This window comes from Luteimonas aquatica (assembly GCF_022662575.1).
GTDB lineage: Bacteria > Pseudomonadota > Gammaproteobacteria > Xanthomonadales > Xanthomonadaceae > Luteimonas > Luteimonas aquatica.
Genome location: NZ_JALBFU010000003.1, coordinates 1 through 55,621, shown reverse-complemented (window position 1 = coordinate 55,621; position 55,621 = coordinate 1). Strand labels below are relative to the sequence as shown.

Genomic DNA, 55,621 nt, shown 5'->3' with positions numbered 1-55,621 from the left:
TGCTGCGCGTGCCGTTCTTCTATTTCGCGCTCGGCTCGCAGAGCAACATCGGCGGACCGGCATCGGCGCCGGTGGTGGCCTCGGTCTTCCATCCCTCGCTGGCGCCGGTCGGCGCCCTGCTCGGCGCGCTGGGCTACGCGACCGGCACGGTGCTGGCCTACATCGTCGGCGTCACCTTGCGCGCGATGGCCGGGGCCGGATAGGGCAGCCGGGCATTTCCGGCGCGACTTCCCGCGGCGTCATTCCTGCTGACCGGCCGTTGGGCTGTCGAAAGCCGCAGGATTGACGAGTCCCGGGGGAACGAAGGGGCCTCAGCAGCACCGAAAACCGCTGCGCCCGCCATAGCGCGCCTCCTGGCGCTCGCGGAAGAAGGTCGGATAGTCCATCACCTCGCGGTCGGGATGCTTCTCCAGCATGTGCCGGACGTAGTTGTCGTAGTCCGGCACCCCGCAGCACAGCCGCGCGGTCTGCACCAGCCGCCGCCAGACGCGCTTGTGCGTCCGGAAATGCTCGAGCGGGACGAGGGCGCGGCTTTCGCTGGCTGTGTCCATCACAGGTTCGCCAGCTGCCGCGGATCGACCTCGACGTAGGCGCTTTCCCTGTCGGTGCGCTGCGGGTTGCGGCGCGCCTTGAGCACGCTGCGCACCGAGTACACCAGCACGCTGAACACCACGAACAGGAACAGCGCGGTCAAGCCGGTGTTGACGTATGCGTTGGTGATCACCTGGTGCATCTGCTCCACCGACTTGGCCGGCGCGGCGATCTCGCCGCTGTCCAGCGCCTTCTGGAACTTGCCGGCCTGGGCCAGGAAGCCCTGCGCCGGGTTGCTGTCGAAGATCTTGATCAGGCCGGCGGCGCTGGTGCAGATCACCAGCCATGCCGCCGGCACCGCGCACACCCAGGCGTAGCGGTCGCGCTTCATCTTGAACAGCGCCACCGTGCCCAGCATCAGCGCGATGCCCGCCAGCATCTGGTTGGAGATGCCGAACAGCGGCCACAGCGTCTGGATGCCGCCGAAGGGATCGACCACGCCCTGGTAGAGCAGGTAGCCCCACAGCGCCACGCAGCCGGCGGTGGCGATCAGGTTCGCCGTCCACGATTCGGTGCGGCGCAGCGCCGGCACGAAGTTGCCGAGCAGGTCCTGCAGCATGAAGCGGCCGGCGCGGGTGCCCGCGTCCACCGCGGTGAGGATGAACAGCGCCTCGAACAGGATCGCGAAGTGGTACCAGAACGCCATCATGCCGTCGCCGGGCAGCACGCTGTGCAGGATCTGCGCGATGCCCACGGCCAGCGTCGGCGCGCCGCCGGCGCGCGCCAGCACGGTGGTCTCGCCGATCTCCTTCGCGGTGGCCTCCAGCTGCTCGGGCGTGATCGTGAAGCCCCATTGCGTGACCGCCGCCGCGACCGCGTGCACGTCGCCGCCGACCACCGCCGGCGGGCTGTTCATGGCGAAGTACACGCCCGGTTCGATGATCGAGGCCGCCACCAGCGCCATCACCGCCACGAACGATTCCATCAGCATGCCGCCGTAGCCGATGTAGCGCGCATGCCCCTCGCTGGCGAGCAGCTTGGGCGTGGTGCCGGAGGAGATCAGCGCGTGGAAGCCGGACACCGCGCCGCAGGCGATGGTGATGAACAGGAACGGGAAGATGCCGCCCTTCCAGACCGGGCCGTTGCCGTCGGTGAACTGGGTGAGCGCCGGCATCTTCAGGTCGGGCATCACCACGAAGATGCCGATCGCCAGGGCGATGATCGTGCCGATCTTGAGGAAGGTGGAAAGATAGTCGCGCGGCGCCAGCAGCAGCCACACCGGCAGCACCGAGGCGACGAAGCCGTAGCCGATCAGGATCCAGGTGATCTGCGTGGCGCTGAAGGTGAAGGCCGGCCCCCACGTGGGATCGGCGGCGACCTTGCCGCCCAGCCAGATCGACAGCAACAGCAGCACCAGGCCGACCACCGAGATCTCGCCGATCTTGCCGGGACGGATGTAGCGCATGTACACGCCCATCAGGATCGCGATCGGAATCGTCGCCACCACCGTGAACATGCCCCAGGGGCTGACCGCCAGCGCCTTCACCACCACCATCGCCAGCACCGCGAGGATGATGATCATGATCAGGAAGGCGCCGAACAGGGCGATGGTGCCCGGGATCTGGCCCATCTCCTCGCGCACCAGGTCGCCGAGCGAGCGTCCGTTGCGCCGCGAGGACAGCACCAGCACCACGAAGTCCTGCACCGCGCCGGCGAAGACCACGCCGACCACCAGCCACAGCAGGCCGGGCAGGTAGCCCATCTGCGCCGCCAGCACCGGGCCGACCAGGGGGCCGGCGCCGGCAATCGCGGCGAAGTGGTGGCCGAACAGCACGTGCTTGTTGGTGGGCACGTAGTCGAGGCCGTCGTTGTTGATCACGGCGGGCGTGGCGCGGGTGGGGTCGAGCTGCAGCACCTTGTCGGCGATGAAGCGCGCGTAGAAGCGGTAGGCGATCAGGTACAGCGAGATCGCCGCGACCACGATCCACAGCGCGTTGATCTGTTCGCCGCGCCGCAGCGCGACCGTGCCGAGACAGAAGGCGCCGAGCAGGGCGATCGCCGCCCACGCCAACTTGCCGAACCCGTTCTTCATAGCCAGCCCTCCGAGCGATGGGGCAGGGTCGCGCGGGGGCGCGCGCAGGTCAATGCGCAATGCCGCAATCGGCAGGCTCCGGGCTTAAGACTTTGGTTGTAGGCGCGGCCGCCGCGGGGCGGCCGCGTGCCCCGCTCACAGCCAGCGGACGTGCTTGAGATAGCGGTACAGGCCGAAGCAGCCCAGGGCCAGCGCGCCGATCAGGATGTAGTAGCTGTAGCGCCCGCCCAGCTCGGGCATGTGCTTGAAGTTCATGCCGTACCAGCTGGCGACCAGGGTCGGCGCGGCCAGCAGCGCGGCCCAGCCGGCCAGGCGCTTGACCACCTCGCCCTGCGCCAGCGTCACCAGCGCCTGGTTGACCCCCAGCGCGGTGCCCAGCATGTCGCGCAGCGCGTCGATGGTCTCGTTGATGCGCACCGAATGGTCGAGCACGTCGCGGAAGTACAGGTGCACCTCGCCCGGCACCAGCGGGCTGTTTGTGCGCACCAGCTGCGACAGCACGTCCTGCAGCGGCGTCACCGCCACGCGCATGTAGGTGAGCTCGCGCTTGAGGTCGTACAGCCGGCGCAGGATGCCGCGGCGGAAGGTCTCGGTGAACACGTCCTGCTCCAGCGTCACCAGCGTGTCCTTGAACTCGTCGACGATCGGCAGGTAGTTGTCGACGACGGCGTCGAGCACCGCGTAAAGGGCGTAGGAAGGCCCCATTTCCAGGAATTCCGGCTCGCGCTCCAGGCGCGCGCGCACGGGCTTGTACGACAAGGACGCGCCGTGGCGCACCGTGACCAGGTAGCGCTGGCCGAGGAAGGCATGGGTCTCGCCGTAGCGGATGCGCTCGTCGATCACCTGCGCGGTATTGACCGCGACGAACATCGAATCGCCGTAGGACTCGACCTTGGGGCGCTGGTGGGCTTTCTGCGCGTCCTCGATGGCGAGGTCGTGGAGGTTGAATTCCTCCTGCAGCTTTTCCAGGACGGCGTCCTCGGGCTCGTACAGGCCGACCCAGACGAAGGTCTCGTCGTCGGTCGCCAGGACGTCGCTGATCTCGTCCAGGGAGATATCGCGCAGCTTGCCCTGCTTGCCGTAGAGCGAGCAGTTCACCACGCAGGCGGGACGGGGCGGGACGTGTGCGGCGTCGTTCATGCGGCCATCGTGCGCCCCGCGCGGGCGGGTCCGCAAGTCAGCGGCGGCGCAGCGCGAGGAACAGGCCGTAGTGGATCGGCAGCAGCAGCGCCAGCCAGTGCGCGTTGCGCTGCGGCGCGAGCGGAATCCACAGCAGGAACAGCGCCGCCACGGCGCAGGCGAGGACCACGCCGAGCCAGCGGCCGAAGCCGCGACCGCCTTCGCGCCCGCGCGCGATGCGCCAGCCGCCGGGCAATAGCAGCAGGCAGAGCGGATTGAGCAGCAGCAGGTTGTGGTTGCTCCAGCCGAACCGGTGCTCGGTGAACACCCAGATGAATGCCATCAGCGCGCCGAGCACGACGCACAGCGCCCAGAACGGCAGCGCCGCGGCGGCCACCGCGCGCGGGCGATGCCGGGCGGCGCGGACCGCGACGAAACCGATCAGCGCCCCGCACAGCAGCCATGGCCACCAGGGCAGGCGGAAGTCCGCCGGCTCCGGCGCGATGCGGTGCGGCAGCAGGCGCTGCTCGGCGCCGACCAGCGGACGGCCGTGGCTGCCGTTGACCTCGCGCAGGGCGTCGGCAAGGCGCATCGGCACGAACGATTCCTCCCACACCGACAGCGGGCGGTCGGCGGCCGGCCCCAGGCCGATGTCGAAACCCAGCCACATCCACCAGGCCGGCGAGGCCAGCCGCACCGACTCGCCGCGGTAGGTGTTGCCGTGCGAGCGGCCCTCCAGCTGGCGCTTGAGCGCGCCGTTCAGCGCAGTGTCGATGGCATCGCGCACGCGCGTGGCGCAGTTGTCGGTGAAATATTCGTAGCGATAGCGCGCGTTCTCGGGACGCGCGTTGTGCGCCAGGGCGGCGGCCAGCCGCTCGGCCTCCGCCTCGCTCAGGTCGAGCCACTGGATCGACACGCCGCGCCCGGTCTCCTGGTAGTAGCGCAGGTCCTCCGACAGCGGCAGCGCCACCAGCTGGTACATCATCACGCCGTGGACGAAGTTGCCGATGAAGCCGGGTTCGCCGGGGTCGAAGAAACCGTAGTTGTAGGAGACCGGTTCGCCCCTGGCCGGGTCGTCGACGACCAGCGCGTCGTGGCCGAAGCGCTCGAAGAAGATGCTGCCCGGCTGCATGGTCAGCACGCCGACGCGGGTGGCGGCGTTGCCCAGCAGCGGCAGGCACAGCAGCGCGAGCGCGAGCAGGAGGATGAGCGAGAGTTTCGGCGGGCTCGTCGGTCGTGGCATGCGTCTGTCTCATGCCCCGCCGCGGCGCGGCGGGGACTGAAGCGGGAGGCCCGCGGCGCGGGCCCGGGAGCTCAATTGTCGCCCAGGACGCTGACGTGCAGCGCGTGCAGGCGGCGGGCGTCGGCGCGGGCGACGCGGAAGCCGAAGCGGCCGAGGGTGAGCTCCTCGCCGGCCTCGGGCAGGTGGCCGATGGCCGCGGTGACCAGGCCGCCGATGGTGTCGTACTCGTCGTCGTCGAAGTCGGCGCCGAAGCGCTCGTTGAAGTCGGCGATCGGGGTGAGCGCGTTGACCACGTACTGGCCGTCGGCCTGGGCGGCGATCAGCGCGTCCGGGTCCTCGGCGTCGTCGTGCTCGTCGTCGATCTCGCCGACGATCTGCTCCAGCACGTCCTCGATCGTGACCAGGCCGGCGACGCCGCCGTACTCGTCGATCACGATCGCCATGTGGTTGCGCGACTGGCGGAACTCGCGCAGCAGCACGTCCAGGCGCTTGCTCTCCGGGATCAGCACCGCCGGCCGCAGCAGTTCGCGGATGGTGCCCGGGCCGTTGTCGGCGACCACGCCGCGCAGCAGGTCCTTGGCCAGCAGGATGCCGAGGATCTCGTCCTTGTCCTCGCCGTGCACCGGAAAGCGCGAGTGGCCGGATTCGACCACCTGCTTCATCAGATCGAGGAACTTGCCGTCCGCCGGCAGCGCGACCATCTGCGCGCGCGAGACCATCACGTCGCCCACGGCCAGGTCGGAGACGTTGAGCGCGCCTTCCATCATGCGCAGGGTGTCGGCGGCGATCAGGCCGTCGGCCTGCACGTCGCGCAGCAGCTCGACCAGGTCTTCGCGGGTGGAGGGCTCGCCCGAGAGCATGGAGCCGATGCGGTCCAGCCAGCCACGTCTTTTTTCGGGTGCGTCCCGTTTTTCCGGGACATCGGGAGAGGGGGTACTACTGTCGTCCTCAGACATTGCGGTCATATCGGTGCCCGGGAGGGCCTTGGCGCCAGTTTAACCGATGCGGCCGGCCATGGCCGGCGGGCCGCGGCGGCGCGGCCGTTGGCGCGGATCGCCTTGAAAGCCAAGGCTTTTTGCCCGGCTGCGGGAAAATCCGACAGGGCCATGCTGGCGCGGCCTACGCGCGGCCGGGCCGCGCGGCGATGAACGCCGCGCCGCGTGCCGGGCAGAGTGGGCTTGCCCGCGATACGCGGGCGATGCGCCCCAAGGAGGCCTCATGTTCGCTCGTGCGCTATGCCTTTCCGCCGCCCTCGTATTGTCGGCCGGCGCCTGCACGTCCGCCCTGGCGCGCGCCGCGCCGCTCGCCGCCGTCTATGTCGACGCCATCGACTACCTGCGCTCGGATGCCGAGCTGGAAGCCTGGGACACGCTGCGCCGCAACCTGAAACGCAATTTCGACGACATCTGCGGCGATACCTTCTGCGAAGGCGAATACGGCAACATCGAATCGCTGGGCTTCCGCTGCTCGGTGCTGCGCGACCGCGGCCGCATCGGCGGCTGCGTGTGGGTGTTCGCGGCGAGCAACGAGGAGATCGATCCGGCCAGCGGCGCCATCGCCGTGGACAAGGGCTTCTGGAGCTGCCAGGCGCCGCTGGCGCCGGGCACCGGCATCCACGCCTTGCTGCGCGCGCTGCAGGGCGGCGCGCCGATGGACGCGCCGCTGCCGGGCTCGACGCGTTCGCTCTACGACGGGCTGATCGATTGCCTGTAGGCGGGCCTGGCCGCATGGCGTCGGCGCCGCGCGCCGGTCGCCGCGCTCAGGGAACGAGATAGGGATCGGCGATGCCGAGCGTGGCGAGGATCTCGCGTTCGAGCGCCTCCATGCATTCGGCCTCGCGCGCGTCCTCGTGGTTCCAGCCGAGCAGGTGCAGGGTGCCGTGCACGGTGAGATGGGCGTAGTGCGCGGCCAGCGGCTTCTTCTGCTCGCGCGCCTCGCGGGCGATCACCGGCGCGCACAGCACCAGGTCGCCGAGCAGGGGCAGCTTGACCCCTTCGGGCAGCTCGGCCGGGAAGCTGAGCACATTGGTGGCGTAGTCCTTGCCGCGATAGTGGCGATTGAGCGCCCGGCCTTCCTTCGCGTCGACCAGCCGGATGGCCAGATCGGCTTCGCGGATGCGCCCGGCCAGCGCCGCGGCGACCCAGCGGCGGAAACTCACCGCCGCCGGCAGGCCGGCGCGGGGCAGGGCGTAGCCGACGGATACTTCCAGGCGGACAGGGCCTTTGGTCATTGCGATGGCGATGGCGAAGGCGGAAAAGGAAAAGCGAAGTCCAGAGTATCGCGCGACCGACGGGCGGACGATACACCCGGACGCACGCGGGTGCCGTGATCCGTCCGCGACGCCGGGCTCAGGCGCGCGTCGGCGGGAACGCCGGCGAAAGCCGCGGCGATGCCCGGGCGATGCGGCCGGTCACGCCGACGGCCCGCTGGCCGCATCGCTGGCGTCGCGCCGGTCGTAGGCCGAGACGATGCGCGCGACCAGCGGGTGGCGCACCACGTCGCGGGCCTCGAAGAAGGTGAAGCTGACGCCGTCGACGTCGCGCAGCACCTCCACGGCATCGCGCAATCCCGATTTGACGTGCTTGGGCAGGTCGATCTGGGTGAGGTCGCCGGTGACCACCGCCGTGCTGCCGAAGCCCAGGCGGGTGAGGAACATCTTCATCTGCTCGATGGTGGTGTTCTGCGCCTCGTCCAGGATCACGTAGGCGTCGTTGAGCGTGCGTCCGCGCATGTAGGCCAGCGGCGCGATCTCGATCACCGATTTCTCCAGCAGCTTCAGCACCTTCTCCACGCCCATCATCTCGTAGAGGGCGTCGTAGAGCGGGCGCAGGTAGGGATCGACCTTCTGCGACAGGTCGCCGGGCAGGAAGCCGAGCTTTTCGCCCGCCTCCACCGCCGGCCGCACCAGGATCAGGCGCTGCACCCGCGACTCGTTCAGGGCCTCGACCGCGCTGGCCACGGCAAGGAAGGTCTTGCCGGTGCCGGCCGGGCCGACGCCGAAGTTGATGTCGTGCGTGGCGATGGCGTGCAGGTATTTCTGCTGGTTGGGCCCGCGCCCGCGGATGGTGCCGCGCTTGACGCGGATCGCCACGTCCTGCGGCGCGTAGTCGGGATCGGCGGCGTCACGGCCGGCGCCGGCGATGGCGCTCAGGCGCAGGTTGATGCCCTGTCCGTCGAAGGTTTCCTCGCCGGCTTCGGCGTACAGCGCGCGCAGCACTTTCTCGGCGCGGTCGACGGCGTCGGCGTCGGCGCCGGTCACGCGGAAGACGTTGCCGCGGTTGGCGATCTCCACGCCCAGCCGCAGTTCGATCTGGCGCAGATGCCCGTCGAACGGCCCGGCCAGATTGGCCAGGCGCTCGGTGTCGGCGGGGTCGAGGGTGAAGTCGCGTTGCTGCTGGGTCATCGCGGGGATGTGGGGCGCGTCTTGCGGAAGATCAAGACTACGCCCTCGTCCGTCCCTGCGCGCGGCGCGGTCGAGCGGCGGCGGGCGGCGACTCGAACGCGGGCTCAGAGCCCGGGCCCGGTGTTCATGTTGAAGGGCAGGATGTGCTCGCACAGGTACACGCAGTAGGGGTTCCAGCGCGAGACCGTGGTGTAGAGCGTGTTGCCGCCGCTCCAGGGGTGCATGAAGCCGCCGTACATGCCGGGGATCTGCATCGGCCCGATCAGGTCGAGCGGCGCCGACCAGGGGCCCTCCGGCCGCGGCGCGGTGCGCAGCTGGATCGCGCCGATGAAGTTGGCGAAGACGTTGATGTAGGTGAGCAGCCACAGCGCCCCGAACTTGTGCAGGTTCGGCTCGCCGACCGGGCCGGGCACGATCGACACCGCCGGCGCGCCGGCGCGGTATTCACGGCCGTCCCAGTACTGGTACTGGGTGCGGTCGTGCATGCGGTCGATGCGCACGCGCGCCATGTGCAGGCCGTCGTTGCGGCGCCCGTTCTGGGTGCCGCCCACGTAGACCCAGCCGTCGTTGTCGGGCGCCAGCGCCATCACCTGGAACACGTCGGAGCGGTCGGGGTTGTTGGGCCAGGCGGCGCCCTGCATCCATTGCCAGTTCTCGCCGTCGTCGTCCGACCAGGCCAGGCCGCTGTGGTCGGTCTTCCAGCTCCAGCCGCCGTCGTCGTTCCAGTCGTAGACCTGCATGAAGCTCATGATCTGGCGCGATGTCGGGCCGACTCCGGCGGCGAAGCCCGAGGTGGGGATCCACGACCAGCTCGGCTGGTTCGGCTGCATGAGGGTGCGCACGTTGCCCCACTGATCGCGCACGCCGGAATCGAAGATGATGCCGTTGCGCATGTCGTTGAAGTTGGCGCGGCTGCGCACCAGCGCGTTCTTGGCCTGGAAGTTGCCGGGGCCGCCGTTGGGATTGATGGTGTTGGCGGTGTCGCCGAAGGCGAACAGCACGTTGCCGCGCATGTCGTCCCACATCACGCCGAGGTCGGTGCCGACCAGCGCCCATTTGTCGTTCCAGGACTGCGGGCCGGTGAGCTTGGCCACGACCCGCGTAGTGGCCTGCGCGGCCGCGCTCGCGGGCGCCCAGCCCGCCAGCGCACCGGCCGCGCCGGCGGCCAGGGCGGAGCCGAGGAAGCTGCGGCGCGAGGGATCGATCAGCTCGCGTTCGGGCGGAAGGATCGGGCCGGAAGGGCGATGCGGCTGCGATGTCATGAACGGGCTCCTTGGGAAGGGCGCGCCGGAGGGCGAAGGCCGCACGCCGCGCGCGCCGGGCATTGCGGTGCGGGTTATCGATAACACCGGGGAAGTGAAGGCGCCGAGAGAAACGGCATGCGCTTTTTCGCTTCCGATCGTTGCGCGGGAAGCTGTCCTGCCGCCGTGCCGATTTGCGAATCGGCTGACCACAAAGCCCGGGACCGCACGATGCGCCTGCCGGCGCGGAACGGCGCGCACGGCGTTTGTCGGGCGCGATCGGCCGGTGACTGGATGATTGGGCGACCGGACGACTGAAGGCGGGATCGCCGGAGGAAGGGCTTGAAATTTAATTAATCATTGAATTAATATTCAGGCTATGCCGACCCAGCCCCCCCGTTCCCGCAAGCGCGCCGGCGCATCTCCCGCCGCCGCGCCCGTGCCGGCGCCCGCGAAGAAGGCCGCGCCCCCCGTCGTCAAGAAGCGCTCGCCGGGGCGTCCGAAAGGGGCGGCGCCGGTCTCCCGCGACCATCTGCTCGACGCCGCCCTGGCCTGTTTCGTCCGCCGCGGCATCGCCGCCACCTCGCTGCGCGACGTCGCGGGCGAGGCCAAGGTCACGCCGGCGCTGCTGCACTACTATTTCGGCGACAAGGCGGCGCTGGTGGAGGCGCTGGTGGCCGAACGCATGCTGCCGGCGCTTCAGGGCGTGCGTGCGCGCGTGTTCGCGGCGGGCGAGGACATCGCCGCGACCGTGGCCGGATTCGTCTGCGGCGTCACCGAGGTGATGCAGCGCAATCCCTGGTGGCCGCAGCTGTGGGTGCGGGAAGTCCTGTGCGAGGGCGGGGCGCTGCGCGATCTGCTGGTCATGCGGGTCGCGCCCGACTTGGCGCGCACGATTGTCGCGCGCTTCGCCGCGGCGCAGGCGCGCGGCGAACTCAATCCCGGGCTCGATCCGCGCCTGCTGATGACCTCGCTGGTCGGCCTGACGTTGTTTCCCGCCGCCGGGGCGCCGATCTGGCGCAGCCTCTTCGCCGCCGACGATCTCGATCTCGACGATGTCCGAAGCCACGCGATCGCACTGCTCGATCGCGGCCTGGAGCTGAAGTCATGACCGCTTGCGCGAAACCTGCCGTGTCCCCGATGCCGCGGATCGCGGCCGCCGCCCTGCTGACGCTCGCGCTGGTGGCCTGCGCCGACGACGCGCCGCAGGCGCTGGGAACCCTTGAATACGACCGCGTCACCCTGCCGGCGCCGGCTTCCGAGCGCATCGCCCGCATCGACGTGCGCGAAGGCGAGCGCGTGCGCGCCGGGCAACCGCTGATGCAGCTGGAGCTGGCATTGACGCAGTCGCAGCTGGCTGCGGCGCAGGCGCAGGCGCTGCAGGCCCGCGAACGGCTGCGGGAGCTGAAGGCCGGGCCGCGCAACGAGGACATCGCCCAGGCCCGCGCCAACCTGGCGGCCGCCCAGGCGCAGGCCCGCGACGCGCAGGCGTACTACGCGCGCCTGCAGCCGCTCGGGCGGCAGCGGCTGGTGGCCGCCGCCGACGTCGACCGTGCCCGCGCCAATGCCGGCAACACCCGGGCGCAGGTGCAGGCGGCGCAGGCGGCCTTGCTGGAACTCGAGCGCGGCACGCGCGATGAGCAGATCGCGCAAGGCGAATCGGCGCTGGCCGCGGCCGAGGCGCAGGCGCGCGCACAGGCGGTGACGCTGGGCAAGCTCGACCTGCTCGCGCCGCGCGAGGGACGCATCGATACCATCCCCTACAAGCTCGGCGACCAGGCGCCGCTGGGCGCGCCGCTGGTGGTGATGCTGGTCGGCGCAACGCCCTATGCGCGCGTCTACGTGCCCGAGCCGATCCGCGCCGGCGTGCGCGTCGGGCAGGCCGCGCGCGTGTTCGTCGACGGGCGCGAGGGCGCGCTGGCCGGGCGGGTACGGATGATCCGCAGCGATCCCAGCTTCACGCCGTACTACGCCCTGTCCGGCGAGGACGCATCGCGGTTGAGTTGGCTGGCCGAGATCGAGCTCGACAAGAGCGCCGGGGAATTGCCGCCCGGATTGCCGGTGCGGGTCGAGTTCGCCGCGGATGCGGCGCGATGAGCATCGCAGTGCCAGCCTCGCGCGCTCGCGCATGCCGCGATGCACCGGGCAGGGCGCCGGTGCCGCGCCGATGAGCGACGATGCCGCCATCCGTGCGCGCGGGCTGACCAAGCGTTTCGGCGCCCTGGTGGCGGTGGACCGCGTCACGCTGACCGTGCCCAGGGCGCACGTCTACGGGTTCCTCGGCCCCAACGGCTCGGGCAAGTCGACCACCATCCGCATGCTGTGCGGCCTGCTCACGCCCAGCGAGGGCGAGATCGAGGTGCTCGGCCTGCGCATCCCCGAGCAGGCGGAGGCGCTGCGCCGCCGCATCGGCTACATGACGCAGAAGTTCTCGCTGTTCGAGGACCTGAGCGTGCGCGAGAACCTGGAATTCCTCGCCGCCGTGCAGGAGCTGCCGAAGGCCCAAGCCGCCCGCCGCATCGACGAGCTGCTCGTGCAGTACCGCTTCCAGGACCGGCAGAAGCAGCTCGCCGGCACCATGAGCGGCGGGCAGAAGCAGCGCCTGGCGCTGGCCGGGGCGGTGATCCACCGGCCGGAACTGCTGTTCCTGGACGAGCCGACCAGCGCGGTCGATCCGGAGTCGCGTCGCGACTTCTGGGAAAAGCTCTTCGACCTGGCCGATGGCGGCACCACCATCCTGGTGTCCACCCACTACATGGACGAGGCCGAGCGCTGCCACCGCCTGGCGATCCTCGACCGCGGTGTGCTGGTGGCCGACGGCACGCCGGGCGAACTCACCCGCGCGCTCGCCGGCCGCACCGCGGTGGTGCACGCCGCGCAGCCGCGCAACGCGCAGCAGGCGCTGGTCGCGGTGCCGGGCGTACTCAGCGTGGCGCAGATCGGCAACAGCCTGCGCGTGCTCTCCGAGCACGGCGGCGACGCGACCGGGCGCCTGCGTGCGGCGCTGGCCGAGGCCGGCCTGCAGGCGGAGGTGGAGGCGGAAGCGCCGAACCTGGAAGACGTGTTCGTCTCGGCCACGCGGGGCGAGGGCGAGGACACGCGGCCGGAGGCGCGGGCATGAGGCTGCGCCGGCTGCTGGCCATCATGCTGAAGGAGGTCCGGCAGATGCGCCGCGACCGCATCACCCTGGCGATGATCGTCGGCATCCCGGTGATGCAGCTGGTGCTGTTCGGCTACGCCATCAACCTCAACCTGCGCGGCCTGTCGGCCGGCGTGGCCGACCAGGCCAACACGGCGGCCTCGCGCGCGCTGGTGATGGACATGGTCGCCACCGGGGTCATCGCGCCCGGGGTCAGCGCCACCTCGCCGCAGCAATTGATGCAGCGGCTGCGCCGCGGCGAGATCAGCGTCGGCGTGGTGATCCCGCCGGATTTCGAGCGCCGCCGCCAGGACGGTCGCGAAGCGGTGCAGGTGCTGGTGGACGGCAGCGACACGGTGGTGCAGAGCGCGGCGATCCAGCTGGCGCAGACGCCGCTCGACGCCACGCCGGCGACCAACCTGATCTCGCCGCGCGCCGGCGCCGCCCAGGCCGGCAGCGGCCAGCCGGCCGGCGGGCAGATCAGCGTGGTCAGCTTCTACAACCCGGAGCGGCGCTCGGCGGTGAACATCGTGCCCGGCCTGATCGGCGTGATCCTGACCATGACCATGGTGCTGTTCACCGGCGTGGCGATCGTGCGCGAGCGCGAACGCGGCAACATGGAACTGCTGATCGCCACCCCCGTCACCAGCGCCGAGCTGATGATCGGCAAGGTGCTGCCCTACGCGGTGATCGGCCTGGTGCAGACCAGCGTGATCCTGCTGCTGGGCATGTGGCTGTTCCAGGTGCCGATCCGCGGCAGCGTGCTGGACGTCTACCTGGCGGCGGTGCTGCTGATCCTGGCCAACCTCACCATGGGGCTGCTGATCAGCACGCGCGCGCAGTCGCAGTTCCAGGCGATGCAGATGACCTTCTTCGTCTTCCTGCCCTCGATCCTGCTCTCGGGCTTCATGTTCCCCTTCGCCGGCATGCCGCGCGTGGTGCAGTGGCTGGCCGAGCTGCTGCCGCTGACGCATTTCCTGCGCCTGATCCGCGGCATCATGCTGCGCGGTGCCGGCCTGTTCGAGCTCTGGCCCGACGTGCTGGCGCTGCTCGCCTTCACCGCGGCGATGATGGCGCTGGCGATCCTGCGTTTCCGCAAACGCCTGGACTGAGCAGGCCGTCCGCATTCGCTGTGCCGGCAATCACGGTCGCCGTTCCGGCCGCGGGCTAGATTGCACGCCGGACGCCAGGGGAGAGCGCGGCGATGAGGCTGTGGGGGTGGTGGTCGGGGCTGGCCTGGTGGCAGGCCCCGCTGTTGTTCGTGTTCGTGCTGCTTTGCGTCCGCGAGGACGTTCGCCGGCCGCAGCCGTCGGCCGCGCCCGCGTCGTCGGCGACGGTGCCGGCGGTTCCCACTGCGCCGCCGATGTCGCGGCCGCTGCCGCCGCGGCGCCTGGCGCTCGGCGACGCCGACGCGGCCCGCTTCCTGGCACAGGCGACCTTCGGCACCACGCTGGAGGAGATCGCCCGCGTGCGCCAGCTCGGCTATGCCGGCTGGATCGACGACCAGTTCGCGCAGCCGGCGTCCTCGCAGCTGAAGTTCCTCAAGGAGGCCGGCGCCGACACCCAGCGCGACTGGCGCGTGGACGCCTGGTTCCTCAATGCGGTCGGCGGCCAGGATCCCTTCGATCCCGCCTTCGTGCACAAGGACCAGCTGCGCCAGCGCGTGGCCTTCGCGCTGAGCGAGATCCTCGTGGTGTCCGACGCGGCCTCCGACCAGCTGGGCAATGCGCCGCACGGCATGACCGACTTCTACGACACGCTGGCGCGCGATGCCTTCGGCAACTACCGCACGCTGCTGCGCGACGTCACCCTGCATCCGGTGATGGGCGTGTTCCTGTCGATGCTCGGCAACCAGAAGCCGGACGCGGCGCGCAACATCCGGCCCGACGAGAACTACGCGCGCGAGGTGATGCAGCTGTTCAGCGTCGGCCTGGTGCGGCTCAACCGCGACGGCACGCCGATGCGCGATGGCGCCGGCATCCCGATCCCGACCTACGACCAGAACACGGTCAAGGGTTTCGCCCACGTCTTCACCGGCTGGACCTTCCACGGCTGCGAGGCGATGGGCTACTTCACCGACTGCTACATCTACGACTCGGCCGACCCGGCCTGGGTGAGTCCGATGGAAAGCCAGGCGGCCTTCCACGCCTCGGCCCAGGCGAAGCAGCTGCTGGTCTATCCCGGCGTCGCGCTGCCCAATGGCGTGCTGGCCGCGGGCGGCACCGCGCAAAGCGACCTCGATGCCGCGCTCGACAATCTCTTCCGGCATCCCAACGTGGGGCCGTTCATCGGCAGGCAGCTGATCCAGCGCCTGGTCACCAGCAATCCCAGCCCGGCCTACGTCGCGCGCGTGGCGGCCGCCTTCGACAACAACGGCGCCGGCGTGCGCGGCGACATGAAGGCGGTGGTCAAGGCGATCCTGCTCGACCGCGAGGCGCGCGATCCGGCCGCGCAGCCGCCGCACTTCGGCAAGGTGCGCGAGCCGCTGCTGCGGCTCACGCACCTGTGGCGCGCGCTCAACGCGCATTCGCAGTCCGGGCACCTGGACGAGTTCTGGACGCTGGAAATGAACCTCGGCCAGTCGCCGCAGTACGCGCCCTCGGTGTTCAACTTCTTCAGTCCCGAGTACCGCCCGACCGGCGAACCGACCCAGCTCGGCCTGGCCGCGCCGGAATTGCAATTGGCCACCGACTACCAGATGCCCGCGACCGAGGGCTACTTCGGCAACAAGATCTTCGAGGTGTACGTCGGCAATCCCGACGTCGGCCCGAACGAGTACGCCATCGACCTGGGCCGCGATACGCCGCTGGCCGCCAATCCGGCCGCCTTGCTCGACCGCTACGACCTGCTGTTCCTGTCCGGCCAGATGTCGGCGGGCATGCGGCAGACGCTGCTGGAGCGCCTGAACGGCATGCCCGGCGCCAGCGTCGAGGACCGGCGCGCGCGGGCGCAGGAGGCGCTGTACCTGATCATCAATTCGCCCGAATACGTGGTGCAGAAATGAACGCGGGCAAGGGGAGGATGCGGCGATGAGGATGGGGCGGAGGGAATTCCTGCGCAATGCGATCTGCGCCGGCCTGGGCGGCGCCGGACTGTACTCGGCGCTGGGCAACTTGCGCCTGGTCGAGGCCGCCGCGCGCGCCTACGGCCCGGCGGCGTTCGATGACTACAAGGCGCTCGTGTGCGTGTTCCTGTTCGGCGGCAACGACGCGCTGAACATGGTGGTGCCGCGCGATGCGGCGCACTACGCCCAGTACGCGGCCGCGCGCGCCACGCTGGCGGTGCCGCAGGCCGACCTGCTGCCGCTCACGCCGCTGGCGGGCGGCGGCGCGTCGGATGGGGCGAGCTACGGCCTGCAGAAGTCCGTCCGCGAGGGCGACGCGGTCGGCATGGCCGGACTGCAGGGGCTGTTCAACGGCGGCAAGGCGGCGATCCTGGGCAACGTCGGCACGCTGATCCGCCCGGTGACCAAGGCCGAATACCGCAACGGCTCGGCGCCGCTGCCGCCGCAGCTGTTCTCGCACAACAACCAGCAGGCGTACTGGCAGGTCTCGCGCACCGACGACGGCCGCAACCTCGGCTGGGGCGGGCGCATTGCCGACCTGCTGCAGGACGCCAATCCCGGCGCCTACATCCCGATGAACATCGCGCTCAACGGCGGCAGCGTGCTGCAGCGCGCCGCCAACAGCAATCCCTATGTGATCGGCAACGACGGGCCGCGCTATTTCAGCCGCTTCGAGTGGGACGGCGACAGCCGCCGCGCCTTCCTGGCGCTGATGGCGCCCGAAGCGCAGACCCACGCCTTCGGGCGCAGCTATGCCGCCTCGTTCCGGCGCGCGCGCGAGAACGCCGACGCGGTCGGCACCGCGCTGGAAGCCTCCGCGCCGCCGGCCACCGCCTTTCCGGACAACGACCTGGCCTGGCAGCTGCGCATGGTGGCGCGCCTGATCAAGGTGCGCGCCACGCTCGGCCTCAAGCGCCAGATCTATTTCGTCTCGATCGGCGGCTTCGACCATCACGACCGGCTGCTCGGCGAGCAGCCGGTGCTGCTGGCCGAGGTGGCGCAGGCGCTGACCGCCTTCTACAACGCCACCGTCGAACTCGGCGTGGCCGACAGCGTCACCACCTTCACCGCCTCCGACTTCGGCCGCACGCTGTCCTCCAACGGCGACGGTTCCGACCACGGCTGGGGCGGACACCATCTGGTGGTGGGCGGCGCGGTGCGCGGCGGGCGCTTCTACGGGCGGATGCCGGTGCTGCAGAACGACGGGCCGGACGATGCCGGCTGGGGACAGATCATCCCCACGACCTCGGTCGACCAGTACGCGGCGACGCTGGCGCGCTGGTTCGGCGTGGCCGACGGCGACCTCGGCCTGATCTTTCCCAATCTCGGCAACTTCGCCAGCCGCAACCTCGGCTTCATGGGGTAGCGTGCCTGTCTGAGATTCAGGTGCTCGTCATTGCTGTTTTCGTAGCAATGGCGGTTGGAGTGCTTCGACGGCTAGGAAGAGTTGCGCCGGGTCGTGGCCCGGCGCTCGCGCAGAGCGAGCACAATGGCAATCCCGCCGGTCACACTGCTCCCGGCCAGCCATATCCAGGCGCCGGCGGTCGCAATAAAGACGCCTTCGGGAAAAGCGGCGCGGTAGAACTCGATCGCACCGATCAGCGCAATGCCGGCCAACCAGATGGCCAGGGCGTAACGGCGAATCGGTGATTGCGGCATGGCCTGGAAAGTCGAAGCGGTGCGAGTGGCCGGATGAGTATAGGTCAGGTGCTGGACGGTTCGTGGCTTGCTTGCCAGAACGAAATCTGAAAACCATAGAAATCTTCGCCGTTTTCCGGCTCGCGGAACTCGACGATGCACGGCGCGTGCGGGAACTTGCACGTTAATTTGGCTTGATAAATTTCCTTGAGCGCGTGCCCGAGGACAATGATCTTGTCCTCAGTGAATTCGTCGTCGTCATGTGAATGGATGTCGATCAGGTGGAGGTGGTTCATGACGCACTCTATCGACTTGCGGGTGGCGCCCTCCTGACGCTCGAACGCGCGTAAAGCGTCGAGGGAGAATCCCTCGCGAAGAATATAGCCGTCGTATTCGACGAACTCTGGCCAGAAAACGGTCAAATAGCCGATAGCCAGGCCGTAATTGCCCATGCCATTGGTCCAGCCCTCCAGGTCGATGCCCGCGCCGTTGTTCCATCGAGCGAGCTCGGCTCTCATGCTTTCGGGAATATTCAATGGAGTGGTTGGGAATGCATTCAGTCTGCGCCGGCCACGCGGCCGCGCAACGAATTGGCGAGCGCCTCGGTGATGACCACGTCGACGAACTGGCCGACCAGCCGCGCCGGGGCGGGGAAGTTCACCGAGCGCATGTTCTCGGTCTTGCCGGTCAGCTCGTTCGGGTTCTTCCGCGACGGGCCCTCCACCAGCACCGACTGCACGCTGCCGACCATGGCGCGCGAGATGCCGGCCGAATGCGCGTTGATGTGCGCCTGCAGGCGCGACAGGCGCGCGTGCTTCTCGGCGTCGGAGACGCTGTCCTCCAGGTCGGCCGCGGGCGTGCCCGGGCGTCGCGAGTAGATGAAGGAGAAGGACTGGTCGAAGCCGACGTCCTCGATCAGCTTCATGGTCTTCTCGAAGTCGGCCTCGGTCTCGCCGGGGAAGCCGACGATGAAGTCGGAGGAGACCGAGATGTCCGGCCGCACCGCGCGCAGCTTGCGGATCTTCTGCTTGAACTCCAGCGCGGTGTAGCCGCGCTTCATCGCCGCCAGGATGCGGTCGCTGCCGGCCTGCACCGGCAGGTGCAGGTAGTTGGCCAGCTGCGGCACGTCGCGGTAGGCCTCGATCAGCGAGTCGGAGAACTCCAGCGGATGCGAGGTGGTGAAGCGGATGCGGCCGATGCCTTCGATCTCGGCGATGGCGCGGATCAGCAGGCCGAGATCGGCGACCTCGCTCTCGCCGCCGTCTTCGGCGGGCGCGATCGGGCCGCGGTAGGCATTGACGTTCTGCCCGAGCAGGTTGACCTCGCGCACGCCCTGGGCGGCGAGCTGCGCCACCTCGACCAGCACGTCCTCGAACGGCCGGCTGACTTCCTCGCCGCGGGTATAGGGCACCACGCAGAAGCTGCAGTACTTGCTGCAGCCCTCCATGATCGAGACGAAGGCGCTCGGCCCCTCGGCGCGCGGCTCGGGCAGGCGGTCGAACTTCTCGATCTCGGGGAAGCTGATGTCCACCTGCGGGCGGCCGGAGTCGCGGCGGGCGCGGATCAGTTCCGGCAGGCGGTGCAGGGTCTGCGGGCCGAACACCAGGTCGACGTAGGGCGCGCGCTTGACGATGGCCTCGCCTTCCTGCGAGGCGACGCAGCCGCCGACGCCGATGATCACCGGCTTGCCGTCGGCCTTGAGGCTCTTCCAGCGGCCGAGCTGGCTGAACACCTTCTCCTGCGCCTTCTCGCGGATCGAGCAGGTGTTGACCAGGACCACGTCGGCTTCCTCGACGTTGTCGGTCAGCTCCAGGCCGTCGCTGGCGGCGAGCACGTCGGCCATCTTGGCCGAGTCGTACTCGTTCATCTGGCAGCCGTGGGTCTGGATGAACAGCTTGCCCTTGGCGGGCAGGGCGGGCGCGGCGCCCGGAAGCGGGGATTCGGACATGATGGGCGTTCCCGGGGAGCGGAGGTGATTCCGGGCCGGATGGCGAGCGGGCGGCCATTATCCCCGGCTTGCCCCCCGGTTTGAACCCGCGTCGGCGCGCCCGCCGCGACCGCCGGCACCTTTTCCGGATCAAGGACTTGGCAAGGCGCGGCGAACACGGGACACTCGCGCGGATGAAGGGGGTTCTGGGACTGTCGGCGATCGTGTGGCTGCTCGCGGCCGCCCCGGCCGTGGCCGGAACGGTCTACCGCTGCGACGGGCCCGGCGGCTTGGTCTATGGCAGCAAGCGGATCGCCGGGGCCAATTGCAAGGCCATCGCCTCGACACCGCACCCGCGCCGCAGGACCGCCCCGGTCGCGCCCGCGCCCAAGCCCGCGGCGCTCCCTGCCACAGCGCCGGCCGCCGCCACGCCCGCCGGCCTGGACGCCAATCCTCCGGCCACGTTCATGGGCGCCGGCGCTTCCGCGCCGAAGCCGGCCGCCGCCACGATGCCGGCGGCCCCGAAGGGACGCCCGCCGACGCGGCTGGTGCAGGGGCAGCTGTATTCCTACATCAAGGACGGGGTGCGCCACTACGTCAGCCGGCCGCCCAAGGGCGGGGCGGGCGTCACCGCGATGCGCACGATTCGCTACCGGTTCATCGAGACCTGCTTCGCCTGCGCGGCCGATCCGGGCGTGAACTTCAATACGCTGCGCCTGAACACCTCCGCCTACTCCGCCGAGATCAGCGCCGCCTCGCGCCAGTACGGCGTCGAGGAGGCCATCGTGCGCGCCATCATCCACGCCGAATCGGCCTTCAACCCCGCCGCGCTCTCGCGCGTGGGCGCGCAGGGCCTGATGCAGCTGATGCCGGCCACGGCGCGGCGCTTCGGCGTCTCCAACGCCTTCGACGTGGGACAGAACATCCAGGGCGGGGTGCAGTACCTGGCCTGGCTGCTCAAGCGCTTCAACGGCGACCTGACGCTGGCCGCGGCCGGCTACAACGCCGGCGAGGGCGCCGTCGACCGCTACGGCGGCGTTCCGCCCTACAGCGAGACCCGGCGCTACGTGCAGCGCGTGGGCGTGCTGGCGCAGCGCTACCGCGGAAACGTGGCCCAGCAATAGTCCGGATGGGGAGGCCCAGGCGCCTGATCGGGGGGATCGCGCTGGTGGCGGGGATCGTGGCGATCGCGCGGGACGCCTGGGCGCCGGGATCGAGTGCGCAGGCCTGGAGGGAGGGCCGGCGTCGCTCGAGGGCGATGCGGGCGATGCCGGAGGGAGCGGCGGGGACGGCGGCGGCGATTGAAAACTGTGGCCGACACGCCGGCGCGGGAGACGGAGCATTGTCGGCAGATTCAGCGTTCCGTTACACTTTGCCGTCTTTTGCGGCCCGTTCCAGAGGCAGAACGGGCTCGCGGCAGCCAGTGAGTCTCAGCTACCGAACGTTTTGCGGAGTGCCGGATGGCCAATGAAGCAGTTCTTGACCCTGGTGAGGGCGGGGGTACGGTCGATCACGGCCGTCGCCGCTTCCTGACCGCGACCACCGCCGTGGTGGGCGCCGTCGGCGCCGGGTTTGTCGCAGTCCCGTTCATCAAGTCCTGGAACCCGAGCGAACGCGCCAAGCTCGCCGGCGCCCCGGTGACCGTGGACATCACCGCCCTGGCCGAGGGCCAGCGCCTGGTCGACGAGTGGCGCGGCCAGCCGATCTGGATCGTCAAGCGCTCCAAGCAGGTGCTCGAGGTGCTGCCGACGCTGGATCCGCGCCTGGCGGACCCCAAGTCGACCACCGACCAGCAGCCCGAGTACGCCAAGAACGAACTGCGCTCGATCAAGCCGGAGATCTCGGTGCTGGTCGGCCTGTGCACCCACCTGGGCTGCGCCCCGGAGCTGAAGGCCGAGATCCGGCCCGAGCCGTTCGATCCGGAGTGGAAGGGCGGCTACTTCTGCCCCTGCCACAAGTCGCGCTTCGACATGGCCGGCCGCGTGTTCCAGGGCGTGCCGGCGCCGATCAACCTGCTGGTGCCGCCGCACCACTACCAGGACGACAACACCATTGTCATCGGCGTCGACCCCACGCAGTCGAGCGGCACGAACGGCAAGGGGGCCGCGTAAGCCATGGCCAATACCGGCAGCAACGTGATCGTGCGCACCGCAAACAACGTATTCGACTGGGTCAATGCCCGGGCACCGGCGATGATGCCGATGTACCGCAAGCACATGACCGAGTACTTCGCGCCGAAGAACTTCAACTTCTGGTACTACATGGGCTCGCTGGCCCTGCTGGTGCTGGTCAACCAGATCGTCACCGGCATCTTCCTGACGATGCACTTCAAGCCGAGCGCGACGGAAGCCTTCGCCTCGGTCGAGTACATCATGCGCGACGTGGAGTGGGGCTGGCTGATCCGCTACATGCACTCCACCGGCGCCTCGCTGTTCTTCATCGTCGTCTACCTGCACATGTTCCGCGGACTGATGTACGGCAGCTACCAGAAGCCGCGCGAGCTGGTGTGGATCCTCGGCATGCTGATCTACCTGGTGCTGATGGCAGAGGCCTTCATGGGCTACGTGCTGCCGTGGGGCCAGATGTCGTTCTGGGGCGCGAAGGTGATCATCTCGCTGTTCGGCGCCATTCCGGTGATCGGCAACGGCCTGACCGAGTGGATCATGGGCGACTACCTGCCCGCCGACGCCACCCTCAACCGCTTCTTCGCCCTGCATGTGATCGCGCTGCCACTGGTGCTGCTGCTGCTGGTCGTGCTGCACCTGGGCGCGCTGCACGAGGTCGGCTCCAACAACCCCGACGGCGTGGACATCAAGTACGGCCCGAAGGGCAACCGCTGGTCGAAGACCGCGCCGTCCGACGGCATCCCGTTCCACCCGTACTACACGGTCAAGGACCTGTTCGGCGTCGGCTTCTTCCTGGTGATCGCCGCCTTCATCGTGTTCTTCGCGCCGACCTTCGGCGGCTGGTTCCTCGAGCACGACAACTTCACCGAGGCCAACCGCCTGGTGACGCCCGAGCACATCAAGCCGGTGTGGTACTTCACCCCGTACTACGCCATGTTGCGCGTGGTGCCCTCGTTCTTCGCCATCAAGCTCTGGGGCGTGCTGGTGATGTTCGCGGCGATCGCGGTGCTGTTCATGGTGCCGTGGCTGGACAAGAGCCCGGTGAAGTCCTACCGCTACCGCGGCAAGCTGTCCTGGCTGATGCTCGGCATCTTCGCCGTGTGCTTCCTGTGGCTGGGCAAGATCGGCGCCGGCCCCGGCACCGACCCGGTGGAGACCATCATCGGCCGCGTCCTGACCTTCCTGTACTTCGTTTTCTTCATCACGATGCCGCTGTGGACCAAGCTGGACAAGACCAAGCCGGTGCCGGAACGGGTGACCATGCATGATTAATATCGGGATGAAGAAGCTCGGAATTTTCGTCGCCGGCCTGCTGGTCTCCTTCGGCGCCCTCGCATCCGAGGGCGGCGGGCTGCTGCAGTCGGGCACCGACCTGGGCGACCGCGCGTCGCTGCAGCGCGGCGCCAAGCTGTACATGAACTACTGCTCGGGCTGCCATTCGCTGAAGTACCTGCGCTACTCGCGCATCGCCGCCGACCTGGGCCTGACCCAGGAAGAGGTGATGGACAACCTCAACTTCACCGACGCCAAGTTCGGCGAGCAGGTGCAGGTGGCGTTGACCGAGGACCACGCCAAGCAGTGGTTCGGCAAGATGCCGCCGGACCTGAGCGTGATCGCGCGCGTGCGCGGCAGCGACTGGATCTACACCTACCTGAAGTCGTTCTACCAGGACGAGTCGCGCCCGCTGGGCTGGAACAACAAGCTGTTCCCGAACGCCTCGATGCCCAACCCGCTGTGGGAGATGCAGGGCCTGCAGCGTCCGGTCTACGGCAAGAAGGAAGCCTCCGGCGACGCGCCGGTCGAGCGCCTCGAGCTGGCCCAGCCCGGCACGCAGGACGAGGCCGAGTTCAACCAGACCGTCCGCGACATCACCACTTTCCTCGAGTACGCCGGCGAACCTGCCGCCCTCAAGCGCCAGAGCATCGGCGTCTGGGTGATCCTGTTCCTGGCGTTCTTCACGTTCCTCGCCTGGCTGCTGAAGAAGGAATTCTGGCGCGACGTGCATTAGAGGCGGGTCCTTCCGCAAGAGCCCGCTCGCGCAGGCGGGCCTCTTCGCGAATCCGCGCACCCGTGCGCGGGCTTTTCGCAAGAGCGGCTCTTGATGGCTTTTGGCGGAACGGGGGACGCGCGGGGCTCGGGGAACCGTGGCAGCCGACTGCGAGGGGCAGGCGGCGCCGATGCGGCCGGCGGATTCCGGCCGTTGGAGAATGCCCATGATGGCGACGAGTCCGCGTATGCGTAATGCCCTGACCCTGTTTTCCTCGGTCGACGACGTGCTGTGCCACCGCGCGCGGCTGGTGCTGGCCGCCAAGGGCGTCACCTACGACCTGATCGCGGTCGATCCGCAGAATCCCCCCGAAGACCTGATCGACCTCAACCCGTACCACTCGGTGCCGACCCTGGTCGAGCGCGACCTGGTGCTGTACGCGGCCAGCGTGGTCAGCGAATACCTGGACGAGCGCTACCCGCACCCGCCGCTGATGCCCGTCGATCCGCTCTCCCGCGCGCGCCTGCGCCTGGCGATGCTGCGCATCGAGCACGACTGGGTGCCGCAGGTGCAGGCGATCCAGCTCGGCAACAAGCAGCAGGCCGAGGCCGGACGCAAGCGGCTCAAGGAGCTGCTCACCGCGTCGGTGCCGCTGTTCAAGGCCAGCAAGTTCTTCCTCAATCCGGAAATGAGCCTGGCCGACTGCGCGATGGCGCCGATCATCTGGCGCCTGCAATCGCTCGATGTTCCGCTGCCCAAGGACGGCAAGGCGATCGAGGACTACGGCAACCGCATCTTCCGCAACCCCGGGTTCATCCGCAGCCTGACGCCGCAGGAAAAGATGCTGCGCGAGATTCCGGCGTAAGGGCGGCACCCCGCGGAGCCGCGCGCCTTCCGACGCATGCGCGCGACGCAAGCGCGCTCCTGTGCGGTCTCGCCAAGGGGAGTACACTGACGCCATGAGCGATGTGTCGCCCGCCATGACCAGCCACCGCCCGTATCTGCTGCGGGCGCTGTACGAATGGATCGCCGACAACGGCATGACGCCGCACGTGCTGGTCGATGCCACCCAGCCCGGCGTGCGCGTGCCCGCGCATACGGTGAAGGAAGGCAAGGTGGTGCTCAACATCGCCGAGCGCGCCGTGGCCAAGCTCGAGATGGACAACGAGAGCATCCGCTTCACCGCGCGCTTCGGCGGCGTCAGCCATCCGGTGACGGTGCCGGTGTCGGCGGTGCTGGCGATCTACGCCCGCGAGACGGGGCAGGGCATGGCCCTGCCGGAGGAGATCCCCGGCGGCGAGGCGCGCGACGAGGACGATGCGGCGGTCTCCCTCGAGGGCGAGCTCGTCGACGGGCCGCCCGACGACGACCAGACCCCGCCGCCGCGTCGCGGCGGGCATTTGCGCGTAGTGAAGTAGGCGCGGCGGGGCGACGCCCCTGCCGGCCGGACGCGGATCGTTCAGTGCAGGTCGATGACCGGCGCCGCTTGTGCCGGACCGCTGAAATAGACCAGTTCCTCGCCGCGCAGCACCAGCCGGCCGACGTGCCGGTCCTGGCCGTCGTAGGAGTACTCGAACCGGAAGCTGCGCTCGAAGCCGAGCCGGCCGTCCTCGTTGCGGCGCAGGCGCAGTCCGTTGGCGTGCACGGTCTGGTCGAGCAGCTGCACGCCGGCGGCGCGGCAGGCGTTGCGGCCGACCACCGTGGCGCGTTCGGCCGCGCCGCGCGCCGCGCTCCAGTAGGCGAAGGCGGCAGCACCGACGATCATCAGGATGAGCAGGCCGGGCATGGCGGCGGCTCAGCGCGGCGGGGGGCCGAGCTTCAGCGACAGGTCGATGGCGCGCACGTGCTTGGTCAGCGCGCCGATCGAGATGCAGTCCACGCCGTCCTCGGCGATCGCGCGCACGCCGGCCAGGTCGACGCCGCCTGAGACCTCCAGCGGGATCCGGCCGTGCGGCGTCTGGCCGTCGGCCGCCGCCTGCGCGGCGATGCGGACCGCCTCGCGGCGCGTGGCGGCGTCGAAGTCGTCGATCAGGATGCGCGTGCAGCCGGCGCGCAGCGCCTCGCGCAGCTGTTCCAGCGTCTCCACCTCCACGATCAGCGGCAGCGTCGGCTGCGCCCGGCGCGCCTCGGCGATCGCCGCGGCGATCGAGCCGGCGGCGCGGATGTGGTTCTCCTTCAGCATCACCGCGTCGTACAGGCCGATGCGATGGTTGTCGCCGCCGCCGGCGCGCACCGCGTACTTCTCGGCCAGGCGCAGGCCGGGCAGGGTCTTGCGGGTGTCGAGGATCCGCGCGCCAGTGCCGCGCACCGCCTCGACGTAGGCGGCGGTGGCGGTGGCCACGCCGCTCAGCGTCTGCAGGAAGTTCAGCGAGGTGCGCTCGGCGCTGACCAGGGCGCGGGTGCGCCCGGCCAGGGTGGCCAGCACGCTGCCCTTGGCGACGCGGTCGCCCTCGGCCACCCGCCAGTCGATGCGCACCTGCGGATCGAGCGCGCGGTGGCAGGCGTCGAACCAGGGGCGTCCGCACACCACCGCGTCCTCCTTGCACAGCAGGTAGGCGACGTCGGCCTCGTCCGGCAGCAGGGCGGCGGTGACGTCGCCGCTGCCCAGATCCTCGGCCAGGGCGCGCGCCACGTCGGCCGCCACCGCTGCGGCGGGCGGCGGCTCCAGGCGCGCGGCCTCGTGCGGAGCAGTCATGCCTTGGGGAAGCCGGCGATCTGCCCGGTCTCGATGCCTTCCTCGGCGAGCAGCACCGGAATGCCGTCGTCGACGCGGTAGACGAGCTTGCGGTCGCGCGTCACCAGCGCCTCGCGCAGCGGCTCGGGCTGCCGGCCGTCGTCGACGCGCTTGACGCCGCCCTCGGCGATCGCGCGGTTGAGCGCCTCCAGGCCGGCCTTGTCGAGCAGGGCGAGCGGCTGGCGGCTGGCCGGGCAGACGAGGATGTCGAGCAGTTTGCGGTCCATGGGGGTCCCGGAACGACGTGGGGCCGGTAGAATACGTCTTTGCGACCGGGAACGACCATGCCGGACCAGCTCACCGCCGCCGCCCTCGCCAAGGACACCGCCTCCGCGCCGCTGGTCGGCGTCGTCATGGGCTCGCGCTCGGACTGGGAGACGATGCAGCACGCCGCGCAGATGCTGGAGACGCTCGGCGTGCCGTTCGAGGCGCGCGTGGTCTCCGCGCACCGCACGCCCGACGTGCTGTTCGAATATGCCGACACCGCGCAGGCGCGCGGCCTGCGCGCGATCGTCGCCGGCGCCGGCGGCGCCGCGCACCTGCCGGGCATGCTGGCCGCCAAGACCGCGGTGCCGGTGCTCGGCGTGCCGGTGCAGTCGCGGGCGCTGAACGGGCTCGATTCGCTGCTTTCGATCGTGCAGATGCCGGCCGGCATTCCGGTGGCCACCTTCGCCATCGGCCAGGCCGGCGCGGCCAATGCCGCGCTGTTCGCCGCGGCGCTGCTCGCGGCCGACCATCCCGCGATCGCGCAGGCGCTGGCGGCCTACCGCCGCAAGCAGACCGAGGACGTCGCCGGCAACGACGATCCGCGCAAGTGAGGCAGGCGCAAGCAAGGCCCGCGCAAGCGACGGGCAGGCCATGACCACCACCGTCGGCATCCTCGGCGGCGGGCAGCTGGCCCGCATGCTGGCGCTCTCCGGCGCGCCGCTGGGCCTGCGCTTTTTGGCCATGGACACCGAGCCGGACGCCTGCGCCGGGCAGTTCGCGCCGTTGCTGGTGGGCGACTACCGCGACGAGCGCGCGCTGGCCGAGTTCGCGGCCGCGGTGGACGTGGCGACCTTCGATTTCGAGAACGTGCCGGCCGAGAGCGCGCACTGGCTCGCCGAGCGCGTGCCGGTGTTCCCGAATCCGCATGCCCTGTCGGTGGCGCAGGACCGCCTGGTCGAGAAGACCCTGTTCCGCAACCTCGGCATCCCGGTGGGTGCCTTCGCGGCGGTGGATTCGCGCGCGCAGCTCGACGCCGAAGTGGCGCGCATCGGCGGCGCCTGCATCCTGAAGACGCGACGGCTGGGCTACGACGGCAAGGGCCAGTTCCGCATCCGCAGCGAGGCCGATCTCGACGCCGCCTGGCAGGCGCTGGGCGGACAGGCGCAGACGGTGGGCCTGATCGTGGAGGCGTTCATCCCGTTCGAGCGCGAGTTGAGCGTGGTGGCGGTGCGCGGGCGCGACGGCGAATTCCGCGCCTGGCCGCTGACCGAGAACTGGCACGTCGACGGCGTGCTCTCCGCCAGCCTGGCGCCGACCCGCACCGACGCGGCGCTGGCCGAGCAGGCGTTCGGCTACGCGCGCGCGCTGGCGGGAAAACTCGACTACGTGGGCGTGTTCGCGCTCGAGCTGTTCTGCCGCGACGGGCAGCTGCTCGCCAACGAGCTGGCGCCGCGCGTGCACAATTCCGGCCACTGGACCATCGAGGGCGCGGAAACCTCGCAGTTCCAGAACCATCTGCGCGCCGTGCTCGGCCTGCCGCTGGGCGCCACGCACATGCGCGGCCACGCCTGCATGCTGAACTGGATCGGCGCGCTGCCCGATGGCGGCGCGGTGCTGCGCGAAGCCGGCGGGCACTGGCACGATTACGGCAAGTCGCCGCGTCAGGGCCGCAAGGTCGGGCATGCGACGCTGCGCGCCGATTCGCCCGAGGCGCTGGCGCGCGCGCTGCGCTCGGTCGGCGCGGCGCTGGGTCGCGAGTCGCAGGTGGCGCCGGTCCTGGACGCGCTGTCGGGCATCCGCGCCGGATAGCCGCACGATCACGCCGCTTCGCGGGCGCTCTCCCGGTTGCAAAGGCCCTTGCCCCGGAGAGGATGCCGCCCTAAGACCAAGGTCGTAGCGCGGCATCGGCGCCGCCGGGCTAGCCTTGCATCGGACCGTGGAGGATGCGCAGACGCACCGATGCGTTACGAGGAGTTCCATCGCCGCTCCATCGAGCAGCCCGAGGCCTTCTGGGCCGAGCAGGCACGCGCGATCGACTGGCACAGGCCGCCCGAGCGCATCCTCGTCTACGACGACCCGCCGTTCCGCCGATGGTTCGCCGGCGGGGAAACCAACCTCTGCCACAATGCGGTCGACCGCCACCTGGAGGCGCGCGCCGACCAGCTCGCGCTGGTGGCGATCTCCACGGAAACCGGGACCACCCGCGAGATCAGCTATCGCGAACTGCACCGCGAGGTGAACACGTTCGCCGCGGTGCTGCGCGCGCTCGATGTCGGTCGCGGCGACCGCGTGGTGATCTACATGCCCAACATCGCCGAGGCGGTGTTCGCGATGCTGGCCTGCGCGCGCATCGGCGCGGTGCATTCGGTGGTCTTCGGCGGCTTCGCGGCGCACAACCTGGCGCTGCGCATCGACGACGCCCGTCCCAAGCTGCTGATCGCCGCCGACGCCGGCAGCCGCGGCGGCAAGGCGATCCCCTACAAGCCGCTGGTGGACGCCGCCTGCGCCGAGGCCGGCACGCCGCCGCCGCACGTGCTGATGGTCGATCGCGGCCTCGATCCGGGCTACGCGCGCGTGGAAGGCCGCGACGTCGACTACGCCGCGCTGCGCGAGCGCCACGCCGGCGAGCAGGTGGACGTGGCCTGGCTGGAATCCAACGAACCGAGCTACCTGCTTTACACCTCCGGCACCACCGGCAAGCCCAAGGGCGTGCAGCGCGACGTCGGCGGCTACGCGGTGGCGCTGGCGCTGTCGATGTGGGCGATCTACGACGTGCGCGCGGGGCAGGCGATGTTCTCCACCTCCGACGTCGGCTGGGCGGTGGGGCATTCCTACAACGTCTACGGCCCGCTGATCGCCGGCGCGACCTCGATCCTCTACGAAGGACTGCCGACCGCGCCCGACCCGGGCATCTGGTGGCGCATCTGCGAGCGCTACGGCGTGCACACCATGTTCTCCTCGCCGACCGGCATCCGCGTGCTGAAGAAGCAGGACCCGGCCTGGCTGAAGAAGCACGACCTGTCGGCGCTGCGCTACCTGTTCCTGGCCGGCGAACCGCTGGACGAGCCGACCGCGCACTGGATCACCGAGGGCATCGGCAAGACGGTCATCGACAACTACTGGCAGACCGAGACCGGCTGGCCGGTGCTGGCGCTGATGCCCGGCGTGGAGATGAAGCCTGTGAAGTTCGGCTCGCCGGGACTGCCCATGCCCGGCTACGACCTGCGCGTGATCGACGAGGCGACCGGCGAGGAGGCCGCGCCGAACCGGAAGGGCGTGCTGGTCATCGAGCCGCCGCTCCCGCCGGGCTGCATGACCACCGTATGGAACGACGACGCCCGCTTCCTGCGCAGCTACTTCTCGCACTTCAAGCCGCTGGTCTACAGCTCGCTCGACTGGGCGATCCGCGACGACGACGGCTACACCTTCATCCTCGGGCGCACCGACGACGTGATCAACGTCGCCGGCCATCGGCTGGGCACGCGCGAGATCGAGGAATCGGTGTCCAGCCATCCCGACGTCGCCGAGGCCGCGGTGATCGGCGTGCGCGACGAGCTCAAGGGACAGGTGCCGGTGGTGTTCGCCACGCTCAGGCAGGCCGGAGGCGAGGCGGCGACGGCGGCGCGGGAAATGCGCGAGTGCGTCAGCCGCCAGCTCGGCGCGGTGGCCCGACCCGCGCGCGTCTACGTGGTCGGCGCGCTGCCCAAGACGCGCTCGGGCAAGCTGCTGCGGCGCTCGCTGCAGGCCCTGGCCGAACAGCGCGACCCCGGCGACCTGTCCACGCTGGACGATCCGAACGCGCTGGAGGAAGTGCGGCGGGCCCTGGCGCGGGGCGCGGACGCCGAATAGGCGCTCCGGCGACCGCCCGGGGAGCGGCGGGTTAAAATGGCGGTTTCCCGAGCCGTCCCCACGGAGCCGAACGATGTCCGAATCCTCCGCAGGCGCACGTTTCCGCGCCGCGCTTGCCGCCGAATCGCCGCTGCAGGTGATCGGCGCCATCAACGCCAACCACGCCCTGCTCGCGCAGCGCGCCGGCTACCGCGCCATCTACCTGTCCGGCGGCGGCGTCGCGGCCGGTTCGCTGGGCATGCCCGACCTCGGCATCAACACGCTCGAGGACGTGCTGATCGACACGCGCCGCATCACCGACGTCTGCCCGCTGCCGCTGCTGGTCGACATCGACACCGGCTTCGGTCCCAGCGCCTTCAACATCGCGCGCACGGTCAAGTCGCTGATCAAGGCCGGCGCGGCGGCCTGCCACATCGAGGACCAGGTCGGCGCCAAGCGTTGCGGGCACCGTCCCGGCAAGGAAATCGTCTCCGCCGGCGAGATGGCCGACCGCGTCAAGGCCGCCGCCGACGCCAGGACCGACGCCGCGTTCTTCCTGATCGCGCGTACCGACGCGATCGCCGTCGACGGCGTCGATGCCGCGATCGAGCGCGCCATCGCCTGCGTGGAGGCCGGCGCCGACGGCATCTTCGCCGAGGCCGCCTACGACCTGGACACCTACCGCCGCTTCGTCGACGCGGTGAAGGTGCCGGTGCTGGCCAACATCACCGAGTTCGGGCAGACGCCGCTGTTCACCCGCGAGGAGCTGGCCTCGGCCGGCGTGGCGATCCAGCTGTATCCGCTGTCGGCGTTCCGCGCCATGAACAAGGCCGCCGAGAACGTGTACGCGGCGATCCGCCGCGACGGCCACCAGAAGGGCGTGGTCGACCAGATGCAGACGCGCGAGGAGCTGTACGAGCGCATCGGCTACCACGACTACGAGCGCAGCCTCGACGCGCTGTTCGCCGCCAGGAAATGACAAATTGCCGAAGCCGTCCTCCCGCGCGCGGGAGAGCGGCTCCACAACACCAAGAGGATCGAAGATGAGCGATGCTGCGCCGCCCCCCGGCTTCAAGCCGAAAAAATCCGTCGCCCTGAGCGGCACCGCCGCCGGCAACACCGCGCTGTGCACCGTCGGCCGCAGCGGCAACGATCTGCACTACCGCGGCTACGACATCCTCGACATCGCCCGGACCTGCGAGTTCGAGGAAATCGCCCACCTGCTCGTGCACGGCACCCTGCCCAACGCCGCCGAGCTGGCCGGCTACAAGGCCAAGCTGAAGTCGCTGCGCGGCGTGCCGGCCTCGGTGAAGGCGGCGCTGGAGCAGCTGCCGCCCTCGGCGCATCCGATGGACGTGATGCGCACCGGCGTTTCGGTGCTCGGCTGCGTCTCGCCGGAGAAGGACGACCACAACCATCCCGGCGCCCGCGACATCGCCGACAAGCTGATGGCCTCGCTCGGCTCGATGCTGCTGTACTGGTACCACTACAGCCACAACGGCAAGCGCATCGACGTGGACACCGACGACGACAGCATCGGCGGCCACTTCCTGCACCTGCTGCACGGGCAGAAGCCGCGCGAATCCTGGGTGCGCGCCATGCACACCTCGCTGATCCTGTACGCCGAGCACGAGTTCAACGCCTCCACCTTCACCGCGCGCGTGATCGCCGGCACCGGCAGCGACATGCACTCGTGCATCACCGGCGCGATCGGCGCGCTGCGCGGCCCTAAGCACGGCGGCGCCAACGAGGTGGCCTTCGAGGTGCAGAAGCGCTATGAGACGCCGGACGAGGCCGAGGCCGACATCAAGGCGCGCGTGGAGCGCAAGGAAGTGATCATCGGTTTCGGCCATCCGGTCTACACGGTGAGCGACCCGCGCAACCAGGTCATCAAGGAGGTCGCGCGCGAGCTCTCGGCCGAAGAGAAGAACATGAAGATGTACGACATCGCCGAGCGCCTGGAGTCGGTGATGTGGGACATCAAGAAGATGTTCCCGAACCTGGACTGGTTCAGCGCGGTGAGCTACCACATGATGGGCGTGCCGACGGCGATGTTCACGCCGCTGTTCGTGATCGCGCGCACCAGCGGCTGGAGCGCGCACGTGATCGAGCAGCGCATCGACGGCAAGATCATCCGTCCCAGCGCCAACTACGTCGGCCCCGAAGACCGCGAGTTCGTTCCGCTCGACAAGCGCTGACCGGGCGCGAGGCCCGCGCCCGGCCCGCGAGGCGGGCGGCGCGGGCTCCGGCGGGGATGGCGCTCAGGCCAGCCCTTCCTCGCGCAGCGCCTTCTGCACGCCGGCGTCGGCAAGCATGTTGTCGAAGAAGCGGTCGAGATTGGCGAAGCCGCCGAGATCGACGCCGTCGGGATCGACGTGCAAGGCCCTGGCCCAGCGCAGCAGGATGAAGAGATAGGGATCGGCGATCGAGCGCTCGCCGGTCAGCCAGAGCTTGCCTTCCAGCTGCGCGTCGGCCTTCTGGAACAGGTTGCGCAGCTGCACGCGCGCATTGCGCTTGAGTTCCTCGTGCGCGGACTTGTCCTCGATGAAGCGCCCGGGCACGAAGATCGGCTTGAACCAGGGGTGGATGTCGGCGTTGCACAGCGCCAGCCAGCGATTGACCTCGGCGCGGCCGCGCGCGGTGCCGTCGCCGCCCAGGCGCGCCTGCGGATAGCTGTCGGCGAGATAGTTGAGGATGGCCGCGTTCTGCGTCAGCACCCAGCCGTCGTCGGCCTGCAGCGCGGGCACGGCGCCGAGCGGGTTGATCGCCAGGAAAGCGGGATCGCGCAGCTTTTCGCGCTGCACCTGGATCGCCTCGTAGGCAGCGCCGGTCCATTCCAGCACGATGTGGTCGGCCAGCGAGCAGGCGCCGCGCAGGTAGTAAAGACGCATCATCGGGCCGCCTCCTGTTGGGAAGGTGACATCATAGGTGCAGGATTGCGTGCAGTCAGCGGGTGCGCGCGGCAACAGGATGTCGCATTGCGCGCATCAATGACATCAGGGCAGTGTGGAAAGTGGGGAGACTAATGACCCCCATCCATGCCTTCCTTGGCGACGCATCTGCGACCTATGGATCGTCCGGTCCGGCTATCCATGGCCGGGCGTTCGCCAAAGCAGCGCGGCATGCCGCGCTAAGCGCGCTTCGGCTCACCCGCGGTTGCGCGGCTTCAGGCTCTGCACCTTGAGGAAGGTGTGGTCGCCGATGGTCGCCACCTGGTAGGCGTTGCGCCAGCTCGGCGTGGCGATGTCGTGGGCCATGAAATGGCTTGCGCCGGGCACGATCTCCTTGCGCTGGCCGGGCGGCAGGGCCCAGTTGCGCTCGGACTCCAGGGCGATGCCCACGGCCTGCGACCAGGCCTCGATGTTGCCGAGCCGGGTCCCGGCCGGGACCAGGGACGGGGCGAATTGGCTGCGCGCGGTCACCACCTCGCACATGGACTTGCCCCACAGGCCGCTGTCCTGGCGGCGCAGGGCGACCTCGGCCACCGCCTGCTGGCCGCGGGCGGACTGGTCGCGGGCCTCCAGGTACACGGTGGTGCTGAGGCAGAGCGAATCGGCGGCTTGCGGCGGCAATACCGAGGCCAGCCACAGGATCCAAGCCAGTTTCATGAGTACTCCTTACTCCGTTGCGCCCGCTCTCCCGTTCCGGTGCCGAAAGCGGCATCGGAGCGGAAAAACGGACATGGCGAATTGGGAAGTCCGCTACCGGGCCGCAGGGTCATTGGGCGACCAAAAGGGCGGCGGGCTTAACTCCGAAGCCCGCCAGGGGGCGGGAGGAGCCGGCTCCGCCGGAAACCGCTGGCGGAGCAAAAGTGCGCGCAAGGTAGCCGTCGGTTTCCCAACCTAGGCTGAACTGGCATCAGAACTGATTGATTCGATTGGAGTTTTTGTTCTGATTTCGAACGCAAGCCATTGATGCGCCTGTGTCCGGAGCCCCCGTCTACAGCAATGCTGCGACGCGCGAGGCCTGGGCGATGGCGCGTTTGGCGTCCAGCTCGGCGGCCACGTCGGCGCCGCCGATCAGCTGTACGGGCACGCCGGCCGCCTGCAGCGGGGCCAGCAGGTCGCGGCGCGGCTCCTGGCCCGCGCACACCACCACGTGGTCGACCGGCAGCAGCTGCTCGGCTCCCCCGACGCGGATGCGCAGGCCGCGGTCGTCGACGCCCAGGTACTCGACCCCGCCCAGCAGGGTCACGCCCTTGGCCTTGAGGGTGGCGCGGTGGATCCAGCCGGTGGTCTTGGCCAGGCGCGCGCCCGGCTTGCCGGGGCTGCGCTGCAGCAGCCATACCTGCCGCTCCGGCGCGTCGACGTGCGGGCGCGCCAGGCCGCCGGCGCTGTCGAAGCGCGCGTCCACGCCCCATTCGTGCATCCAGGCCAGCGGGTCCAGGCTGGGCGAGGGCGCGCCCTGCACCAGGTACTCGGCGACGTCGAAACCGATGCCGCCGGCGCCGACGATGGCCACGCGCGCACCGGGCACCACGCGCTTCTGCAGCACGTCGAGATAGCCGACCACCTTGGCATGGTCGTGCCCGGGGAAGTCCACCGCGCGCGGCGTGACGCCGGTGGCCAGCACCACGGCGTCGAATTCCTTCAATGCCTCGCCCGCCACCGGAGTCGACAGGCGCAGGTCGACGCGCGTCTCCTCGATGCGGTGGCGGAAGTAGCGCAGCGTCTCGTGGAATTCCTCCTTGCCGGGAATGGTCTTGGCCAGGTTGAACTGGCCGCCGATCTCGGCGGCGGCGTCGAACAGCGTGACCCGGTGCCCGCGCTCGGCGGCGACCGTGGCGCAGGCCAGGCCGGCCGGTCCCGCGCCGACCACCGCGATGCGCTTGGGCGCGTAGGTCTTGGCGTAGTTGAGCTCGGTCTCGGCGCAGGCGCGCGGATTGACCAGGCAGCTGGCCACCTTGTTCTGGAACACGTGGTCCAGGCAGGCCTGGTTGCAGGCGATGCAGGTGTTGATCGTTTCCGCGCGGGCGGCGCGCGCCTTGTTCACCCACTGCGGATCGGCCAGCAGCGGCCGCGCCATCGACACCATGTCGGCGCCGCCGCCGGCCAGGATCGATTCGGCCACTTCCGGCGTGTTGATGCGGTTGGTGGCCACCAGCGGCAGCGCCACGTGCGGGCGCAGCTTGGCGGTGACGCCGGCGAAGGCCGCGCGCGGCACCGAGGTGGCGATGGTGGGCACGCGCGCCTCGTGCCAGCCGATGCCGGTGTTGAGGATGGTCGCGCCCGCGGCCTCGATCGCCTTGGCCTGCGCCACGATCTCGTTCCAGTCGGAGCCCTCCGGCACCAGCTCCAGCATCGACAGGCGATAGATGATGATGAAGTCCGCGCCGCAGGCCTCGCGGATGCGGCGCACGATCTCCACCGCGAAGCGCATGCGCTTCTCCGGCGTGCCGCCCCAGGCGTCGTCGCGGCGGTTGGTGCGCGCGCTGAGGAACTGGTTGATCAGATAGCCCTCCGATCCCATCACCTCGACGCCGTCGTAGCCGGCTTCGCGCGCCAGCCTGGCGGCGTTGGCGTAGGCGGCGACGGTACGCTCGACGCCGCGCGCGGACAGCGCGCGCGGCGTGAAGGGGTTGATCGGCGCCTTCATCCGCGTCGGCGCCACCTGCAGCGGATGGTAGGCGTAGCGGCCGGCGTGCAGCAGCTGTAGGCAGATCTTCGCCTCGTGCGCGTGCACGGCCGAGGTCACCTGTCGATGCTTGCGCGCCTCCCAGGGCCAGCTCAGCTTGCCCGCGAACGGCTTCACCCAGCCCTCGATGTTCGGCGCGAAGCCGCCGGTGACCAGCAGCGCGGCCCCGCCCTCGGCGCGTTCGGCGAAGTAGGCGGCCAGCTTCGGGAAATCCTTGCGCCGGTCCTCCAGGCCCGTATGCATCGACCCCATCAGCACGCGGTTGCGCAGGCGGGTGAAGCCGAGGTCGAGCGGAGCGAACAGGTGCGGGTAGGGCGTGGCGGTTGCGTGGGTAGCGTCCATCTTGCCTGGCGTTGCGCTGGGAGGAGGGCTGCCGCGAGGGGCAGGGCGCATAATTGTGGCAGCAGAACGCAACGACTGGACCGGCGTGGACGAAACGGAATCGGGGCCTCCCCATCAACACAGGCATCGGGGCGCGGCGACGGCCGTGCCGGACCCGCGTCCGCCCAGGCTGCTGCCCAGGCTGTGGCTGCTGCTCGCGCTGGCGGTGGTGGTGGGCGGCGCGGCGCGGCTGGGCCTGTGGCTGGCCTATGCGGGCCACGCGCGGCCGCTGGCGATGCTGTGGCCCGCGCTGGGCCAGGGCCTGCGCTACGACCTGGCCACCAGCGCCAGCGCCGCCTGGCTGATCCTGCTGCTGGGGCTACCCTTGCTGCTGCTGCGCCGCCGCGCGCTGGCGGTGCGCCTGGCCGAATGGATGCTGGTGTTCGTGCTGGCGGTCTTCCTGCTGACCGCGGCCTGCGAGCATTTCTACTACGCCTTCTACAAGACGCGCTTCGATCCGATCGTGTTCGGCCTGTTCGAGGACGACACGCTGGCGATCCTGCGCACGATCTGGGACGAATATCCCGTGGTACAGGGCGTGATCGGGCTGCTCGCGCTCGTGCTGCTGCTGGCCTGGGGCGTGCCGCGCATGGCGGCCTGGCTGGATCGGCGCATTCCCAGGACCACGCGCCTGGGCCGGCCGTTCGCCATCGCCGCGCAGGCGCTGCTGCTGCTGGTGGTGGCGCGCGGCAGCTTCGGCACCTTTCCGCTGGTGCGCCAGGACCTGACGGTGTCGCCCGATCCCTTCTGCAACGAGCTGGTGCTCAACGCGCCGCTGGCGCTGTACAAGGCGATCCGCACCAACGCCAAGGAGGCGCGGATCGGCAGCGACGCCGAGGAGGGACTGCGCAAGCTCGGCTTCGCCGGCGTCGCCGATGCCGCCGCCGCCGCCGGCCTGGCGACGACCGATCCGGCCAGGGTGCCGGCGTCGCTGTTCCGGACCGCGCCGGGCCAGCCGCGGCCGCTGGCGCAATCGCCGCACGTGGTGCTGGCATTGCTGGAATCCTTCGGCGCCGACCTGCTCTACAGCGACGGGCCGGGCAACGATCTGCTCGGGCGGCTGCGCCCGCAACTGGCGCATGGCTACCATTTCCGGAATTTCATCACCGGCCAGAACGGCACGCATGCGGAGCTGGAGACGCTGCTGCTCGGCTCGCCGATCACGCCGCTCACGCGCAGCCGCAACGCCAGGATCGCCTTCGACACCTCGGCCGCGCTGCCGTTCAAGCGCGCCGGCTACCGCACCGCCTTCGTCTATGCCGGCGGCGCCAGCTGGCGCAGGATCGGCGAGGCGTTCTCGCGCCAGGGCTTCGAGCGGGTCTACGACGCGCGCGACATCCGCGAGCGCTTTCCGAAGGCGCACGGCACCGAGTGGGGCATCTACGACGAGTATGTCTTCGATTTCGCCGCCGACCTGCTGCAGCGCGCCGACGCCCGCGGCGAGCGCCTGTTCCTGTTCGTGCTGACCACCACCAACCATCCGCCGTTTACGCTCGACACGCCGCATCGCGACCTGCCGCTGGATCCATCGGCGCTGGGCCCGCGCGCCGACGAGGACAAGGCGGAGCTGCGCAGCATGATGGCCACCTACCAGTACCAGGCCGACCAGTTCGGCGCCTTCCTGCAGCGCCTGGACAGCGGCCCGCTGCGCCAGCGCGTGCTGCTGGCGGCCGCCGGCGACCACAACCTGCGCACCCACTATCGCTACGACCTGCCGGCGGAAGTGCCGGACGTGGACCGGATCTTCGGCTACCTGTCGGTGCCCGACGCGCTCAGGCCGTCGACACCCGTGGACGTGCAGGCGTTCTGCGGCCACGCCGACCTGGTGCCCACGCTGGTGTCGCTGGCGCTGCCGGGGCAGCGCTATTTCGATACCGGGCGCAACCTGCTCGAGCCGGTGGCCGACGGCGGGCAGGCGCTGGCGCTCTACCAGCGGCTGTACACGCGCGAGGCGGTGCTGTTTCCGCTGCACAAGCCGGAAGCGCATGCCTGGCACGATCCGCGCCACATCGACGTCGAGGGGAGGGCGCCTTCGCCGGGATTGATGGCGCGGGCACGGCGCGTCGCGGCGCAGGTGGCGCTGCGGGATTGGCATTTGCGCAGTGCGGTGATTGCGGCGCGGAAGGCTTCGGTGGATAGGCGGCGCTAAGTTTCGTTCCGTGCCTTCTGAAGAATTTTTTTAGAGGCAGAGCGTTTCGTCCGCTACGCGGCCGAGTTCATTTCTTTTGATAAGCGTCAAAAGAAACGAACCAAAGAAAAACGCTTTCCCCGACGAAGCAGCCCCACGCCGGAAAGGCTGAGGGGATTTTCCGACTCGCCATCCTGGCTCGATCGGAAAACGGCGGGCATCCCTGCCCGCCGCCCTCCGGGTCTGGACAGAACAATGGCTCGCAAAGATTTCCAGAAGCAAAGCCTTCTTTCTGCGCCTTCAGATTCGTCATCCCAGCGCAAGCTGGGACCCATTTTCGCTTTTGCCTTCGCCTCTAAAGATGTCGATACGCCATTGACATGGGAGACCCGAAGGTGTCGAGGGTCATCGGCCCGAGGGCACAGGGATGTGCGCCGTTTTTCGACCGAGCCAGGAGGGCGAGTCGAAAAATCCCGATAGCAACGAATCTATGGGAGTGCTTCGTCGAGGAAGGCCGTTTTCTTTGGTTCGTTTCTTTTGGGCCAGCAAAAGAAATGAACTCGGCCGCGACAGCGGACGAAACGCCTTTGATCTTGCCTTTCAATCAACCAGAAACAGCAAAACCTTCACCACCCCGCCAACACCAACTTCCCGATCGTCGCCCCCGACTCCAACCGCCGATGCGCCTCCCGCAGGTTCGCCGCATCGATCCTGCCCAGCGTCCCGGTATGCGTCCCGCGCAAATGCCCATCGTCGATCAACGCGGCCACCTGGTTGAGCAGGCGATGCTGCTCGATCATGTCGGCGGTCCCGAAACGCGGGCGCGCGAACATCATCTCCCAGTGGATGCCGATGCACTTGGCCTTGTAGGGATCGCCGATCTTCAGCGGCCCGCGCGGCTCAACGATCAGGCCGACGTGCCCCTGCGGCGCCAGCAGCTCGCCGAGCGGCTCCCAGTAGCGGTCGGTGTCGGCGAGGTTCAGCGCGGCATCGATCTGGTCGATGTCGAGCGCCTTGAGCTGCGGCGCCAGCGGCTGGCCGTGATCGATCACGTGGTCGGCGCCCATCTTGCGGCACCATGCCGCCGTCTCGGCGCGCGAGGCGGTGGCGATCACGGCGAAGCCGGCGACCTTGGCGAGCTGGATCGCGATCGAGCCCACGCCGCCGGCGCCGCCGAGGACCAGCAGCGTCTTGTCGCGGCCGCCGCCGTCGATGCCGTAGGGCATGCGCTGGAACAGCAGCTCCCAGGCGGTGATCGCGGTCAGCGGCAGGGCGGCGGCCTGCGCGAAGTCGAGCGATTCGGGCTTCAGGCCGACGATGCGTTCGTCGACCAGCTGGTATTCGGCGTTGCTGCCCGGGCGGGTGATGTCGCCGGCGTAGTAGACCTGGTCGCCCGGCTTGAACAGCGTGACCTCGGGGCCGACCGCCTCGACCACGCCGGCGGCGTCGTAGCCGAGCACCTTCGGCGCGCGCTCCTCCTGCGGCTTGGGCGCACGCACCTTGGTGTCGACGGGGTTCACCGATACCGCTTCCACGCGCACCAGCAGGTCGTGTCCAGTGGCTTCGGGGCGCGGGAGCTCGACGTCCAGCAAGGATTGCGGATCGTCGATGGGCAGGTAGCGAGTCAGGGCGACGGCTTTCATGCGGGGCTCGTTCATGGCATCAGGGGGCGAGGGCGGGAACGGCGACGGGCGGCGGATTGCGTTCGCTGAACATGCCGTTCCAGTAGGGATAGTAGGGATAGGGCGGCGTCACGGCGCTGGCGGCGTCGAGGCGGGCGATCTGGTCGGCGCTCAATTGCCAGCCGACGGCGCCGAGGTTGTCGCGCAGCTGGGCCTCGTTGCGCGCGCCGATCAGCACGGTCGATACGGTGGGCCGATGCAGCAGCCAGTTCAACGCGATCTGCGGAATGCTCTTTCCCGTCTCGGCGGCGGCCGCGTCGAGCGCGTCGACCACGCGGTACAGCCGTTCGTCCTCCACCGGCGGCGCGAACGCCGCGGTGCCGTGCAGGCGGCTGCCCTCGGGCCAGGGCTGGCCGCGGCGGATCTTGCCGGTGAGCCGTCCCCAGCCGAGCGGGCTCCACACCACCGCGCCCACGCCCTGGTCCAGCGCCAGCGGCATCAGCTCCCATTCGTAGTCGCGGCCGATCAGCGAGTAGTAGACCTGGTGGGCGACGTAGCGCGGGCGGCCGCGGCGCTCGGCGCTGTCCAGCGACTTCATCAGCTGCCAGCCGGAGAAGTTGGAGGCGCCGACGTAGCGCAGCTTGCCGGCCCGTACCAGGTCGTCGAGCACCGACAGGGTTTCCTCGATCGGCGTCCTGGCGTCGAAGTGGTGCAGCTGCAGCAGGTCGAGATAGTCGGTGCCGAGCCTGCGCAGCGAGTTCTCGACGGCCGCGATCAGATGGTAGCGCGAGGCGCCGACGTCGTTGGGGCCGTCGCCGAGCCGCAGCGTGGTCTTGCTCGACAGCAGCACGCGATCGCGGCGGCCCTTGATCGCGGCGCCGAGGATCTGCTCCGAGGCGCCGTCCGAGTACACGTCGGCCGTGTCGAAGAAATTCACGCCGGCCTCGAGGCAGACGTCGATCAGCCGGGTCGCGTCGGCGGCGTCGCTGCTGCCCCAGGCGCTGAACAACGGCCCCTTGCCGCCGAAGGTGCCGACGCCGAAGCCCAGGGCGGGCACTTTCAGGCCGGAGTTGCCGAGAAAACGGTATTCCATGGTGGTTGCCTTTCAGGCCGGCGGGTCGCGCCGGCGTAGGTGGGAAAATCAGAACGCGGACTGCACCAGTCCGCCTTCGGCGCGGATGGCGGCGCCGTTGACGACCGAGGCGGCGGGGCTGGCGACGAAGGCGACCACGCGCGCGATCTCCGCCGGTTCGGCGAAGCGCCGCAGCAGCGAGGTCGGCCGCGCCGTCTTGAAGAATTCCCGTTCGAACGCCTCGGCGCTCAGGCCCTGCTGCTCGGCGAGCTGCTGCACGAACACGCCCACGCCTTCCGAGCGCGTCGGGCCGGCCAGCACCGAGTTCACCGTGACGGCGGTGCCGGCGGTGAGCTGGGCCATGCCGCGGGCAAGGGCGATCTGCGCGGTCTTGGTGACGCCGTAGTGGATCATCTCCGAGGGGATCTGCAGGCCGGATTCGCTGGAGATGAACACCACGCGGCCGCGATCGCGCTCGAGCATGCCCTTGAAGTAGTGCCGCGACAGGCGCACGCCGCTCATCACGTTGGCCTGCCACAGGCGGTCCCATTCCTCGTCGTCGATGTCCTGGAAGGGCGTGGGCACGAAGATGCCGAGGTTGTTGATCAGGATATCCGTGCGCGGCACCGCGGCGATGAAGGCCGCGGCGCCGTCGGCGGTGGACAGGTCGGCGGCCACGCCCTGCAGTCGCGCGCCGGGCACCGCTTCGCCCAGCGCCCGCACGGCGGCCTGCACGCGCTCGGCGCTGCGGCCGTTGACGACGACGGAGGCGCCGGCGCGGGCGAGTTCCTCGGCGATCGCGTAGCCGATACCCGCGGTGGAGCCGGTGACGACGGAAGTCCAGCCGGAAAGGGACGTGGTCATGAGAGATTCGAATCGATCGGGGAAGTGGGGACTATTTCAATCCGTACGCCGTAGGGCGGCGTGAGGGCGTCCGGATGGCATTCGCGCGTTCGCGCGGTTGTGCCTGGCGCGGTCGCATGCGGTCACGCTGCCGAGTCGCAGGCCAGCGCATCGTCGAGCCGCGCCGGCGGCGCGGCACGCTCGCGGTCCAGGGATAGGCTCCACAGCGCCACCAGCAGGCCGGACGCGGTCACCAGCCCGGCCACCCAGGGCAAGGCCTGCAGGCCCGGACCATGGTCGATCACCACGCCGCCCAGCCAGGCGCCGAGGGCGTTGCCGAGATTGAAGAAGGCGATGTTGAAGCTGGACGCCAGGTTCTGGCCCGCGCCCTCGGCCTTGCGCAGCACGCGCAACTGCAGCGGCGAGACCGTGGCGAAGGCGGCCACGCCCAGCAGGCCGACGAAGGCGACGATCGCGATCCTGTCGTGCAGGACGAAGCTCATCGTGCCGAGCACGAGCGCCAGCGCCAGCAGGGTGCCGATCAGCGCCGGCACCGGGCGACGGTCGGCCAGGCGCCCGCCGAGCAGATTGCCGAGGATCATGCCGCCGCCGAACATCAGCAGGATCGGCGAGACCGCGCTGTCGGCGAAGCCGGCCAGGCGCGTGAGCAGCGGCTGCACGTAGGTGATCACCACGAACACGCCGGCGAAGCCGAGCATGGTCATCAGCAGGCCGAGCAGCACCTGCGGCCTGGCGATCGCGCGCAGTTCCTCGCGCAGCGGCGCGGGCGCCATGGCTTCGCGGCTGCGCGGCACCCACAGCGCGATGGTCGCCATCGAAGCCAGGCCGATCAGCGTCATCGCCCAGAATGTGGCGCGCCAGCCGAAGTGCAGGCCGAGCCAGGCGCCGGCCGGCATGCCGAGCAGGGTGGCGAGTGTGAGCCCGGAAAACATGATCGAGATCGCGGAGGCCTTGCGGTCCTCGCTCACCAGGCCGGTGGCGACCACCGCGCCGACGCCGAAGAAGGTGCCGTGGGTGAGCGAGGTGAGCACGCGGGCGGCCATCAGCAGCTCGTAGTTGGGCGCCAGCGCGCAGGCCAGATTGCCGACGGTGTAGATCGCCATCAGCGCGATCAGCACCGCCTTGCGCGGCATGCGCCGCGTGGCCACGGTCAGCATCGGGGCGCCGACGAACACGCCCAGGGCATAGACCGAGATCAGCAGGCCAGCCGCGGCGATGGAGATCTGCAGATCGGTGGCCACCTGCAGCAGCAGCCCCATGATCACGAATTCGGCGCAGCCGATGCCGAACGAGCCGGCGGTGAGGGCATACAGGGCGACCGGCATGCGGGAACGGGGGGCGGCGGGGGACATGGCGGCGGTTCTGGGGAGGAAGTCGCACACCTTAGGGACTTGCACCGACCGGAAAAATGAGAAGAATCAGGAATCACTTTCAACAGAAATTTGAAAATGGACCGGATCGGCGACCTGGCCTTGTTCCTGCGCGTGCTCGACCTGGGGTCGATCAGCGCCGCCGCCCGTAGCCTGGACCTGTCCGCAGCGGTGGCCAGCCAGCGCCTGAAGCGCCTGGAGCAGGATCTGGGCACGGTGCTGCTGCACCGGACCACCCGCCGCCTGCACGCCACGCCGGAGGGGCTGGCGCTGGCGGAGCAGGGCCGCGCCCTGGTGGACGAGTTCGACGCCCTGGCCGGCAGCCTGCGCCAGTCCGGCACCGCCGCGACCGGCACGCTGCGGGTGACCGCCTCGGCCTCGTTCGGCAAGCAATACATCTCGCCGCTGTTGCCGGCGTTCCTGGCCGAGCATCCCGCCCTGCGCGTCAGCCTCAACCTGGACGACCGCGTCACCGACCTGGTCGGCTCGGGTTTCGACCTGGCGATCCGCATCGGCGCGCTCGACGACTCCAGCCTGGTGGCGCGCCGGCTTGCCGCCAACCGGCGCGCGCTGTGCGCCTCGCCGGGCTACCTGCGCAAGCGTGGCATGCCGAAGACGCCGGCCGACCTGGCCGACCACGACTGTATCCTGCTGGTCGGCCGCGACGGGCGTCAGGACCTGTGGCGGCTGCGCGGCCGTGACGGTCGCGAGATCGAGGTACGCGTGCACGGCCGCTTCGAGTGCAACTACGGCGAGGTGCTGCGCGATGCGGCGGTGGCCGACCTGGGCATTGCCATCCATTCGCACTGGCACGTGCACGAGGACCTGCGCAGCGGGCGGTTGCAGACGGTGCTGCCCGATTATCCGGTGGCCGAAACCGGCATCTACGCGGTGATGCCGCAGCGGCGGTTGGTGCCGCGCCGGGTTAGCGCGTTCGTGGATTTCCTGGCGGAGAAGTTGGGGGAGGATCCGCCTTGGGAACGGTCTGTCGGGACCTCTTTTGTGGGGGGGTAGGCAAAATCAAAGGCGTTTCGTCCGCTGTCGCGGCCGAGTTCATTTCTTTTGCTGGCCCAAAAGAAACGAACCAAAGAAAACGGCCTTCCTCGACGAAGCACTCCCATAGATTCGTTGCTATCGGGATTTTTCGACTCGCCCTCCTGGCTCGGTCGAAAAACGGCGCACATCCTTGTGCGCCGCCCTTCGGGTCTCTGAATGCCAATGGCTCGTCGACATTTTTAGAGGCGAAAGTAAAGGCGAAAAATGGTCCCCAGCTTGCGCCGGGATGACGAATCTGAAGAGGCAAAGAAGGCTTTGCTTCTAGAAATCTTTGCGAGCCATTGCTCTGTCCAGACCCGAAGGGCGGCGGGCAGGGATGCCCGCCGTTTTCCGATCGAGCCAGGATGGCGAGTCGGAAAATCCCCACACGCCTTCCGGCATCGGGCTGACTTGTGGGGATGGCTTTTTTCTTTGGTTGGTTTCTTTTGACGCCGATCAAAAGAAAAGAACACGGCCGCGTCAGCGGACGTAAGCTTTGCTTCTAGAAATCTTTGCGAGCCATGGCTCTGTCCAGACCCGACGGGCGGCGGGCCGGGATGCCCGCCGTTTTCCGATCGAGCCAGGATGGCGAGTCGGAAAATCCCCTCACGCCTTCCGGCATAGGGCTGACTTGTCGGGAAGGCGTTTTTCTTTGGTTCGTTTCTTTTGACGCCGATCAAAAGAAATGAACTCGGCCGCGTCAGCGGACGAAAGCGTTGCTTCTAGAAATCTTTGCGAGCCATGGCTCTGTCCAGACCCGACGGGCGGCGGGCCGGGATGCCCGCCGTTTTACGCTCGAGCCAGGATGGCGATTCTTAAAATCCCCTCCCGCCTTCCGGCATAGGGCAGACTTGTCGGGAAGGCGTTTTTCTTTGGTTCGTTTCTTTTGACGCCGATCAAAAGAAATGAACTCGGCCGCGTCAGCGGACGAAAGCTTTGCTTCTAGAAAGAAGACAGCTAAAACATCAAAACAGCCGAACCCCGGCAGACATCAAAAATCGCCAGGCACGACGAAAGTCAGGAAAACGCCTGCAAATACCCCGACGACACAATCGCCTTCTGCAACGGCTCCACCAGCTTCACATTGCCCGCGATCAACTGCCGCGGCCCCGTCTCGATATGCACGGGCCCGGTGCTGGCGCCGCGGAAATCGCATACGCGCCCGCCGGCCTCGCGCACCAGCAGGATGCCGGCGGCGATGTCCCAGGGCTGCACTCCTGCCTCGAAATAGCCGTCGCTGCGGCCGCAGGCGACATAGGCGAGGTCGAGCGCGGCCGAGCCGGTGCGGCGGATGTCCTCGGCCTGCTGCAGGATCTCGTCGACGCACTTCAGGTGCGCCGACACCCGCTTGCGCTCGCGAGGCGGGAAGCCGGTGGTCAGCATCGCCCCTTCCAGGTCCTTGCGCTCGGACACGCGCACGCGGCGCTCGTTGAGCTGCGCGCCGGCGCCGCGGGTGGCGGTGAACAGCTCGTTGCGCAGCGGATCGAAGATCACCGCGTGCAGCGGGTCGGGGCCCTCGCACAGGGCGATCGATACGCACCAGTGCGGGAAGCCGTGCAGGTAGTTGCTGGTGCCGTCGAGCGGATCGATCACCCAGGTGTAGCGGCTCGGGCCGCGGCTGCTCTTCTGGATGCCGCCTTCCTCGCCGAGCACGGTGTACTCGGGGTTGGCGCGGCGGAGTTCCTTGATGATCTCCGCCTCGGCCATGCGGTCGACCTCGCTGGCGTAGTCCAGGCGGTCCTTCTCCACCACGTTGAGCGCGTCCAGCCGGTGCATGTTGCGCAGCAGGACGTTGCCGCCGGCGCGCGCCGCCTTGATCATCACGTTGACAGCGGGTTTTTGCATCGCGGAGGGCCCCGGGCGCAGGTGGGAATCGGAAGGGGAAAGAACGGTCCGGCGCGGGGGCCGGGCCGCGCAGTTTACCATTTGTCCCCATGAACTCCGACCACACGCCCCCCGCCGGCACCGGCGCCGCCCTCGCGCTCTCCCGCATCCGCACCGTGCTGGTGGGCACCCAGCATCCGGGCAACATCGGCTCGGCGGCGCGCGCGCTCAAGACCATGGGCCTGACGCGGCTGTCGCTGGTGGCGCCGCAGCGCTTCCCGCACGCCGACGCCGAGGCCATGGCCGCCGGCGCCGACGACGTGCTCGCCGCGGCGCAGCGCCACGAGGCCTTGCCCGAGGCGCTGGCCGATTGCCGCCTGGTGCTCGGCTGCACGGCGCGCAGCCGGCGCGTGCAGCTGCAGGAGCTGTCGCCGCGCGAGGCGGCCGCGCGCATGCTCGCGGTCGCCAGGGAGGGCGGCGAGGCGGCGCTGCTGTTCGGGCGCGAGCGCACCGGCCTGGAGAACGAGGAACTGCAGCTGTGCCATGCCGCGGTGCACATCCCCGCCAATCCCGAGTACGGCTCGCTCAACCTGGCCGCCGCCGTGCAGGTGCTGGCCTACGAGCTGCGCCTGGCGATGCTGTCGGCGGACGGGGGCACGACCGGAGGCGCGCCGGTCGAGGAGGGGCCGGTCGACCCGCCGGCCAGCCACGCGCAGCTGGAGGGACTCTTCGAGCAGCTGGCGCAGACGCTCGAGGACATCGACTTCCACAAGGGGCGGGCGCCGGAATCGGCGATGCGCAAGCTGCGCCGGCTGTTCCTGCGCGGCGAACTGGACGCGCGCGAGGTGCGGCTGCTGCGCGGCATCCTCGCCGATGCGCAGCGGATGGCGAGGATCGCGCGCGAAAAATAGCGCGCGTCGGCTCTCCCTGGCGTGGCCTCGTCGGCTGCGGGCCGTCCGGCTCGGCGGTCTCTGGCCGGGCGTTCGTCGGCGTGCGAGGCAAGGCCTCGCAAGGGCGTCAGCGCACCCAGTCCATCGCCATCGCCGCGAGATTCCCCGACAGCACGCCGAACACCAGCACCGCGACGGCCCCGGCGCCCCAGGCAACGCTCATCAACGCCCCGTCGCGCTCGAGCAGGGCGAGGGCGAACAGCAACAGCAGCACCGCGAACAGGTAATTGGTGAAAGGGATCGGCAGCGACAGCAGCAGGCCGAGCAGGATCAGCAACAGCCCGCTGAGGAGATTGGCGAGGCGGTGGTCGAGCAGCCCGGTCCAGCGCGGCTTGACCAGGTGTTCGAGACGGCGCAGCCAGGGCGCCAGGCGGCGCTCGAAGCGGGCCATCGCGGCGCGCTGCGGCCCGCGCTCGGCGATGAAGCGCGGCAGCCAGGGACGGTGCAGGCCGATCAGCAGCTGCGCGCCGATCAGGATGGTCAACGGGCCGCTGACGGCGCCGCCGACGCCGGGCACCGGGATGAAGGCGGGCAGGGTGGCGACGAACAGCAGCATGCCGAAGGCGCGCTCGCCCAGGCCGGCGAAGACGTCGCGGAAGCGGATGCGCTCGTCCGGATCGCCGCTGGCGAAGGCCGCCAGCAGGGCGAGGGTGCCGAGTTTCGCGGCGCGGGGCGTGTCGCCCGCGCCTTCGGACTCAGGCCTCATCGTGCTCGGGTTCCGCGAGGCGCTGCAGCAGCAGCTTGTCCACGCGCGGGCCGTCCAGGTCCACCACCTCGATGCGCCAGCCGTTCCAGTCGAAGTGCTCGGCGACGTTGGGGATGCGGCCGAAATGGGCGATCGTCATGCCCGCGGCGGTGTGGTAGTCGTAGTCGTCTTCCAGCGGCAGCTGTCCGCCGCCGAGCAGCTCGCGCAGGTTGTCGACGGTCAGGCTGCCGTCGACCAGGAAGGAGCCGTCCTCGCGCGCCACCACCAGCGGCGTGGATTCGCCGCCGTCGCTGGTCTGGGTGCGCCCGATCACCGCCTCCATCACGTCGTTGATGGTGACCAGGCCGGTGACGTCGCCGTACTCGTCCACCACCAGGGCCAGCGACTGCTGCTCCTCGCGCAGGATCTCCAGCAGCTTCAGCGCCGGCGTGGATTCGGAGACGAACAGCGCCTCGCGCAGGTACTTGAACAGGTCGAACTCGGTCAGCTCGATGCGGTCGATCAGCGACTTGACCTCGAGCACCCCGACCACGTCGGCGTCGCTGCCGCGGTAGACCGGGTAGCGCGAGAACGGGGTCTCGCGCATCACCGCGAGGTTGTCCTCGAAGCTTTCGGCCACATCCAGCCAGGCGATGCGCGTGCGCGGCGTCATCAGGCTCTCGGTGCTGCGATCGCCCAGGCGCATGACGCGGTTCATCATGTTGCGCTCGTCTTCGTCGATCACGCCCTGCTCGTGGCTTTCGCTCACCAGCAGGCGGATCTCCTCCTCGCTGATGGCGTTGCGGCCGTCGTCGCGGATGCCGAGCAGGCGCAGGAAGAAGCGGTTGATGGCGCCGAGCGTGGCCACCACCGGCTTGGCCGCGCGGGCCAGCATGTCGAGCGGAATGGCGACCCTGCTGGCGATGCCTTCCGCGTTGGTCAGCGCCAGGCGCTTGGGGATCAATTCGCCGAAGATCACCGAGCCGGCGGTGATCAGGGTCATCGCGGTGCCGATGCCGATCGGCCGCGCGTAGGCGTGGGCTCCGGGCACGATGCCGTCGATCCAGCCGGCGATGATCAGGCCGATCGATTCGCCGCCGAACATGCCGGCCAGCAGGCCGATGGCGGTGATGCAGACCTGCACGGTGGAGAGCAGGTTGTCGGGATGCTCGGCCAGTTCCAAGGCCTTGCGCGCGCCGCGGCTGGTCTCGCCCATCTGCTTCAGGCGCAGCTTGCGCGAGGTCATCAGGGCCATCTCCGACATCGCGAAGAAGCCGTTGAGGATGACCAGCACGATGACGATCAGCAGCTCGATCACGCGCGCCTCCGGTCAAGGGTGCGGGCGCGCGCGTCCGTCGCGGCGAGGGCGGAGGGTGGGGGCGGCTGCGGGGGCGGGGGAGGCGGGGAGTCGTCCATAGGTCGCGTCCGAGGACGCCCCGACATCATAGCAGGGCCGCTGAATGGACCTGGGAGGGCCTCCGACGACCCGAAATTGACGCGAAACCGTCATAATCGCGCCTCCGCCACGCACCCAGACGCCACGAGGCCTCCCAGAGATGTTCTCCCTGCAGACCATTTTCGGCTCCGGCAAGCAGTTCTACGCGCTCCTGAACGAGGCCGCCGACGGCGCCTACGACGCCGCGCAGGCCCTGCACCAGATGATGAAGGCCACCGACCGCCAGCCGGCGCTGGATGCCTTCAAGCTCGCCCGCCAGCGCGAGCGCGCCGTATCCGACAAGATCGGCAAGGCCCTGGTCGAGAGCTTCATCACCCCGATCGAGCGCGAGGACATCGAATCGCTCGGCTCGGCCCTGTACAAGATCCCCAAGCAGATCGAGAAGTTCGCCGACCGCTACTCGCTGGCGACCCGGCACCTGGAGAGCATCGACTTCGCCCCGCGCGCGGCGATGCTGCAGCAGGCGGCCGAGGTGGTGCGCGACATGGTGCGCGAGCTGCCCAGGCTCGACATCGACCGCATGACCGCGCTCAACGAGAAGCTGCGCGCGATCGAGAACGAGGCCGACCGGCTGATGCTGGAGCTGTACCGCGACATCTATTCCGGCCGGCTCGACGCCCAGCAGATGTTCCTGCTCAAGGAGTTCTTCGAGATCCTGGAGAAGGCCATCGACCGCTGCCGCGAGGCGGGCGTGGTGGTCTACCAGATCGTGCTGAAGAACTCGTAAGGCCGCCGCCATGCTGACCCTGCTGCTGGTGGTGATCCTGGCCGCGCTGGTGTTCGAGTTCATCAACGGCTTCCACGACACCGCCAACTCCATCGCCACCGTCGTGGCCACCAAGGTGCTGACGCCGGGGCAGGCGATCATGCTGGCCGCCAGCACCAACCTGATCGGCGCCTTCTGGGGCACCGCGGTCGCCAAGACCATCGCCTCGGGCCTGGTCGACACCGACGTGGTCAACGTCACCTCGCAGGTGCTGATCTGCGCGCTGCTCGGCGCCATCGTCTGGAACCTGATCACCTGGTGGCGCGGGCTGCCCTCGTCCTCCTCGCACGCGCTGATCGGCGGCCTGTGCGGCGCGGCGCTGGCGGCGGCGCACAACAACTGGGCGGCGCTGATCTGGTCCAAGGCCGGCGACGGCGACTGGACCAGCAACAAGGGCCTGCTGTGGAAGGTGGTGATGCCGATGGTCACCTCGCCGGTGGCCGGCTTCTTGCTCGGCGTGCTGATCATCACCCTGCTGTACCTGCTGATCTCCGCCCTGATGCGCGCCGGCGGGCCGCTGGCGCGGATCGCGCGGCCGCACTGGGTCAACGCCTTCTTCGGCAAGGCGCAGTTCGTCTCGGCCGCCTACATGGGCTTCGCCCACGGCCGCCAGGACGCGCAGAAGACCATGGGCATCATCGCCCTGGCGATCTTCGCCGCGCAGTCGGCCGGCACGCTGGACGACTTGCCCGCGTGGCTGCAGTTCCTGCACCCGGACGGCGGCAAGGACGATATCGACCGCTGGGTGATCGCGACCTGCGCGCTGGTGATGGCGGCCGGCACCGCCTCCGGCGGCTGGCGCATCATCAAGACCCTCGGCCACAAGATGGTGAAGCTGCATCCCATCGACGGCTTCGCCGCCGAGACGGCCTCGGCCACGATCCTGGTGACGGCCGCGCACTTCGGCATGCCGGTCTCGACCACCCACAGCATCTCCACCGCGATCATGGGCGTGGGCTTCGCCAAGAATCCGCGTGCGCTGAAGATCGGCGTGATCGAGCGCATCGTCTGGGCCTGGATCCTGACGATCCCGGCGGCCGGCGGCCTGGCCTACGGCGTCTTCAAGCTGTTCGCGTTCGCCGGGTGGACCTGAAAGCCGGAAGACGGGGAGCTAGGCGGCGGGCGGGAAACGGTTTTGCCCGCTTCGGCGCACGCGCTCCCTGACTTTCAGAGCAGATCGCCCTCGGCCGAGAGCGCGCGTTCCAGGCGGTCGCCCATGCCGCCGATCTCCAGCACCAGCCGGTCGAGCTCGGCGGCGTTCAAGGCGTCGTAGGGACGGTTCTCGCACAGCTGCAGATAGGGCACGCCGTCCAGGTCGCCGATGGCGAGGTAGCCGACGCGGCTCTGCCAGTTGTAGATCAGCGCGCGCTTGGCGTCGATGCCGGTGGTCGGCGCGATCACGGTGCTCACCCGCAGGTAGTTGCGGTCGTCGTCGTCCTGCAGCTCGGACAGGAAGATCGCCTGGTGGCGGCGGCCGCCGTCCAGGGACAGCTCCACGCACATCACGTAGGGCTCCTGCATGGTGACGCGGAATGGGCCGGCGACGAGGTGGCGGCGGATCTGTTCGAAATTCTGCATGGGGGAAGGAGTCGCGTTGGATCGATGTCCCGCCGGCATCGGCTGCGGTCCCGGACGCCCGGCCGAGAAACTCGGGGCGGCGTGTCCGGGGCCGATCAGTCGCGCCATGGCGGCATCGGTACTGGGCCGAAGTCTGGTGTCAGGCGCTATGCTAGCGCAATGCAGCAAGCCTCCGCTGAGACGCGCATCCTCGCCGCGATCCGCGCGATCCCGCACGGGCAGGTCGCCGGATACGGGCATGTCGCCCGGCGCGCCGGGCTGCCCGGCCGGGCGCGCCTGGTGGCGCGGGTGCTGGCCAACAACGAGGACGCCGCGCTGCCCTGGCACCGCGTGCTGCGCAGCGACGGACGCATCGCCTTTCCGGAAGGTTCGCGCGGCTGGCGCGAGCAATCGCAACGGCTGCGCGCCGAGGGCGTGCGTGTCGAGCGCGGCCGCGTGCGCATGCCCGCAGAGGACGCGTCCCTGGACGCCATGATCTGGGGCGGCATCCTGCTCGATGCCGGGGACGAGGACGCGGCACCATCCGGGACGGCCGCGTCCGCGCAGGCAGGCCGGCGCGCGGCCGGGAAGGCCAAGGCGAAAACGCCGCCGAAGAAGACTTCCGGACGCCGCGCAGGCGGGTAGGCGCGGGCGCCTTCGGCCGCGCGTTGCCGCTATGATGCGCGGGCAGTCGAAGGAATCCGGATGTTCACCAATCTCCCGCCGTTGACCAAGGCGTTACTGATCCTCAATACGCTGATCTTTCTCCTTCAGCTCATGCTCGGAGAGCCTCGGTATGCGTGGCTGGAGCTGTGGCCCTACGTGCCCGGCGGAATTCCGCAAATCGGCGGCGGACAAGTGTTCATGCCGTGGCAGTTGCTGACCTATGGCTTCCTGCACGATCCATCGAACTATGCGCACCTGATCTTCAACATGCTGGCGCTGCTGATGTTCGGTGCGCCGCTCGAGTACACCTGGGGCAGCCGCCGTTTCCTCGCGTATTACCTGGTCTGCATTGCCGGAGCGGGGCTGTGCCAATTCCTGCTGACGACCTGGATGGCGATGCAAAGCGGCGATATCGGCCCCACGCTCGGCGCCTCGGGCGGCGTGTTCGGCCTGCTGCTGGCCTACGGGCTGCTGTTCCCGAACCAGCGCGTGATGCTGCTGATCCCGCCGATCCCGATGAAGGCGCGCACGCTGGTCATCCTCTACGGTGCGGTCGAGCTGCTGCTCGGCTTCACCGGCCTGCAGCCGGGCGTGGCGCATTTCGCGCACCTGGGCGGGATGCTGTTCGGCTGGCTGCTGATCAACTACTGGCGCGGGAAGCCGCCGTTCAGCCGCAGCGGCACGCCGCGCGCGCGGCGTTTCTGAAGAACGAGGACGCGCCGCATACCGCCCCGGACACGAAAACGGCGCGGATCTGTCCGCGCCGTTTTCGTATTCGCCGATCGCGAAGGGCTCAGCGCCAGATCGAGACCTGCTGCTCGGCCGGAAGCTGCATCGGCGGCGGCGCGCCCTTCTTGGCCTTGGCGCCCTTGCCGGTGGTGGCGGCGGTGCAGCTGAAGGCCTCGCCGAAGGCGGGCTGGTTGATGAGCGGGCCGTTGGCGCGCCATTTGCCGGGCGCGTGCACTGAGGTGGCGGCGTTGCGGGTGGCGACGTCGGCGGACATCTGCTGCCGCCACAGCTGCGCCCAGCCCTGGAAGAAGGCCTGCTTGGACGGCAGGGCCAGGCTCGGCTGCGCGGTCGACAGCGCGTCCCAGGCCAGCTCGACGCCGGCCAGGTCGGCGGCGTTCTCCTCCAGCGTCTGCGCGCCGTTGACGCGTACGTCCTTCAGGTCCGGATAGGCGTAGCCGCTGTACTGCATCGACAGCGGAGCGATGCGCGCGTCCCAGGCGCTGTCGTCGGCCGGCGTCCACCAGGTCTTCAGCTCGCCGGCGGCGTTGACCAGGCGTCCCTTCTTGTCGATGCTGCGGCCGAGCTCGTGGCCGACCATGGCGCCGTAGGTGCCGTAGTGGTTGGCCGCGTCCTGGGCCATGTCCAGCACCGGCGCCTGCAGCACGGCCGCGGTCACGATCAGGCGGTTCTGCGCGATGTCGTAGGCCAGCGCCGGGTTCTGCGGCAGCACGTCCCAGCGGCGATCGGCGTTGCCGCGGCCGATGCGCTTCATTTCCTCGCGGTGCTGCCAGGTGGAGGCGATCAGCATGTTGCCGCCGAAGCTGCCGCGGCCCATCGGCTGCACGCTGTAGTCGAGGTCGCGGCGCGGCGCGCCGATCTCGATCTTGAGCTTCGACAGCTTGGCCTTGGCCTCGGCCTTGGTGGGCTCGCTCATCCACGTGCTGCGCTCGACCGCGCGGCCGAGCGCGTCGCGCACCTCGTTGGCGATGCCCTCGGCGCGCGACCTGGTCGCGGCCGGCAGGTAGCGGCCCACGTACTCGCGCCCGAGCATCGGGCCGGCGGCGCTGTTGATGGCCTCGAGCACGAGCTGCTGGCGCGCGGGCTGGGCGGTCTGTCCGCGCAGCACGCGGCCGCGGAATTCGAACTCGGCGTCGCGGAAGCTCTTGGCCAGGTACGGCGCCATCGCGTCGCCGACGTGGAAGCGCAGGTAGGCCTTCCACTGTTCGGGCTTGAGGCCGTTGATCAGGGCGTCGAGCTGGGCGAACAGCGCGGGATTGGCGAGCGAGACGCTGTCGTCCTTCACGCCCTGCGCCTGGATGAAGTCGCCCAGCTGCAGGCGCTTGTAGGTCTTGCCGAGGTCCTTGGTGGGAACCAGCGCGTAGTTGGCGCGCGGATCGCGCAGCAGCGCCACCGGCTTGGAGACCTGGGCGATGCGCGTCTCCAGGTCGATCACCAGTTGCGCCTGCGCCGCCAGCTTGTCGGCGGGCGTGCCGGTCAGGGCCAGGATCTTCTGCACGTAGTTGTTGTAGCGGGCGAGCAGGGCGCGGCTGTCGGCGTCGGTACGGGTGTAGTAGGCCGGGTCGGTGAGGCCGATGCCGCCCTGGGTGAAGTAGCCGATGTGGCGGCCGAGGTCGGCCAGGTCGATGTCGGCGCTGAAATTGAACGCGACCGGGATGCCGACCTGGTGCAGCGCGGCGATCGAAGGCGGGATGTCCTTGGCGCGCTTGATGCCGTCGATGCGCGAGAGCAGCGGCGCGATCGGGTTGGCGCCGTCGCGCTCCACGGCGGCCTCGTCCAGGCCGCTGGCCCAGAAGTCGCCGAGCAGCTTCTGCACGTTGTTCTGCGGCGACTGCATCGCCGCGTTGAGCAGGTCGCGCTGCTGCTGCTGGGCCAGGTCGTAGAGCTGGCTCATGGCCGAGACCGAGCCGCTGCCGCCGACGATGGTGTTGCCGGCCAGCCAGTCCTTGTTGGTGAAGGAGTAGAAGTCGGTGCAGGCGGTGGCCGCCGGCGCCGCCTTCTTGGCCGGCGCGCGCTTTTTCTTGGCGGCGTCGGCATCGTGCGCGGTCAGGCCGGCGACGAGGGTCAGGCTGAGGACGAGGGCGAGAGGGCGCAGCTTGGGCATCGCGGAGTCCGGATGTTGAAGACGCGCGAGTTTAGCAAGCCGCCGCCCGGCTGCCTGAACCCGTCGCGCCGCCCTCGGCTCCCGCATGCGGGCATCGAGCGGCGGGGAGGCGTTTCCCCCTCCTGTTGCGGGGCCCCGACCAGGGCCGGGCGCCCGGCCTCTCCCGCCGGCGGGAGCCGGGCGGGATCACCAGATCACGACCTGCTTGTCGCCCGCGCGCACCATGGGGTCGCCGGCCTTGCACCGGAAGGCGGCGGCGAAGGCGGGCAGGTTGGACGGCGCGCCGATCACGCGGAAATAGGTCGGGGCGTGCGGGTCGGTGGTCAGGCGCACCTTGAGGTTCTCCGGCGTGAACTGGGTGCGCCACATGGTGGCCCAGTTGAGGAAGAAGCGCTGGTCGCGGCCGAGGCCGTCGATCCTGGGATCGTCCTTGCCTTCGGAGGCCTTCTGCAGGGCGTCGTAGGCGGTGGCCAGGCCGCCC

52 protein-coding genes and 1 pseudogene (1 of these 53 cut by a window edge) are annotated in these 55,621 nt (G+C 69.5%); 26 read left to right on the top strand and 27 right to left on the bottom strand.

Annotated elements, in window-relative coordinates:
- A protein-coding gene (locus MD221_RS09060; protein ID WP_242110718.1) for a DUF819 family protein crosses the window boundary here: on the top strand, positions 1-203 show its final stretch. The gene continues 1,054 nt to the left of window position 1, outside the view; the window shows 203 of its 1,257 coding nt (coding positions 1,055-1,257); its start codon lies off the left edge, out of view; its stop codon occupies positions 201-203.
- A gap of 108 nt (positions 204-311) precedes the next feature.
- On the opposite strand, the gene MD221_RS09055 is transcribed toward MD221_RS09060, so the two are convergent.
- From MD221_RS09055 to MD221_RS09035, 5 genes are all read right to left on the bottom strand, one after another.
- The gene (locus MD221_RS09055; protein WP_242110717.1) at positions 312-551 is read right to left on the bottom strand and encodes a YbdD/YjiX family protein; all 240 of its coding nucleotides are present in this window, start codon (positions 549-551) and stop codon (positions 312-314) included.
- Positions 551-2,623 (bottom strand): carbon starvation CstA family protein, encoded by a 2,073-nt coding sequence (locus MD221_RS09050; RefSeq protein ID WP_242110716.1) that lies wholly within the window; start codon positions 2,621-2,623, stop codon positions 551-553. Before MD221_RS09050 ends, MD221_RS09055 begins: the two co-directional genes overlap by 1 nt.
- Positions 2,624-2,758: 135 nt before the next feature.
- Entirely contained in the window at positions 2,759-3,763 is a 1,005-nt protein-coding gene (locus MD221_RS09045; RefSeq protein ID WP_242110715.1) for a magnesium and cobalt transport protein CorA, read from the bottom strand.
- Positions 3,764-3,800: 37 nt separating this feature from the next.
- On the bottom strand, positions 3,801-4,985 hold the full coding sequence (locus MD221_RS09040) for a lipoprotein N-acyltransferase Lnb domain-containing protein (RefSeq protein WP_242110714.1): 1,185 nt from the start codon (positions 4,983-4,985) through the stop codon (positions 3,801-3,803).
- Positions 4,986-5,056: 71 nt separating this feature from the next.
- Positions 5,057-5,941 (bottom strand): CorC family transporter, encoded by an 885-nt coding sequence (locus MD221_RS09035; protein WP_242111627.1) that lies wholly within the window; start codon positions 5,939-5,941, stop codon positions 5,057-5,059.
- 262 nt (positions 5,942-6,203) lie between these two features.
- Here MD221_RS09035 and MD221_RS09030 point away from each other — a divergent pair, with 262 nt between their 5' ends.
- Entirely contained in the window at positions 6,204-6,698 is a 495-nt protein-coding gene (locus MD221_RS09030) for a hypothetical protein (RefSeq protein WP_242110713.1), read from the top strand.
- A gap of 46 nt (positions 6,699-6,744) precedes the next feature.
- On the opposite strand, the gene ybeY is transcribed toward MD221_RS09030, so the two are convergent.
- The 3 genes from ybeY to MD221_RS09015 form a co-directional block, all read right to left on the bottom strand.
- Positions 6,745-7,215, bottom strand: a complete 471-nt coding sequence (gene ybeY, locus MD221_RS09025; protein ID WP_242110712.1) for an rRNA maturation RNase YbeY — start codon at positions 7,213-7,215, stop codon at positions 6,745-6,747.
- A gap of 180 nt (positions 7,216-7,395) precedes the next feature.
- Complete coding sequence (locus tag MD221_RS09020; protein ID WP_242110711.1) at positions 7,396-8,388, bottom strand: PhoH family protein; 993 nt, start codon at positions 8,386-8,388, stop codon at positions 7,396-7,398.
- Between the two features lie 104 nt (positions 8,389-8,492).
- On the bottom strand, positions 8,493-9,650 hold the full coding sequence (locus MD221_RS09015; RefSeq protein WP_242110710.1) for a glycoside hydrolase family 183 protein: 1,158 nt from the start codon (positions 9,648-9,650) through the stop codon (positions 8,493-8,495).
- A 418-nt stretch (positions 9,651-10,068) separates the two neighbouring features.
- On the opposite strand from MD221_RS09015, the gene MD221_RS09010 reads away from it, so the two are divergent.
- The 6 genes from MD221_RS09010 (at position 10,069) to MD221_RS08985 (ending at position 17,198) form a co-directional block, all read left to right on the top strand.
- Entirely contained in the window at positions 10,069-10,740 is a 672-nt protein-coding gene (locus MD221_RS09010) for a TetR/AcrR family transcriptional regulator (protein WP_242110709.1), read from the top strand.
- A 29-nt stretch (positions 10,741-10,769) separates the two neighbouring features.
- Positions 10,770-11,726 carry an HlyD family secretion protein gene (locus MD221_RS09005; protein ID WP_242111626.1) on the top strand — a complete coding sequence of 319 codons (957 nt, stop codon included), beginning with the start codon at positions 10,770-10,772 and terminating at the stop codon, positions 11,724-11,726.
- Between the two features lie 88 nt (positions 11,727-11,814).
- Entirely contained in the window at positions 11,815-12,750 is a 936-nt protein-coding gene (locus MD221_RS09000) for an ABC transporter ATP-binding protein (protein ID WP_242111625.1), read from the top strand.
- Complete coding sequence (locus tag MD221_RS08995) at positions 12,747-13,880, top strand: ABC transporter permease (protein ID WP_242110708.1); 1,134 nt, start codon at positions 12,747-12,749, stop codon at positions 13,878-13,880. The genes MD221_RS09000 and MD221_RS08995 overlap by 4 nt, the downstream gene beginning before the upstream one ends.
- A 92-nt stretch (positions 13,881-13,972) precedes the next feature.
- Complete coding sequence (locus MD221_RS08990; protein WP_242110707.1) at positions 13,973-15,772, top strand: DUF1800 domain-containing protein; 1,800 nt, start codon at positions 13,973-13,975, stop codon at positions 15,770-15,772.
- A 25-nt stretch (positions 15,773-15,797) separates the two neighbouring features.
- On the top strand, positions 15,798-17,198 hold the full coding sequence (locus MD221_RS08985) for a DUF1501 domain-containing protein (RefSeq protein WP_242110706.1): 1,401 nt from the start codon (positions 15,798-15,800) through the stop codon (positions 17,196-17,198).
- Positions 17,199-17,269: 71 nt separating this feature from the next.
- On the opposite strand, the gene MD221_RS08980 is transcribed toward MD221_RS08985, so the two are convergent.
- From MD221_RS08980 to miaB, 3 genes are read right to left on the bottom strand one after another with little or no spacing between them, the layout of a single operon-like run.
- Positions 17,270-17,491 (bottom strand): hypothetical protein, encoded by a 222-nt coding sequence (locus MD221_RS08980; protein WP_242110705.1) that lies wholly within the window; start codon positions 17,489-17,491, stop codon positions 17,270-17,272.
- A 44-nt stretch (positions 17,492-17,535) separates the two neighbouring features.
- Entirely contained in the window at positions 17,536-17,988 is a 453-nt protein-coding gene (locus MD221_RS08975) for a hypothetical protein (RefSeq protein ID WP_242110704.1), read from the bottom strand.
- 38 nt (positions 17,989-18,026) lie between these two features.
- On the bottom strand, positions 18,027-19,418 hold the full coding sequence (gene miaB / locus MD221_RS08970; RefSeq protein ID WP_242110703.1) for a tRNA (N6-isopentenyl adenosine(37)-C2)-methylthiotransferase MiaB: 1,392 nt from the start codon (positions 19,416-19,418) through the stop codon (positions 18,027-18,029).
- Between the two features lie 173 nt (positions 19,419-19,591).
- Here miaB and MD221_RS08965 point away from each other — a divergent pair, with 173 nt between their 5' ends.
- The 6 genes from MD221_RS08965 to MD221_RS08940 all read left to right on the top strand — a co-directional run bounded on the left by MD221_RS08965 (position 19,592) and on the right by MD221_RS08940 (position 24,928).
- Positions 19,592-20,521 (top strand): lytic transglycosylase domain-containing protein, encoded by a 930-nt coding sequence (locus MD221_RS08965; RefSeq protein ID WP_242110702.1) that lies wholly within the window; start codon positions 19,592-19,594, stop codon positions 20,519-20,521.
- Between the two features lie 336 nt (positions 20,522-20,857).
- Positions 20,858-21,508 carry a ubiquinol-cytochrome c reductase iron-sulfur subunit gene (gene petA, locus MD221_RS08960; protein ID WP_242110701.1) on the top strand — a complete coding sequence of 217 codons (651 nt, stop codon included), beginning with the start codon at positions 20,858-20,860 and terminating at the stop codon, positions 21,506-21,508.
- Positions 21,509-21,511: 3 nt separating this feature from the next.
- The gene (locus MD221_RS08955; protein ID WP_242110700.1) at positions 21,512-22,795 is read left to right on the top strand and encodes a cytochrome b; all 1,284 of its coding nucleotides are present in this window, start codon (positions 21,512-21,514) and stop codon (positions 22,793-22,795) included.
- Between the two features lie 7 nt (positions 22,796-22,802).
- Positions 22,803-23,531 carry a cytochrome c1 gene (locus MD221_RS08950; RefSeq protein WP_242110699.1) on the top strand — a complete coding sequence of 243 codons (729 nt, stop codon included), beginning with the start codon at positions 22,803-22,805 and terminating at the stop codon, positions 23,529-23,531.
- A gap of 208 nt (positions 23,532-23,739) precedes the next feature.
- Positions 23,740-24,375, top strand: a complete 636-nt coding sequence (locus MD221_RS08945) for a glutathione S-transferase N-terminal domain-containing protein (RefSeq protein WP_242111624.1) — start codon at positions 23,740-23,742, stop codon at positions 24,373-24,375.
- 94 nt (positions 24,376-24,469) lie between these two features.
- Entirely contained in the window at positions 24,470-24,928 is a 459-nt protein-coding gene (locus tag MD221_RS08940; RefSeq protein WP_242110698.1) for a ClpXP protease specificity-enhancing factor, read from the top strand.
- A 41-nt stretch (positions 24,929-24,969) separates the two neighbouring features.
- Here the strand turns inward: MD221_RS08940 and MD221_RS08935 are convergent, their stop codons facing one another.
- From MD221_RS08935 to MD221_RS08925, 3 genes are read right to left on the bottom strand one after another with little or no spacing between them, the layout of a single operon-like run.
- Positions 24,970-25,296, bottom strand: a complete 327-nt coding sequence (locus MD221_RS08935; protein WP_242110697.1) for a DUF3301 domain-containing protein — start codon at positions 25,294-25,296, stop codon at positions 24,970-24,972.
- Positions 25,297-25,305: 9 nt separating this feature from the next.
- A complete protein-coding gene (nadC, locus tag MD221_RS08930; protein WP_242110696.1) occupies positions 25,306-26,205 on the bottom strand; it encodes a carboxylating nicotinate-nucleotide diphosphorylase in 900 nt (299 codons plus the stop codon).
- Complete coding sequence (locus tag MD221_RS08925; RefSeq protein ID WP_242110695.1) at positions 26,202-26,471, bottom strand: Trm112 family protein; 270 nt, start codon at positions 26,469-26,471, stop codon at positions 26,202-26,204. Before MD221_RS08925 ends, nadC begins: the two co-directional genes overlap by 4 nt.
- A gap of 57 nt (positions 26,472-26,528) precedes the next feature.
- On the opposite strand from MD221_RS08925, the gene purE reads away from it, so the two are divergent.
- From purE to prpC, 5 genes are all read left to right on the top strand, one after another.
- Positions 26,529-27,062: a 5-(carboxyamino)imidazole ribonucleotide mutase gene (gene purE, locus MD221_RS08920; protein ID WP_242110694.1), complete on the top strand. Its 534-nt coding sequence runs from the start codon at positions 26,529-26,531 to the stop codon at positions 27,060-27,062.
- Between the two features lie 40 nt (positions 27,063-27,102).
- Entirely contained in the window at positions 27,103-28,260 is a 1,158-nt protein-coding gene (locus tag MD221_RS08915; protein WP_242110693.1) for a 5-(carboxyamino)imidazole ribonucleotide synthase, read from the top strand.
- 150 nt (positions 28,261-28,410) lie between these two features.
- Positions 28,411-30,300: a propionate--CoA ligase gene (gene prpE / locus MD221_RS08910; RefSeq protein ID WP_242110692.1), complete on the top strand. Its 1,890-nt coding sequence runs from the start codon at positions 28,411-28,413 to the stop codon at positions 30,298-30,300.
- A 73-nt stretch (positions 30,301-30,373) separates the two neighbouring features.
- Positions 30,374-31,258, top strand: coding sequence for a methylisocitrate lyase (gene prpB / locus MD221_RS08905; RefSeq protein WP_242110691.1), 885 nt, complete (start codon positions 30,374-30,376; stop codon positions 31,256-31,258).
- Positions 31,259-31,322: 64 nt separating this feature from the next.
- A complete protein-coding gene (gene prpC, locus MD221_RS08900; protein WP_242110690.1) occupies positions 31,323-32,477 on the top strand; it encodes a bifunctional 2-methylcitrate synthase/citrate synthase in 1,155 nt (384 codons plus the stop codon).
- Between the two features lie 63 nt (positions 32,478-32,540).
- Here the strand turns inward: prpC and MD221_RS08895 are convergent, their stop codons facing one another.
- From MD221_RS08895 to MD221_RS08885, 3 genes are all read right to left on the bottom strand, one after another.
- A complete protein-coding gene (locus MD221_RS08895; RefSeq protein ID WP_242111623.1) occupies positions 32,541-33,170 on the bottom strand; it encodes a glutathione S-transferase N-terminal domain-containing protein in 630 nt (209 codons plus the stop codon).
- A 255-nt stretch (positions 33,171-33,425) separates the two neighbouring features.
- Complete coding sequence (locus MD221_RS08890) at positions 33,426-33,887, bottom strand: cell wall hydrolase (protein WP_242110689.1); 462 nt, start codon at positions 33,885-33,887, stop codon at positions 33,426-33,428.
- Positions 33,888-34,218: 331 nt separating this feature from the next.
- Complete coding sequence (locus tag MD221_RS08885) at positions 34,219-36,255, bottom strand: NADPH-dependent 2,4-dienoyl-CoA reductase (protein WP_242110688.1); 2,037 nt, start codon at positions 36,253-36,255, stop codon at positions 34,219-34,221.
- Between the two features lie 145 nt (positions 36,256-36,400).
- On the opposite strand from MD221_RS08885, the gene MD221_RS08880 reads away from it, so the two are divergent.
- Positions 36,401-38,443, top strand: coding sequence for an LTA synthase family protein (locus MD221_RS08880; RefSeq protein ID WP_242110687.1), 2,043 nt, complete (start codon positions 36,401-36,403; stop codon positions 38,441-38,443).
- A 605-nt stretch (positions 38,444-39,048) separates the two neighbouring features.
- Here the strand turns inward: MD221_RS08880 and MD221_RS08875 are convergent.
- The 4 genes from MD221_RS08875 to MD221_RS08860 form a co-directional block, all read right to left on the bottom strand.
- Positions 39,049-40,065 (bottom strand): zinc-binding alcohol dehydrogenase family protein, encoded by a 1,017-nt coding sequence (locus MD221_RS08875; RefSeq protein ID WP_242110686.1) that lies wholly within the window; start codon positions 40,063-40,065, stop codon positions 39,049-39,051.
- Between the two features lie 19 nt (positions 40,066-40,084).
- The gene (locus MD221_RS08870; protein ID WP_242110685.1) at positions 40,085-41,137 is read right to left on the bottom strand and encodes an aldo/keto reductase; all 1,053 of its coding nucleotides are present in this window, start codon (positions 41,135-41,137) and stop codon (positions 40,085-40,087) included.
- A 48-nt stretch (positions 41,138-41,185) separates the two neighbouring features.
- Entirely contained in the window at positions 41,186-41,980 is a 795-nt protein-coding gene (locus tag MD221_RS08865; RefSeq protein WP_242110684.1) for an SDR family NAD(P)-dependent oxidoreductase, read from the bottom strand.
- 122 nt (positions 41,981-42,102) lie between these two features.
- Entirely contained in the window at positions 42,103-43,332 is a 1,230-nt protein-coding gene (locus MD221_RS08860; RefSeq protein ID WP_242110683.1) for an MFS transporter, read from the bottom strand.
- Positions 43,333-43,428: 96 nt separating this feature from the next.
- Between MD221_RS08860 and MD221_RS08855 the strand changes: the two genes are divergently transcribed.
- Positions 43,429-44,364, top strand: a complete 936-nt coding sequence (locus MD221_RS08855) for a LysR family transcriptional regulator (RefSeq protein ID WP_242110682.1) — start codon at positions 43,429-43,431, stop codon at positions 44,362-44,364.
- Positions 44,365-45,402: 1,038 nt separating this feature from the next.
- Here MD221_RS08855 and MD221_RS08850 read toward each other — a convergent pair.
- On the bottom strand, positions 45,403-46,230 hold the full coding sequence (locus MD221_RS08850; protein ID WP_242110681.1) for an inositol monophosphatase family protein: 828 nt from the start codon (positions 46,228-46,230) through the stop codon (positions 45,403-45,405).
- A gap of 89 nt (positions 46,231-46,319) precedes the next feature.
- Here MD221_RS08850 and MD221_RS08845 point away from each other — a divergent pair, with 89 nt between their 5' ends.
- Positions 46,320-47,120 carry an RNA methyltransferase gene (locus MD221_RS08845; RefSeq protein WP_242110680.1) on the top strand — a complete coding sequence of 267 codons (801 nt, stop codon included), beginning with the start codon at positions 46,320-46,322 and terminating at the stop codon, positions 47,118-47,120.
- A gap of 106 nt (positions 47,121-47,226) precedes the next feature.
- Here MD221_RS08845 and MD221_RS08840 read toward each other — a convergent pair whose 3' ends face one another.
- Together MD221_RS08840 and MD221_RS08835 are read right to left on the bottom strand one after the other, a co-directional pair.
- Positions 47,227-47,865 carry an exopolysaccharide biosynthesis protein gene (locus MD221_RS08840; protein ID WP_242110679.1) on the bottom strand — a complete coding sequence of 213 codons (639 nt, stop codon included), beginning with the start codon at positions 47,863-47,865 and terminating at the stop codon, positions 47,227-47,229.
- Positions 47,855-49,162: a hemolysin family protein gene (locus tag MD221_RS08835; protein WP_242110678.1), complete on the bottom strand. Its 1,308-nt coding sequence runs from the start codon at positions 49,160-49,162 to the stop codon at positions 47,855-47,857. Before MD221_RS08835 ends, MD221_RS08840 begins: the two co-directional genes overlap by 11 nt.
- Before the next feature lie 238 nt (positions 49,163-49,400).
- Here MD221_RS08835 and MD221_RS08830 point away from each other — a divergent pair, with 238 nt between their 5' ends.
- Both MD221_RS08830 and MD221_RS08825 read left to right on the top strand, forming a co-directional pair.
- Positions 49,401-50,027, top strand: coding sequence for a DUF47 domain-containing protein (locus MD221_RS08830; RefSeq protein WP_242110677.1), 627 nt, complete (start codon positions 49,401-49,403; stop codon positions 50,025-50,027).
- 10 nt (positions 50,028-50,037) lie between these two features.
- Entirely contained in the window at positions 50,038-51,159 is a 1,122-nt protein-coding gene (locus MD221_RS08825) for an inorganic phosphate transporter (protein WP_242110676.1), read from the top strand.
- 74 nt (positions 51,160-51,233) lie between these two features.
- Here MD221_RS08825 and MD221_RS08820 read toward each other — a convergent pair whose 3' ends face one another.
- Entirely contained in the window at positions 51,234-51,644 is a 411-nt protein-coding gene (locus tag MD221_RS08820) for a hypothetical protein (RefSeq protein WP_242110675.1), read from the bottom strand.
- Between the two features lie 159 nt (positions 51,645-51,803).
- Between MD221_RS08820 and MD221_RS08815 the strand changes: the two are divergent.
- Positions 51,804-52,127: pseudogene (locus MD221_RS08815) on the top strand (MGMT family protein); the annotation flags it as partial.
- Positions 52,128-52,328: 201 nt separating this feature from the next.
- Positions 52,329-52,994, top strand: a complete 666-nt coding sequence (locus MD221_RS08810) for a rhomboid family intramembrane serine protease (protein ID WP_242110674.1) — start codon at positions 52,329-52,331, stop codon at positions 52,992-52,994.
- An 88-nt stretch (positions 52,995-53,082) separates the two neighbouring features.
- Here the strand turns inward: MD221_RS08810 and MD221_RS08805 are convergent, their stop codons facing one another.
- Together MD221_RS08805 and MD221_RS08800 are read right to left on the bottom strand one after the other, a co-directional pair.
- Positions 53,083-55,140 (bottom strand): M13 family metallopeptidase, encoded by a 2,058-nt coding sequence (locus MD221_RS08805; RefSeq protein ID WP_242110673.1) that lies wholly within the window; start codon positions 55,138-55,140, stop codon positions 53,083-53,085.
- 186 nt (positions 55,141-55,326) lie between these two features.
- A partial coding sequence (locus tag MD221_RS08800) for a M13-type metalloendopeptidase (RefSeq protein ID WP_277928885.1) occupies positions 55,327-55,621 on the bottom strand: 295 nt, incomplete at its 5' end.

Bases quoted from the DNA above. Each gene is read 5' to 3' on its own strand.
- MD221_RS09055 (WP_242110717.1), bottom strand. From the start codon at position 551: ATGGACACAGCCAGCGAAAGCCGCGCCCTCGTCCCGCTCGAGCATTTC.
- MD221_RS09050 (WP_242110716.1), bottom strand. From the start codon at position 2,623: ATGAAGAACGGGTTCGGCAAGTTGGCGTGGGCGGCGATCGCCCTGCTC.
- MD221_RS09045 (WP_242110715.1), bottom strand. From the start codon at position 3,763: ATGAACGACGCCGCACACGTCCCGCCCCGTCCCGCCTGCGTGGTGAAC.
- MD221_RS09040 (WP_242110714.1), bottom strand. From the start codon at position 4,985: ATGCCACGACCGACGAGCCCGCCGAAACTCTCGCTCATCCTCCTGCTC.
- MD221_RS09035 (WP_242111627.1), bottom strand. From the start codon at position 5,941: ATGTCTGAGGACGACAGTAGTACCCCCTCTCCCGATGTCCCGGAAAAA.
- MD221_RS09030 (WP_242110713.1), top strand. From the start codon at position 6,204: ATGTTCGCTCGTGCGCTATGCCTTTCCGCCGCCCTCGTATTGTCGGCC.
- ybeY (WP_242110712.1), bottom strand. From the start codon at position 7,215: ATGACCAAAGGCCCTGTCCGCCTGGAAGTATCCGTCGGCTACGCCCTG.
- MD221_RS09020 (WP_242110711.1), bottom strand. From the start codon at position 8,388: ATGACCCAGCAGCAACGCGACTTCACCCTCGACCCCGCCGACACCGAG.
- MD221_RS09015 (WP_242110710.1), bottom strand. From the start codon at position 9,650: ATGACATCGCAGCCGCATCGCCCTTCCGGCCCGATCCTTCCGCCCGAA.
- MD221_RS09005 (WP_242111626.1), top strand. From the start codon at position 10,770: ATGCCGCGGATCGCGGCCGCCGCCCTGCTGACGCTCGCGCTGGTGGCC.
- MD221_RS08995 (WP_242110708.1), top strand. From the start codon at position 12,747: ATGAGGCTGCGCCGGCTGCTGGCCATCATGCTGAAGGAGGTCCGGCAG.
- MD221_RS08990 (WP_242110707.1), top strand. From the start codon at position 13,973: ATGAGGCTGTGGGGGTGGTGGTCGGGGCTGGCCTGGTGGCAGGCCCCG.
- MD221_RS08985 (WP_242110706.1), top strand. From the start codon at position 15,798: ATGAGGATGGGGCGGAGGGAATTCCTGCGCAATGCGATCTGCGCCGGC.
- MD221_RS08980 (WP_242110705.1), bottom strand. From the start codon at position 17,491: ATGCCGCAATCACCGATTCGCCGTTACGCCCTGGCCATCTGGTTGGCC.
- MD221_RS08975 (WP_242110704.1), bottom strand. From the start codon at position 17,988: ATGAGAGCCGAGCTCGCTCGATGGAACAACGGCGCGGGCATCGACCTG.
- miaB (WP_242110703.1), bottom strand. From the start codon at position 19,418: ATGTCCGAATCCCCGCTTCCGGGCGCCGCGCCCGCCCTGCCCGCCAAG.
- MD221_RS08965 (WP_242110702.1), top strand. From the start codon at position 19,592: ATGAAGGGGGTTCTGGGACTGTCGGCGATCGTGTGGCTGCTCGCGGCC.
- petA (WP_242110701.1), top strand. From the start codon at position 20,858: ATGGCCAATGAAGCAGTTCTTGACCCTGGTGAGGGCGGGGGTACGGTC.
- MD221_RS08955 (WP_242110700.1), top strand. From the start codon at position 21,512: ATGGCCAATACCGGCAGCAACGTGATCGTGCGCACCGCAAACAACGTA.
- MD221_RS08950 (WP_242110699.1), top strand. From the start codon at position 22,803: ATGAAGAAGCTCGGAATTTTCGTCGCCGGCCTGCTGGTCTCCTTCGGC.
- MD221_RS08945 (WP_242111624.1), top strand. From the start codon at position 23,740: ATGGCGACGAGTCCGCGTATGCGTAATGCCCTGACCCTGTTTTCCTCG.
- MD221_RS08940 (WP_242110698.1), top strand. From the start codon at position 24,470: ATGAGCGATGTGTCGCCCGCCATGACCAGCCACCGCCCGTATCTGCTG.
- MD221_RS08935 (WP_242110697.1), bottom strand. From the start codon at position 25,296: ATGCCCGGCCTGCTCATCCTGATGATCGTCGGTGCTGCCGCCTTCGCC.
- nadC (WP_242110696.1), bottom strand. From the start codon at position 26,205: ATGACTGCTCCGCACGAGGCCGCGCGCCTGGAGCCGCCGCCCGCCGCA.
- MD221_RS08925 (WP_242110695.1), bottom strand. From the start codon at position 26,471: ATGGACCGCAAACTGCTCGACATCCTCGTCTGCCCGGCCAGCCGCCAG.
- purE (WP_242110694.1), top strand. From the start codon at position 26,529: ATGCCGGACCAGCTCACCGCCGCCGCCCTCGCCAAGGACACCGCCTCC.
- MD221_RS08915 (WP_242110693.1), top strand. From the start codon at position 27,103: ATGACCACCACCGTCGGCATCCTCGGCGGCGGGCAGCTGGCCCGCATG.
- prpE (WP_242110692.1), top strand. From the start codon at position 28,411: ATGCGTTACGAGGAGTTCCATCGCCGCTCCATCGAGCAGCCCGAGGCC.
- prpB (WP_242110691.1), top strand. From the start codon at position 30,374: ATGTCCGAATCCTCCGCAGGCGCACGTTTCCGCGCCGCGCTTGCCGCC.
- prpC (WP_242110690.1), top strand. From the start codon at position 31,323: ATGAGCGATGCTGCGCCGCCCCCCGGCTTCAAGCCGAAAAAATCCGTC.
- MD221_RS08895 (WP_242111623.1), bottom strand. From the start codon at position 33,170: ATGCGTCTTTACTACCTGCGCGGCGCCTGCTCGCTGGCCGACCACATC.
- MD221_RS08890 (WP_242110689.1), bottom strand. From the start codon at position 33,887: ATGAAACTGGCTTGGATCCTGTGGCTGGCCTCGGTATTGCCGCCGCAA.
- MD221_RS08885 (WP_242110688.1), bottom strand. From the start codon at position 36,255: ATGGACGCTACCCACGCAACCGCCACGCCCTACCCGCACCTGTTCGCT.
- MD221_RS08875 (WP_242110686.1), bottom strand. From the start codon at position 40,065: ATGAAAGCCGTCGCCCTGACTCGCTACCTGCCCATCGACGATCCGCAA.
- MD221_RS08870 (WP_242110685.1), bottom strand. From the start codon at position 41,137: ATGGAATACCGTTTTCTCGGCAACTCCGGCCTGAAAGTGCCCGCCCTG.
- MD221_RS08865 (WP_242110684.1), bottom strand. From the start codon at position 41,980: ATGACCACGTCCCTTTCCGGCTGGACTTCCGTCGTCACCGGCTCCACC.
- MD221_RS08860 (WP_242110683.1), bottom strand. From the start codon at position 43,332: ATGTCCCCCGCCGCCCCCCGTTCCCGCATGCCGGTCGCCCTGTATGCC.
- MD221_RS08855 (WP_242110682.1), top strand. From the start codon at position 43,429: ATGGACCGGATCGGCGACCTGGCCTTGTTCCTGCGCGTGCTCGACCTG.
- MD221_RS08850 (WP_242110681.1), bottom strand. From the start codon at position 46,230: ATGCAAAAACCCGCTGTCAACGTGATGATCAAGGCGGCGCGCGCCGGC.
- MD221_RS08845 (WP_242110680.1), top strand. From the start codon at position 46,320: ATGAACTCCGACCACACGCCCCCCGCCGGCACCGGCGCCGCCCTCGCG.
- MD221_RS08840 (WP_242110679.1), bottom strand. From the start codon at position 47,865: ATGAGGCCTGAGTCCGAAGGCGCGGGCGACACGCCCCGCGCCGCGAAA.
- MD221_RS08830 (WP_242110677.1), top strand. From the start codon at position 49,401: ATGTTCTCCCTGCAGACCATTTTCGGCTCCGGCAAGCAGTTCTACGCG.
- MD221_RS08825 (WP_242110676.1), top strand. From the start codon at position 50,038: ATGCTGACCCTGCTGCTGGTGGTGATCCTGGCCGCGCTGGTGTTCGAG.
- MD221_RS08820 (WP_242110675.1), bottom strand. From the start codon at position 51,644: ATGCAGAATTTCGAACAGATCCGCCGCCACCTCGTCGCCGGCCCATTC.
- MD221_RS08810 (WP_242110674.1), top strand. From the start codon at position 52,329: ATGTTCACCAATCTCCCGCCGTTGACCAAGGCGTTACTGATCCTCAAT.
- MD221_RS08805 (WP_242110673.1), bottom strand. From the start codon at position 55,140: ATGCCCAAGCTGCGCCCTCTCGCCCTCGTCCTCAGCCTGACCCTCGTC.